The following is a 57,671-nucleotide window of genomic DNA, read 5'->3' as shown; positions in this document are numbered from 1 at the left end:
CACTAAAAAATAACTGACTGAGGTATGTCATAGCAGGATCAGACGTAACAGCTACCCCACTTACATTCAGATTTCTGAGTGGCTGTGACTCGATGATTTCTTCAATAAAATAAATCATCTTTTCGATAGCGAGTTCATCAATCACGCCATGGCCGATACTTTTTGAACCAACAAAACCTAAGCCCTGCTCAATTTGAATGTGCTGGTTGCCTATTTCAAATGATAGTCCATTGAGACCAAGTGAAAATTTTAAAACCGAGTCGGGATGAGTCATAAAAATAACCTACCGTTGAATTTTATTCATAAGATTAATTTCTTTATAACCTTAAATTATGCAAGTTGGTTGAATATTTAGAGTTAATGGCACTAAGCATCATTAACACTATCTATAATAAAAACCTCTTTAAAAAGATGAAAAATCAATCTTATATTCATTCAATCTTACTATTAAAAAATAGAGTATAAGTATGAAAAAATTAGTAATTTTAGGTATTACGATTTATAGCTTTGCACAACTTACCAATGCAGCAACATTAAATGTAAAGCCATATGGCACAACACAAGATGGTCAAAAAGTTGAACTCTATACCATGAGCAATAACAAAGGAGTCTCAATTTCTTTTATTAGCTTCGGTGGTGTAATTACACAGATTTTGACTCCCGATGCCCAAGGTAAACAAAATAATATCGTTTTAGGTTTTGATGATCTAAAAGGCTATGAAGTCACTGATACTAAGGAAGGCATTCATTTTGGTGGATTGATTGGCCGTTATGCGAACCGTATTGGCAATGCTAAATTTAGCTTAGATGGAAAAACGTATAACCTTGAAAAAAATAATGGCCCGAACTCATTACATAGTGGTAATCCGGGTTTTGATAAACGTGTTTGGCAAGTTAAGCCCCTCGTTTCCAAAGGTGAAATCGTTAAAGCTTCGCTTAAGTTAACCAGTCCAAATGGTGATCAAGGTTTTCCTGGAAAATTAGATGTAGAAGTGATCTATAGCCTTTCAGATCAAAATGAATTCCAGATTGAATATAAAGCAAAAACTGATCAACCGACAGTCGTTAATCTCACCAACCACAGTTATTTCAACCTGTCGGGCGCTGGGAACAATCCTTATGGCGTACTAGATCATGTGGTACAACTTAATGCAGACCGTATATTGGTAACCGACCAAAATTCCTTACCAACAGGTGAAATTGCTTCAGTTGCAGGTACACCTTTTGATTTTCGAACGCCTAAGGCGGTTGTGAAAGATATTCGAGCGAATAATCAGCAATTGGCCTATGGATATGGCTATGACCAAACTTGGGTAATTAATCAAAAATCTCAAGGTAAACTCAATCTTGCAGCTAGTGTGGTTGATCCAAAATCTAAACGAACCATGCAAGTCTTAACGACTGAACCAAGCGTTCAAATGTATACAGCCAATCATTTATTGGGAAATGTGACTGGTGCAAATGGTGTACTCTATCGTCAAGCAGATGCGCTAGCATTAGAAACACAGCATTTTCCAGATAGCCCAAATCAACCGACTTTCCCATCTACACGTTTGAACCCAAATCAAACCTATAACAGTGTCACTGTATTTAAGTTTGGTGTTCAAAAATAGTATTGTGAATTGACACTATATTTATTTAAAAAAGACTCTCAGCTGAATATGACTGAGAGTCTTTTCATTTATTTAACTTTTGTGTTAGGTAAAAGTGCAGTTGCAAAACCAAGTAATGGCAAGAATGAACATAAACCAAATACCCATTCAATGCCGTTAACATCAGCTAAATGTCCCAACCCTGCTGCGGCAATACCACTTACCCCAAACATAAGACCAAACATTAAACCTGCAATCATACCTACACGGCCCGGAACAGCTTCTTGTGCGTAAACCACCATTGCAGCAAAAGCTGATGACAACACCAAACCTGCAATAATTGAGAAAACTGTTGTCCAGAATAAGTTTGCATACGGCATCATTAATGCAAACGGTGCCATACCAATAAATGAAACCCAGATCACCGCTTTACGGCCAATTTTGTCTCCAATTGGGCCGCCTGCAAATGTACCTAAGGCAACGGCTGCCAAGAAGGCAAACAAATGCAACTGAGCTGTTTGAATACTGATGTGGAACTTTTGAATTAAGTAAAAGGTAAAGTAGTTACTGATGCTAGCAATGTAAGTAAATTTAGCAAACATCAATAAACTAATTGTGCTCAAAGCAATAATGAGCTTACGGCCATGCAATTTAGTATGTGCTTGGGTAGCACGTGCAACCACCTGATTTTTAGCATGACTCACTGTCCAACGGCTTACACCAAATAAAACCCAAATTGCTAAAAGTGCAATGATAACCAAGCCCGCAACTGCATGCTGCCCAAATGGAACAATCAATAACGCTGCTAATAATGGGCCAATGGCAGTACCTGTGTTTCCACCCACCTGAAAAGTCGACTGCGCCGTACCAAAGCGCCCACCCGATGCCATTCGTGCCACCCGTGAAGCCTCAGGATGAAAGGTTGCAGACCCTACCCCAATCAGTGCAGATGCACATAACAACACAGCAAAACTTGGTGAAAATGCCAACAAGATAATGCCACAGAATGTGACGACCATTCCGAGTGGGAGAAGATATGGTTTTGGATGTTTATCGGTATAAAGTCCAATCCAAGGCTGAAGTAGTGAACCTGTAATTTGATATACAAACGAAATCAGGCCAACCTCTGCAAAACTCAGCGAAAAGTTTGCTTTTAGCATTGGATAGATGGCTGGTAGCACTGCCTGAATTAAATCGTTCAGTAAATGCGCAACCGCCACGGCGCCTACAATTTTAATAATCATTCCTTGAGGCTGATCATTTGCAACGGTATTGGCAATACCATCTTTCAATTGTATTGAAGACGTCATACCTGAAAAACTCCAATATTTTTAAATGAGATGCTTATTGTAAATTGTCGCTTATAAAGTTATCTTCCAATAATCATCGTATAAGTGACAATTTTTAGGATAGTTTATGTCCGATTCTCTTATTCAGTCTGATTTGTCTGAACTTGTGATTGGGCTATCTTCTGAGCATTCTTACCGAGAAATCACGCCTACCCATACACATACACGTGCGCAGTTTTTATATGCATCAACAGGGAACATTCAGGTTTTTACACCTAATCATGTGTGGATTGTGCCGCCCATGTGTGCGTTATGGATTCCTGCTCATGTTGAGCACAGCGTAATTTCACTGAGTCATGTGAAGTTAAATACGGCGTTAGTTGAAGTAAATGCTGCTGCTCTAATGGGGCAAGATTGCTTTATTATTCGGGTGAGCAACCTGTTGCACGAACTTTTGATTCGCTTAAACGAAATTGAACGAGAAGACACGCCCAATACTGCGACGTCTCAAGAACTTTCCCGTTCTTTACAAATTTTGATTTTTGAAGAAATTCATCGGGCCAATTTATTGCCTATTCAGATTCCATGGCCAAAAGACAAACGGTTATTAAAAATTTGCCAAGAGTTATTACACACTCCTGATCATTCAAAAGACTTAACAGATTGGGCTGATGAGATTGGTGCGAGTTCTAGAACTTTAATGCGTATGTTCCAAAAAGAAACTGGGCTGTCGTATCGGGCATGGTTACAGCAAATGCATATTGCACTCGCCTTGAGTAAAATCGCGAATGGTGAACCTATTGCTCAAATTTCAGAGTCGCTGGGGTACACAAACCCCAGCGCGTTCAGTGCGATGTTTAAGCGACACCTAGGAAAAACACCTCAGCAGTTTAGAAGTGCCGCGATGTCGCTATAAGTCTTTTTTTTAGTGCGGATCTCATGCTTTTCGAGCAAATCATCAAAATCATGGTAGACATGAAGCTCACGATCTTTAGCTGTTCTGGCATGATCTAAGCGCTGTTCAGGATCGACTAAAACTAGGGTATGTCCATCATCAATCAGACGATCTACCCCTTCTAAGAACATACGTTTACCCACATCGTGGATAAGTGAAATCTGCGTTAAATCAATAACGATCGTGCTTTGGTCAGTTGTCTCATCTTGTAAAATGCGCAACAACATTTCAGCTTCAGTAAATTTCAATACGCCACGAAGCACATACACACTTAATGAAGCATCTTTTCCTGTACGGTAATGACTTTGTACAATTGTTTGTGCGGAAGGTGTACCTTCCATGAGATGTAATCCCATGTCACGAGATAGTCGCTCTAAAATATCGATACCTCGAATACTGTGACCATGCTCATCTAAACGAGGTGAAAAAGCAGCAATACTGACCTGACCCGGCAGCACACCTAAAATACCGCCTGCTACACCACTCTTAGCAGGAATACCTACAGTCGACAGCCAGTCACCTGCAGCATCATACATACCACAGCTCATCATGACACTGAGCACTTGTCTAACCACAGATCGGTTTAACAAACGCTTTCCAGTTTTAGGGTCGACCCCGCCATTGGCAAGTACACTGCCCATACGTACCAAGTCTTTAACTGTAACCATGATCGCACATTGACGAATGTAACCATTCACAATATCGACAGGGTCAGTTTCTAAAATCCCTACCGTTCTCAACATATAACCGATCGAAAGATTACGGTAGGCTGTTTTGACTTCCGAATCATAAACAGACTCATCAAAACTTAATTCGCGGCCTGCAAGCTCGCTCATAAAACGGCGTAAAATTTCTGCACTATGTAAACCATGCTTGACCTGAATCAAGGAATGTACAGTAATTGCGCCAGAGTTGATCATCGGGTTTTTCGGACGTCCGTCTTTACCCAATGAAATTTCATTGAAGGCTTCACCCGAAGGCTCTACCCCTACTTTCGCAAGTACTGCATCAATGCCAAGTTGTTGTAAAACATAAGCATATACAAAAGGTTTAGAAATTGATTGTATGGTGAATTCGACATCATCATCACCAACCGAATAAATTTCGCCATCTACCGTAGACATTGCTAAAGCTAATCGATCTGGGTTTGCATTTGCCAACTCAGGAATATAATCGGCGAGATGACCACTGTTGTCGATGTCACAGGCTTCTATAACATTTGCCAAATATTCTGGGAGAGGGGTTTTCATGGTCAGTAACCTTAAATGAGGAGATTCACAACATCGCGCAAAATTTCAGCACAACCTGCTGATAATATTAAAATTATATCTTTTGTAATGATTTAAATATCACGCTATAAGTATTGTAATTGCTATGACTTATTCATTTCAAGCTCATTATAGGTTTTTCAAAACTTTAAACTGAAGATTAGCTTATTCTTTCTACAAACAAGATTCCATTTAAATGATCGACTTCATGTTGAACAATACGAGCAGGAAAACCATGAAAAATTGTTTCAACAGCCTCTCCCTTAAGCGTTAAGTATTTGACCTTGACCATTTCTGCACGCTCAACTTGTCCTCGTTCGTCTGGAACACTTAAGCAGCCTTCTTCACCCAAAAGCGTTTCATTTGAGAAATCTAAAATTTCAGGATTCACCATCACCACAGCATCCATTTCAGGTGCATCGGGATAACGTGGATTTGGACGAGATGCCACAATAATGACGCGTTTAGAAATATAAACTTGCGGTGCAGCAATCCCTACCCCATTGCGTTCAAGCATGGTTGCTTGCATAGCGGCTGCCAACTGATAAAGCCAATCACTGTTTAACTCATTTGCCGAGACAGGAGCCGCAATCAATTTCAAAATATCTTCACCACGCTTCGCGACAGGTAAAACTACACTCATCCCTTGAATCTCTCATTAAATTGGCTATGACGAGTTTTATTGTGTCGCTGAATGACTCAAAAGAAAAGTCATTCCTACATCTGTTTTTGTTTCATCTAATGCGTTTTTTGTTTTAAAGCTTTTTTATTTGTGTGATGAAAATCTAAACCTCCGTATAGAACAAATTTCCTCCATTTACTTTTACTTCACTTTTCCATTAATATCCAAACTTCAATTACAACAATTAAGTAAAAAAATGGATCAGGACTTAACTTTGCAGGATGCGAACTATCTTAATAAAGAAGATAAACGAACTCTTGCCCTTTCTTCATTAGGGGGCGCTTTAGAGTTTTACGATTTCGTGATTTATGTGTTTTACGCCAAGATCATTTCCGACCTCTTTTTCCCCAGCACGCTTAGCCCATTTTGGGCCATGCTCAACACTTACGGTATTTTTGCAGCAGGTTACTTTTTTAGACCTTTGGGTGGAGTTGTTATGGCCCACTTTGGTGACTTGGTCGGACGCAAAAAACTATTTTCACTTTCTATTTTACTGATGGCACTGCCTACCCTGTTTATCGGGATATTGCCGACCTTTGAAAATATTGGATATTTGGCCCCCCTACTTTTATTACTTATGCGAGTGGTGCAAGGGATTGCGATTGGTGGTGAAATTCCAGCCGCATGGACCTTTGTATCGGAACATGTGCCTGAAAGAAAAATTGGACTGGCAAATGGTTTACTCACCGCTGGACTGTCTTTAGGAATTTTACTAGGCGCACTGATGTCTTTATGGATTTCACTGAATTTTAGTGAGGGACAAATCCATGACTGGACATGGCGTATTCCTTTCATTGCAGGTGGTATTTTTGGTCTAGTTGCACTTTATTTACGGACTTATTTAAAAGAAACGCCTGTGTTTAAAGCCATGCAGGCCCGTAAAGAAATTTCAAAAGAAATGCCTGTAAAACAAGTCTTAAAAACGCATAAAACAGCCGTTGCGATTGGTATGTTATTTACGTGGTTTTTAACGGGCTGCGTGGTGGTGGTAATTTTAGCCATGCCAAATTTATTGATTGGTTCATTTGGCTTTGAACGCGCACAGACTTTTGAAATGCAAAGTGCCGCCATTGTCATGCAAATGGTCGGCTGTATTTTGGCAGGCTATTTTGCTGACCGCTTTGGCTGTGGCAAAGTCATGATGGTCGGTGCACTTGCTGTGGCACTTACAGCGGCAGTTTTTTATAACAGTTTGGGGCACGCGGCACATTCAACCATTTTTGGTTTATATATGTTGTTGGGTTTATGCTCTGGTACTGTCGGCATGGTGTCGAGCAGTATGGTTAAAATGTTCCCCGCGCCTGTTCGCTTCTCGGGCATTTCATTTTCTTATAATTTGTCTTATGCAATTGTTGGTGGTATGACCCTGCCTTTAGTACATTGGCTCAGTCAATATAGTGATATTGGTGCGATGTATTATATTTTCGCGCTGACTATTTTAGCCTTTGTGACTGCCTTTGTATTTTGGAATAAGTTTGAAAAAAACAGATATTAAACGCTTTAATTTATTAAATAAAAAACCACGCCGATTGCGTGGTTTTTTTAATGCTGCTTACTTTAGAAAGTAAAGCCAATATTAAAGTTAATACGGTATAGCCATTTATCACTGTTTGGTGAAGTGGCAGAGGTATAACCCGTTGAGTTGGTCGAGCCACCAATAATGTTGGAGTTTTTACCCCACGTATAATCCGCCCAAACCATAAATGGTGAAGCAATAAACATCATACCTGTTGTGTTCATTTGCGAGTCGGACCAATCATCACGTTTTTTATCGAGATAACTATAGTCATTATAAAACTTAATGGCTTTTAGTTTCCCCATATTGGTCACAGGCAACGTATAGGCAAGGTTTAAACTGGCAATCGTACCTTCCGAAGCAATGAAATAAGCAGGTGTAAAACCATTATTGCCCATTAAGGTCATGTCACTATTTACACCATCTGGATTTTTAGCATCATATTGATAATGAATGACTGAGCTTTGTAAATTAAAGCGTTTGTAGTTGTTTTCGGTATGCAAACCGACTGCATAATATTTACCGTCTTTATCGGTCACTTTGTTATGTAGCTGAGCGATTGCACCCGAGACACCAAACTCTTGCTTACCGAAATCAGTTTCTAACTTGCGCACAATGCGGGTATTAAACTGATGACGTTTTTCATTCTGATAAGCTTTTTGAGATGGAAATGCATTTTCTTGCAAGTCATCATAAGTTGCACTTTCAGGTGAATAACGCAAGTTGGTCTCTAACATTTGCGGATAATAACCGAGTTTTACATCCCAATCTTTGTTGTGATAATTCCAGTTAAGCCCCGGTGCAATGTTATTGCCATATCCTAAAAAGAATGGAATATGATAGGTCCAGCCATTTTGCGGATAGGGATAAATCGTAAATGGTTTATAAACCAAACCCGCTTCAATGCTGTTATTGGCATCTAGGTCATAGCCCACGTACGCTTTTTCAATGGACGTTTTCTGTTGGTCTTGAAATAGATAGCTGGCGTTGATGTAAGCATCATCAAACTTACCTTTTAGATCGACTCTGAAAATATCAAAATAGAGCTTACCGAAACCGCGGTTTGGGCCTTCCCAATCTTCATAGCGCTGATTTAACCGAACCACCCCACCTAACTTTAATGAGTCGGTGCCGTCATCACTTTTCCATTCAAGCAATGAGTCTTTTGCAAATGCATTGACGCTTACCCCCAGCGTAAGCGGTGCAATGAATGCCATGATCAATGAAGTCTTTTTCATCTCTACATCCTTGATTGAGTTCCAGCATCCTGCTGGAACTTTATTTGTTTTACCTGTAAAACTTAGTTTTTATTGTTTTTTAGACAAAAAAATTTATCTAAAAAAAGGATGGCTTAGCAGCTCCCATCGCATATGTACTAAACCATCCAAACTGGTTAATACAGTTTCTTTTGCGGTGGACCCGCGAAGTTTAATGGTCCAATCGAGTTCATATCGAGCTCGATCACAGTTGGTCCTTCAAAAGCGACTGCCTCTTGAATAACCGTTTTAAACTCATCTGCACTACCCACTTTCCAGCTTTTCACACCCATTGATTCGCCGAGAAGTTTGTAGTCAGGTGTATGCAATTCATTGAAATACTGACGACCACCAAAGTAGTTATTTTGAATGCCACGCATTACGCCATAACCACCGTCATTCATAATCATTAAGACCATATTGGTGTTTTCTTGCACCATGGTTGCAATTTCACCAATGCCAAGCATTAAGCCGCCATCACCGACTAAACCAATTACTTTTTTGTCAGGGTTAGCAACCGAAGCACCGATTGCAGTTGCAAGGCCTAAACCAATTGCACCAGCGAGTGAGTGGATGTTTTGGTTTGGCGCTTGTACTGGGAATAAACGACTACCCCATGTACTACCCGACATGGTGATGTCACGTACAAAAATGCCGTCTTGCGGTAAAGCTGCACGTAAGTGATCACAAATTAATGCGTACTGATCGATTTGTTTACGAAGTGCATCAATTGCAGCCTGTTTTGCTGCCACTACAGCAGCATCGTAATCGGCATCAACTTTTGAAGTACCTTGAAGTTGTTCCAACACACGTGTTAAGACATCTTTGGCATCGCCACAAATGAAGTTGCGGATTTTGTAATTACGTTGCTGAGCCACTGGGTTGGCATCTACCTGAATAATATTTTCAGGGAACTCAACCGAATAGGTTTTAGTTTCATTACTACGTAAACGAGAACCCACCACAACCATTAAGTCAGCATCTTTTAATAACTGCTCAACACCTGCCGAGTTATGGAAAGCACCTAAACTACGTGGGTGATCATCTGCCAAAACACCGCGGCCGTGCGTAGACGACACAACCGGAATACCTAAATCTGCAATTGCTTTAACTTCAGCAACACTGTTTAAAGTTCCACCACCAATCCAGAAAATCGGACGTTTTGCTTTTTTGATTTCGCTTACAAGAAGATCAATTTCAGCTTGTTCTGCCTGTGGCAACTCAAGTGCTTTCACTGGCCCAAGATTAAGTGGTAAATCAATTTCTGCTGCTTGTACATCAATTGGTAATTCAACACTTACCGGTCCCATTGGAACTGTAGTTGCTACTCGAATTGCTTCACGAATCACGCCAACAGCATTGTCTGGGCTGGTAATGCGAAATGCCGCTTTGCTTGATGCGCGCAAGAATGTAAGTTGGTCTTTAGTTTCATGAATGAAGCTTGCATCACGGTCGAGATATTCACGCTCAACTTGACCCGTTAAATGCAATACAGGGCTACCCGCATTCATTGCTTCAATGAGTGAACCTACTGCATTACCTGCACCAGCACCCGTACTGGTTAACGCTACACCTAGGCCTTTAAAGCGTGAGTGTGCATCTGCCATGGTGACTGCGCCAGCCTCACCGCGTGCTGCGACAAAACGCATTTTTTCACGGCGCCCTACTGCATCTGCAATAGGTAAATTGTGGATGGAAATAACACCATAAATACTATCAACTTGGTGCGCTTCTAAAACTCTTGCGATTGCTTCGCCTACATTTACACGTTCAGTCATGTCTGTTCCTCAAAATTTGTTTTCAGTCCTTGAATTTATTAATCGCACCAAGGGTTAGGCTGTTCATTCAGCCCCATATAAATACTCTTTTGTTGCATGTACGATAAAATGCCCAAACGGCCTTTCTCGCGCCCGATTCCACTGTCTTTAAAGCCGCCAAATGGCGCACTAATCGAGAATTTTTTGTAGGTATTAATCCATACCGTTCCCACTTCTAATGCACGTGCGATGCGCCAAGCTTTACGATAACTTTCAGTCCAGATACCTGCGGCAAGACCAAAACAACTGTCATTGGCTTGAGCAATTAAATCTTGCTCGTTGTCATATTTCATAACGACTAAAACAGGGCCAAAAATTTCTTCCTGACAGGTTTGAGCACTGTTATTTAAGCCCGTGATAATGGTCGGTAAGTAATAGCTTCCTTTGGCATAGTCACCAGTCGTAAGTGCCTCACCACCAATCAGAACCTGACCACCTTCGCTTTTAGCAAGCTGTACATAGCGATCAACTGACTGCAAATGCTTGTCATTGACCAGTGGCCCTAAATGCACACCTGCCTGTTCCGGATGGCCCACACGTAAACCTTTGGTAATTTCAACCAAACGCGTTAAAAACTGATCGTAAAGACTGCTATGAATAAACAAGCGAGAACCTGCAATACACGCTTGGCCTGCCGAGCTAAAAATACCGTAAGCCACACCTTTAGCAGCCAGTTCGACATCTGCATCCGGTAAAACGATGGTTGGTGACTTACCACCTAACTCAAGCGAAGTGGTAATGAGTTTATCTGCGGCAATATGTGCCAAATGACGACCCGTGGTTGTTCCACCTGTAAAAGAAATTTTACGAACCAATGGGTGCTGAGCAATGGCATCACCAATCACAGAACCACGCCCCACTAACACACTGAGTAAGCCTTTTGGTAAACCTGCTTCTTCAAAAATTTTGGCAAGCTCTAAAGCAATCAGTGAAGTCGCTTCAGCTGGTTTTAACACCACGGCATTTCCTGCTGCCAAAGCTGGAGCAAGCTTTTGAACTTCACTCGCGATTGGAGAGTTCCACGGCGTAATTGCTGCCACAACGCCGACAGGTTCATGCACGCTCATAGTCATAAAGTCTGGAGCACGTTGAGTGGTGAGCTCGTCATTCATTGTTTCACATGCCGCCGCAACATAACGTGCAGTTGCCGCAGCACTCATCACCAAACCACGAGTTTCGGTTAAAGGCTTACCATTATCACGTGTTTGTAATTTTGCTAACTCATCTACACGCGCTTCAATAATGTCTGCAACTTTGTAGAGAATACGTGCGCGCTCATGCGGCAAGCTGTTTCTCCAGCTCGGTTGACGCCAAGCCTGATCTGCTTTTTCAATTGCCTCATTTACATCATCAAGCGTTGCTGTTGAAAGCTCAGCGTTTACCGACTGATCTGCCGGAAACAGGCTTTGAATGACTGCACCACGGCCTAATCGCCATTCACCTGCAATATAAATTTCCTTTGCCATGATCAAATCCTTCTTAAATCTGTATTGCTTCTACACTGTTGCGACAAGCACGAATCACGCTAAGCGCAGCCAAAGTTGATGTTTTTGGATTACTTGGTAACGGCACGCCCACCAGTTCAATGGTCATTTGTCCAAAGCCACCTTCTGCCACAATGGTGTGTTTGTTTTTGTTGATGGTTGGATCAACAGTTAACTCAACCATGGTTTCATCCATTCCAAGCCCTGCAAGTGCAATCGTTGCTGCAACGTTGGCATTGGCCGGAAATTTCATGGCAGCTTCACGGGCAGTTCCTGTAAAAAAGACCGTAGGTTCTGAAACATGGTCTAAATCGACCAATTGCTCTGCATAACTGCCCTTCCAGCTTTTTGGACTTTTACAACCTTTATAAGTGACCTTTTGCAAGCCACCTTCTTTAGCAGCAGAAATACCGTCAATACCTGCGATAGCCCCTGCCAGTAAATGCAGATGGGCATCATTTTTTTCGGCAGTTTGCTTAAGCTGAACCAAAAATTCACTATCAGCCAAAGTACCCACCGAAATCAGACCAATGGTCCAGCCTTTCGCTAAAACTTTTTGAGCATGCTCTTTTACTGCTGCTTGACCTGCCACCTCAATGACATAGTCTGGGGTACCATCACATTGCTCAATATCTGAAATCACCTGAATCTCGGAAGAGACTTGTGACTGGACTTTTTCAATGCTGCGAGATGGCACTACAATCCATTTGAGTTGCAGATCTTGAGGCAAGTGGGCATACACTTCTGCCGCCATTGCGCCAAAACCAATCATCATCAACTTTTTCATGACAGCACCTGATATTTATAAATGTTTGTTAAAACCACCTGAGACATCTATTGCCGAACCTGTGGTGTAAGATGCCAATGGTGATGCCAAGAAAACTAAAGCACGTGCTGGCTCTTCCGGACGGCCTAAACGCTGCATAGGAATGCCACGATTTTTTGCGATATTCCCAGTCCACTCTTCCCATGACAGATTTAAATCTGAACGGGTTTCATAACGGCGTTTCCACTGCGCAGATTCGACCATTCCAAGTAAAATCGAGTTCACACGAACGCCATATTGAGTAAACTCATGCGCTAATGAATGGGTTAAATTCAACAGCGCAGCGCGTGCAGATGAAGTCGCAATCATGTGCGGTTCAGGTTGCAATGCCAGTAACGAGTTCACATTGGTAATAGAGGCATTTGCCGACTGTTTTAAGTCGTCGAGAAAAGCCCGTACCGGATGTAAAACACTGAAATATTTCAGCTCAATTTCTTTCATCCAGTCTTCATCTTGTGTGTTTTCAAAATTTGAAACACGGCCTTGCCCAGCATTGTTAATGAGCATGTCCACATTGCCCAAATTGAGTTTGACCTCTTTGGCAAACTGCTGAACTTCTTCTTTTTTCAATACATTGCATGCTTTGGTAAAAATATTGGCATGTGGAAATTTTTCCAAAATATAGCGTTTAGAAGAATTTAAACGTTCTTCATCGCGACCACACCAAGCAACTTTTGCACCCTCTGCAACCAGTATTTCAACAGCAGCCAGCCCAATCCCAGATGAGCCACCGGTAACAACTGCAACTTTTCCTTCAACTTGGAAGCTCATAATCCTTAATCTCTCTTACGATTGTTCCTGAATCGTCAACATAATTTGGTTAAATGCTTGCGGTTGGTCGACATAACTTAAATGTCCTGCATCTTCTATGACGAAGCGCTGTTCCAACTGCAATTCCTGAGCAAGCTCTTGTATACCTGACGCAGGAGTGATTTGATCTTGTTGCCCTGCAATCACTGTGCATGGGACTTTTAAATCGGTTAAGTAATTACGTATTTCGTCATATGCAAGTAAGTACGATGCATGTGTGAAACCCTGTAGGGTCAACTGCTGCATCACCTCTGAAACTAAAGCTAAGGCTTGTGGCTCTTGTTTATAAATCAAATGAGGTCCACGGCTTTCGGCCATTCCTTTAGCACCAAGTTCTTTCAACATTTTTGGTCTTTTTTCAAAAACCTGAATTTGTGTTTGTTCATCGTGGCGCTGGTAGCCTTGAGCTAAGTTAGCGACAACCAAGTGTTCCACTCGCTCTGGGTAAAGTGCAGCAAATGCACTGCTCTGTAAGGCACCTAAGGAGTGTCCCACTACAATCGCTTTTTCAATTTTTAAAGCATCGAACAACCCTGCCAAACGCTTTGCGTAGTCGATCGCATTGGGCTGATCCGTTAAAAGTTCAGCTGATTTGCCATAGCCCGGTGCGTCCCAGGCAATGACATGAAAATGATGAGACAACATTTCAAGTTGGTTTACCCATGAAGCAGAACCTGAACTAATGCCATGCAACAGCATAAGGTGCTCACCTTGACCGGCTTCCCGATAAGCTTGCTGCTTGCCTTGAACAGTAACGGTTTTCACCGGAAATTCTGCTAACTTTTCAATGAGTGTCATCATTTTCAATTCTTTCCTTTTATTCACTTCATCAAACAATTAACGTTTGATTTGAGACAATGGATGCTCTGGTGGATAGTTTGGAATCGTTGGTTTACCTGTTCCCAACATCACACACATCAAGGCATCTTCTTGACCTGGGTTAAACAGACCACGGTAAATACCCGGTGGAATTGAAATCAGGTCACGCTCTTTTAAACGGGTTTCAAATTTTTCGCCGTTGTGCTCAATAAACAAATCAATTTCGCCGCGGAGCATAAAGAAAACTTCTTCAACGTCGTGGTGAATGTGCAAAGGACCTTCACACTGTGGTGGTAGAACCATGGTTGAAAACGTGAAGTTTTCTGCTGGAACGGTGTTACCGTCATTTGCAACACCTGTTGCACCCGTACCCATGTAACGCATTTGTGCACGGCGATATTTCGGGTCGTAATCTGCTTGGAACTTCAAAGCATCGAAGTCGTATTTACGTGTCTCAAAGCGAGCAATACGTGTGTTTAACCAATCTTCTAAAGAAGCACCCTCTGGTTGTGCCCACGATTCGAATTGTTGTGTAGTCATTTTTTAAACTCCTATACAGTGAATTAATAACGTTTTAAAAGAGGAACCAAGAACAACGACCCAATGACAGCGACAGCAGCCAAGAAGGTAATTCCTAAATTAAAACTATGTGTTTGCATCACGATGTAACCGATAAGAACAGGCGCAATTGCACTTGCAAAATTACCTAAACCGTTAAATATTCCACCCGCAGTCGCCCCTACATTTGAGGTCGTTACTCTTGCAAGCAGAGCAAATACCGCAGCTACTCCAAAACCCCATGCCATAGCACTTAAAGACATGGCAGCAATAATCAATAATGGCTCAGTCATAATGACCATCACATACATGAAGATGCCCGCGAGTAATAAACCGCTAAATACTTGAATTGCACGGCGGCCTAACTTGTCAGATAAAAACGCACCAATAATTTCGCCAATTAACATGGCAATGAACGGAAAACTTGAATACATCCCAAACTCTTTGAGATTGAATCCTTTGTCTTGCATTAAGTAAGAAGGAACCCAGCTGTTTAAACCCCACAAATACGTCATCAACGCAATGTTAAAGAGACAAACCAACCAGAATGCGCTGTTGCTGAGCAGCAATTTAGTATTGGCAATGTGACCTTTGAAATTAGTGCGTTTACTTTCGCCCTCAATTTCGACAGTTTTCTTGAGCTGCAAGTTACGCAGGCCAAAAACAATGCTAAAAATCGCAATCAGGGTTAGCGCAGCCATCACAAAAAAAGTGGTGTGCCAGTCGTGGTGAGCTAAAACATTTGCAGTGATCGGGAACCCAAGGAATGCACCTATCGGTGTTCCAAGTAAGAACATGGTAGAAGCACGTGCCTGCTGCCGGTCCGTATAAGTCTGCTTAACAATGGTGTATGCCAAGGCAAATAACGGGCCTTCTGCTAAACCAAGCAGTACACGTAAAACCAACATGCCTGAATAACTGGTGGTGAACCCCATACAGAACATGAGTACGCCCCACGATGTTACGCTCCAGAACAGCATTTTCTTTGGGTTAAAAATGTCACCCAAAAAGCTTAGAAAGACTGATGAAAAACCATAAGCAAGTAAGAAACTTGTCATGAGCCATCCGAGCTTGGCCTTATCTTCAGCAATTCCCATTGCACTTTGAAAATGAGGATCTGAAAATAAAACCGCAATACTAATCTTGTCGAAAAATGCCAATACCACACACACCATAAGGACAAAAGCAGGCACCCAATGCTTCAATCCACTTTTTTCTTCATTACTCATGCGTCATTCCTTCGATTTGGTAATGAGAACCAGATTTAATGCTTACGGTTTTAACTTCATGACATTAAATTCGGCATCTGCTAATAATTTTGGATCTAAAACGGTGTTGGCTTGCATCCAACGTTTTGCCAGTTTGATCAGTTTCGAATCATTAATGGCAATCATATTCAGCAAACGATTTTCATGGTCCAGATATAAATAACTCACCTGATCCTCACCACCTTGGCGAATCACTACTTCTTTGGTTCTATCTGGTTGATACGTACCTAAAATCTGAATATTGAAGTGGTACTGATCAGACCAGAGCCATGGAATATCGGTATATTCAGTATCAATTCCGAGCATTGATTTTGCTGCTGCAATCGCTTGATTTTGTGCATTTGCCCAAGACTGAATGCAATAACCCAAGCTCGGATGAATTGCGACATCACCTGCGGCATAAATGTTTTGATCTGAGGTTTGCCCAAAACAATTCACCACAATGCCATCTTTCACATCGAGACCAGCGTGCACACCTAACTCTTTGGCAATTTCAGCACCAGCACCTACCACAACACAGTCAAATAACTGGCTATGTTGAGGATGGTTCACCACTTCAACTTTCTGATTCGGTGCTTCAACCAAATGAAGGCTTTTGCTGTCTAAATGAATTTTTGTGCCTTGTGTTTCATGCATATTTTTTAAAAATGCAGAAACTTCCGGACTCACACTTCTTGCACATAAGCGGTCGCCATATTCAAAAACATGTACCTCTTTACCTTGCTTACGTGCAGTTGCAGCAATTTCTAAACCAATCCAGCCGCCGCCAATCACAGCGACATTTTTTGCATTCTTTAAAATTTCAGCCAAACGTTCACAGTCATGCACATTACGTAGGGTCACAACATTTGGAATAAACTGCCATGTATTGACGGGTACACGTGCACGGCTTCCAGTTGCAATCAGCAATTTGTCATACGGTAAAACTTGGCCACTTTCTAAATGAACCTGTTTTTGCTCACGATCGACTTTTGTTGCAATTTCTGGTTTATGCCATTGAACGTTGAACTCTTGAACCTGTTCAGGTGAGAACAGATTCAAACTTTCATAAGTAGCTTCTTTTGAAAGGACTTGCTTAGACAGTGGTGGACGCTCGTAAAACACCTGGTCTTCATTTGAAACCACGTGAATTTCGCCCACATAACCATTTTGGCGTAAGGTACTTACTGCCCAACCCGCTGCCTGTCCAGCACCTACAATTACGATCTTTTCCATAGCCATCTTCCTTGTAAAGCAATCCCTGTTAAACAGGCTTCACCTGACGGCGGGTTGTGTCATCAAGACCACCTTCAATCGCCCATTCGGTGAAAAGCTCTAGACGATGCTCTTCTACACGTGGCTGCCATTCTTCTGTCAAATAGTCATCGTTAGTGTAATATTCAAATGCACCACCTAATGGTGAGTTGACGTACCAGAAATAAGCAGAAGAAATTGGGTGACGTCCCGGTCCAATAAAAGTTGACCACTCCGAACGATTCATATTTAAACCGCCCCCAATCACCTCATGGATATCACGTACTACAAACGCAACGTGATTTAAGCCAGCAGGTTTATTTGGAACACTGAGCAAGAATAAATCATGGTGATAACCTTCACCGCGACAACGTAAGAATGCACCGCGATTTTTGTAGGCATCAGATAAATGGAAACCTACTTTCTCGATATAGAAGTTCTCAGTTGTTGCCAAATCCGGTGTGAAGAACACCACATGTCCAATCGCAACAGGTTGACCCTTTTCATAGACAGGACTTGCTGCATTAACACGTTGAATGTTGCCGTATTGATTAATACCTTCCGTTTTAAGTTCTTGAACATCTTTAACAAAACTTTGTTCAAAACGAATGGTCATGCCATTTGGGTCAAGACACTGAACTGTATTTTCAGTACGTTTAAAACCGTCTACATCGACCAAACGAGTTGCCAAGTCATCAAGGTCTTGAGCACTTTCAACACCCCACGTAACTTCACGCAAAGTTGAACCTTGCTCAATAGCAGTTGGCAAACGATCATCATCACAATTAAATAGATAAATCTTGCTACCATTTTGGGTTTGGTAAAGATCAGTGCCTTCAATATCCGAACTACTTTGGCTTAAACCAAAATCTGCCAAAAACTTGTTTGAAGCGGCTCTATCTTCAACTCCAAACTTTAAAATCTCGATCCCTGTAATCATTTGACTACTCCTTAGTTAAAGACAAAACCGCCATTGACCGGAATATTTTGACCTGTCACAAAAGAGGACAAATCCGACAGTAGATACAATGCTGTTCCATTTAAATCTTTTGGAAGTTGCTGACGTTGAATCGCTCTTCCGTTCACATAAAAATCGTGACGTTCCTGTGGCACATACTCAGTTGCTTCAACCAGAGTAAGGCCTGGTGACAAGGTGTTGACACAGATATTGAATTGTCCCAACTCTCTTGCCATTGAACGCGTCATGGCTACAATTGCACCTTTACTTGCAACATAAGCCATCAGGTTCGGTGCGCCCCAAAGTGCTGTATCGGAAGCAACATTAATAATTTTGCCGGTAGCCGATTGCTTTAAATAGGGAACGCATGCCTTACTGATGAGCCATGTGCCTTTCACATTAATATTCATGACCCGATCCCAAAGTTCAGGATCGTAATCAATCATATTTTTTCCACCGACATTGGTTGCTAATGCCGCACAGTTCACAAGGCCATCTAGTCCTTTTAAAACTTCAACGCTTTTTGCAACCGCATTTTCAATAGAGTCTGCATTGGCAAGGTCAACGGTGACAGCATGAACGTTTAGCCCTTGTTGCTGTAACGCTTGTGCTTCTTGTTGCACCAAGTCAGACAAAATATCTGCCATCACAACTTCAGCGCCAGCCTCGGCAATGGCTTGAGCGAAATCTCGGCCTAAACCACGCGCAGCACCAGTCACTAAAACTTTTTTGCCTTGCAACAACGCTACATTAGCCATGAGCTTCTTCCTGCATCTCGATACGGTTTGATGCATTTAGCGCAGCAATTTTCTTTAATTGCTTTTCAGCTTCTTTTTTCATTAAACGGCGTAAACGTGCAAGACCAACATCGTGTTGATAGAGGAACTCTTTTTCACGCGCATTTGGAGCAAGGTTTTCTAAAATAATTCGGTCTTGTTCCAATACATCCCAATGCAACTGTTCTAAATGATTGCGATATAAGAAGCGCCATACATTACGTTGCCAGCCACTCACCTTACGGCAGCGCCAGAAAAATACACGAGTATTATTGGCATCAATTGGCGTTGCATAACCCACAATCCAGAATTCGCCACCTGGGCCAAATTGTTTACGGTATGGAATTGAAAGACGTAACCAGCTCGCACCTGTTGAACCGTATTCAACCCAGTCAAAGTTCACACCTGTTTGACCTTCTTTTTCAAAAACAAAGCCTTTATCGGTTGTACGGTGCTTCATCTCTGCAGTACGTTCACCATCTGCCATCGAGTGCGATGTCGCGTGTAAATAGGTCCCGTGCATTGGGTCCATCACGTTATCAATCGCATATTGATGGTTGACTTTCCAGTCCGCTTGGCAAAGGAATGCACTCCACTCTTCACTTGCAAGTTGCTCTGGGAACTCAAGCGGTGCTGGTTGTTCATTTGCATCGATGCCAAACCATATAAAGATTGCGCCATGCTGCTCAATTACTGGATAGTTCTTTAAGCATTTAGTTCCAGTCATTGGACATTCATGAACTGCTGGCACATCGGCAACCACACCATCAGCACGAACTTCAACACCGTGATACCAACAAGCAACTCGGTCACCCAAGTTCCAACCGAGGGAAAGACGAGCGCCGCGATGCGGACAGCGATCTTCAAGTGCATGAACCTGCCCTTCAGCATCACGCCAAACCACAATGTTTTCGCCTAAACGGGTAATTCCGACCGGATTAGCAGCGACTTCCCAACTTGCCAAAACCGGATGCCATTGGTCACGTAAACCAAGTTCTAAATATTCTTCAGCACTTTGTGAAGTTGATACGATTGCGTTCATTTTATTCTTCCCTGAATCAATAACCTAAACGTTGCATTTCTTCTGTAAAGCTTGCAGAAGTCCATTCATCACCAGATTCACAGCGGAAACCCTGTTGATTAAGTGCAGAAACAACATCATCTAGCGCTGTTGCACCCGCAGAGAATGCTTGAATCAAGTTCTTTACAAAATCTTGCTCGTAGAGAGTCGGTTCTTTATAACGTGTCTGCCAAACCAACAATTCAGATTGACCAGGAATTTGAATATTGTTGATACCTGCTTCGGTTGCCGGCGTTGCATGAATCCAGCTTGCCAACTTTTCATTAAATGTCTTCATTGTTCTGCTTCCTTGTACATGTGAGGACTAGAGTTGAATTTGAATATCCTGTCCTTCAACACGAACTGGGTACGTACATAGGTTTCTACACCCGGGCCCACTTTTTAGCTCACCTGTCTGAATGTCAAAAATTGCTTCGTGCAATGGACATTCAACAGTCTGATCTTCGATAAATCCTTCGGTTAATAAGGCATACGCATGAGGGCAAACATTTTCGATAGCAAAGTAATTTTCATCGACGAAAAATACGCCTATTTTTTTCCCTTCAATTTCGATGGCTTTCGGCTCATCTTCGCTAACGTCACCTTGCTGACAAACTGAGATCCAACTCATATCTTGCGTCCTCGTTTTGTTTTATATACAAAACTTAATTTCATTTTCAAAACACAAGCAAAGAATAATACTCTTGGTTAATTTTTGTCAAAGTAAAAATAACCATATAAATCATGTTATTAATTAATTTTAAATAATTTGTTACGTTTCAAAATAAAAACTTTGTTTTAAATATAAAAATTGTTTTATGCGATCTTTATAATTACAATAGTTCTAAAATAAAGCATAATGCCCTAATTCGAACCCTGTTTTATTTATAGGAAAACAACACGAATGAGCCTAGAGATTGAAGAAGATTCGCAAGAATCAGAAACAACAAAAAATGATGATCGGTATTTAGTACCAGGGCTTGTGCGTGGTTTAGCCATCTTGCAAGCTTTTAATCAACAAGCACAAGAAATGACGATTACAGAAATTGCCGAAATTTTGGAAGTGAACCGTTCTAGTGCATTTCGTCTGATCTATACACTTGAAGCTTGCGGTTATTTAAGAAAAGCCTCTCAAAAAACGTATGCACTCGATTCAAAAGTCATGGAGCTTGGTTTTAACAGCTTATCGAAGCTTTCATTACTCGATTTATCAACGCCTCTAATGAAAGAACTACGTGACCAGACCAAACTGGCAGTACATCTGACTGTTTTAGAAGGTACACACATTGTTTTTGTAAATAACGTTCAATCTATGGGAACGTTTACCAGCAATATTAGTTTAGGTACTCGCTGGCCTGCCCATGCAACCGTCATTGGTCAAATGTTATTGTCAGATTTACCAGAGGCAGAAGTACGACAACGTTACCGTAATTTCAATGAGTGGGATAGTTACTCAGAACTGACCCCAACCAGTTTGAAAGCACTCTTACAAAAGTTGAGTTATGTAAAAACTCAAAAATCGATGGTGAGCTGGGGTCATTACAACCACGATATGGCTGCTTGTGCTGCTCCTATTTTCAAACAATCGAATGGAAAAATGGTGGCGGTTCTTTCGGTGAGCTGCCCAATTACCACTTATGATGAAAAGACCTTTAAAGAAGATATCGCCGCTATGGTGATCACAACCGCAGATAAAATTTCAAAATTTATTTATTAAAAAAAGCGACGTTAAGTCGCTTTTTTTGTGCTTTTATTTCTTCAATTAAAAATTACGCTTAAAAATTTCACCATTCATATCCTGAAAACTCAGTGTCGAATGGCTTTCTTTAATATCAAACTTTAAGTACTGCTGTTTAAATTGCACCACTGCATAAAACTCTTCAGCACCATCATCTAAACCTGTCGCAGAGACCTGTGTGCCTTGTGGAAAATCCTTGAGCCATGCAACCTTATAAAAATCTGACACCGAATTAAAATCTATATATTTTGCAGGTTCGGCCATAATTTTTTGTGCCATCGCATCAAACTGTTGCTGTTTATATATGACTAAATTCAGGATCATGGCTATTCTTAAAGGTTAATCATTAACAGTCATCAATAGAGTACGTATAGTAATGTAGTTTTCCATTACGGAAATGAAAGTGTAAGCCATCATTACTAACTTCCCAAGGAAATATAGAGTAAGTATGATTCTCAGATATAACTATTTGTTTACCAAAAAACTTTTTAAAATCATTCTCGGTAGTTAAATGATTAAATAATCGAGAACCATACTTTAGACCATTTTGCTGGCTTACATATACCTTATCTAAAGATCCCGTAGAGAGTATCACTCCATCTTCATATACCCATTGATCTGGAAAATAACCACCATTGCATTCATCAGCCTCACCTTTAATAACCTGCTTTGGCTTTTTCAGGTTATTTAAGGGAATATCAAAACTGTTTAATACCTTACCATGCCATAAAGGTTTAATATTTACTTGCGCATAAGAGGTAGTTGCTACTAAAAAGCCAATACAAAATAAACATATATGAGTTAAATTTTTCATAAAAATCCATAAATTAATGATTTAAAAGCTTTGTACCTTAGTCTTATTAATGATCAAACCTTTTTGTTTGTCTTTCATAATGATTAAAGGAGACCCAACTTTTTTAGTTTTGGTATTATCCAAATATTTTTTCTTCTGTAAATAAATCAGTTTGTCTTTAATAAAGGTATCTATGGAAGTTTCATCATCCGTATAATAACTAATATCTTGTGTATAAATATTTGACCAGTCAGCTACCCAAAAAATAATAAAATTTCCACCACGCTCCTGATAATTGTCTATTGCAAAGGTTTCAGAATCAATTTTATGTATAGTCTGGCCTGCTATTGAGGATATATCCTGAGTTTGCGCTTTAAAATAATAGGTTTTATTTTTATCTAAATTGATAGCAAATACATTATAGCCTAGCGCATCAGCTATATCAGGCTTAAAGCAAGAATAGTTTTGTATTTTTACCTGTGCTGTCTGTATAGCTAATTTATTATTTTCAGCAGCTTCATCTTTCTGACATGAATCCGGTAATTTACTAAGCTGCTTTAAAGGAACAGCGTTAACCTGAGCATTTGCATAACCAGAAAAAAGGAATAAACAAAATAAAAATTTTTTTAAAGTACGAGTCATCAAATAATTTCCAAACAGGATTATTGTTTTAATATTTTCTCATACATTAAATAGTTTTTTTCAAATCTATATGATCGTTCTGCTTTCTTTTCACCTTTTCCCATTGATACCAACCATAAGCTGCCATCAAAACAAAGGCTGCATATAAGGCAGAAGTTAAAAATAGATCTTTATAAATAAACATGCCCACATAAATAATGTCGACAAATACCCAAAGTATCCAAGTCGCAATATGTTTTCGACTCGTCCAGTAAGTTGCAAGCAAACTAAATGCGGCAAGCTGTGAGTCGAGCATAGGCACTGCTGCATCGGTAAAGTTTTTAAGTATCAAACCAAAAAGTAAACCGCCTACTGCGGCAATGATTATTTGAAAAATTGCAACTTTAGGCGCTATCGGTTCTATACGAATATCATGGTCTTGCTGCTTTCCTTTGAGCCAATAGTAAAAACCATAAAAATTTACAGCCATAAAAAAGAACTGCAAAATCGTTTCACCATAAAGCTTAAATTCGTAAAACAAATATGCGTATAGAACAAAGGCAAAGAAATTAAACAGCCAACACCACATATTGCGAATTACAGTTAATCCGACTCCAATTAGACTAATTAAGACCGCAAAGATTTCTAGAGGTGACATAAGAGCAGCTGCTTATTGAGATCAATTTGACGAGGTATTATGAGAAAAATATGGGCCTAAGCAAACAACTAATTTAACGTATTCAAAAAAATCTTTATTCCACGCTTGAATCTAATTTGTACTTTTCTATTTATATGTTATAAAAATATCATCTATATTTTTAATATACTTATCATGTTTTTATCTAAAGCCCATTATTGTCTAGCGCGTCAATTCTACGCCCCAGAGATTAAGTTCTGTGTGGTCATTTGGCGACGTCCTTGTTTTGGACAATTTGGCGCTTTGAATAAAAAATCAAGAAGTTAATTACATAATATATTCTCTGATTTTTCTTAAGAAGCCGCCATAAAACGCGGCTTTTTTTATGTCCGTTCATCCTAAAAAAACATCACTTTATGGAGCTTTATATGAAGCCTTTATTTGAACAACAGAGTACGTCCAGCCCGCAGATTCAGCCGGCTGTAGCATTACCTTCATCTCCGACTCGACTCGCTACAGCCGGCCAATTTATTGCGGTCATTGTTATTTGGTCGCTTACACCACTCGCCGCCGTCTGGACAGTACAAGAACTTCACTGGGCATGGGGATTATTCCTTCGCTTTAGTATCGCTATTCCGATTGCTTTACTGTGTCTAAAATTTTTTCGTTTAAAACTGATCTTTAGTAAAAAAGCAATTTTAAGCTACTGTGCAGGAGCCATTGGTTTATTTGGTTCCATGGCTTTTTGCTATATGGGTGCAGATAAAGTTCCTTCGGCCATTATTTCAATTATTTACGGCGCCTCTCCTTTAGTATCTGGGCTCATTAGCTCCTTTGTATTAGGACACGAGCGTTTTTCATCATGGCAGTGGCTTGGTCTCGGTATTGCTCTTGTCGGGATGAGTTTTACATTAGGGCTATCTTCATCGGGTTTTCAGCTCAACAGTATTGGTATTATGCTAGAGCTGATCGCTATGCTGTTTTATGTATTGTCGACTTTTGCCGTAAAATCTGTCGGAGCGCATATTCACCCAATTATACAAATGACGGGTTCTAGCCTTGTCTCGTGGGTAGGTTACGTATGCTTATTGCCTTTCTTCTGGTCGCATCTTCCAACTGAATTTCCAAGTCTGAAAATTTCACTCGCGGTCTTCTATAGTGCTGTCTTTTCTTCTGTACTTGCCATGATTTTTTATTATCAGCTCATTAAGGTACTACAGCCGACGACGGTACTACTTATTACAATTATTACCCCTGTTTTAGCCACCTTTTGGGGAACATGGTTCAACCATGAACACCTTAGCTCACATCTAGTTTTAGGTTTAATCATGTTATGTCTAGGGCTATTGATGTATTCAAGGCGTTCTGCATAAGCTTATACAACCTGACTCATCTATGAGTCAGGTTGCACTTTTAACTCATATTTATAGCATCATTTTATTTTCACTTACCAAGTCATCAACAAATTGTATTTGATCGTTTTTAAATGATTGTTTAAAAGATAATTAAAGACAAATAAAGAGTGTGAGAATATGTCAAATCAAGAAGGGAAAGTCAGCCGTGAAACTCGAGGACATATTTTTTTAATTGGTCTAGATCGAGCAGCAAAACGCAATGCCTTTGATAGCCATCTCATTAAAGACTTATCACTAGCACTGACCGAATATGAAAATAATGATGCTCTGCGCTGTGCAATTATTTTTGCACATGGTGACCATTTTACGGCGGGTTTAGATTTAGTTGAGTTACAACCTAAGCTTGCTACAGGTGTTTTTGATTTTAGTGATGAAGAAATTAACCCGTGGGGTACAGTTGGCCGAAAACTAAGTAAACCATTAATTGTAGCCGTACAAGGTTATTGCTATACAGCTGGCATAGAACTATTTCTTAATGCAGATATTGCAATTGCGAGTGAAAATACTCAGTTTGCGCAAATGGAAGTCCAACGTGGCATCTTACCCTTTGGCGGTGCAACTGCCCGCTTTACTCAGGCAGCAGGTTGGGCCAAAGCGATGCGTTATTTGCTTACAGGTGACTCTTTTGATGCAAAAACCGCCTTTGATATGAACCTGATTACAGAAGTTTGCCCAGAAGGTACGGAGCTTAAACGTGCAATAGAACTGGCTGAAAATATCGCGCAAGCTGCACCACTTGCTGTAAAAGCGACCCTCGCTTCTGCCCGTGAAGCCATTAATGAAGGTTATGAAACTGCTTTTAGCCAATTACAGAGCCATCTTCAGCCTTTACTCATCACAGAAGATGTTCAAGAAGGTGTGTTTGCCATGTTGCAAAAAAGACCGCCTGTTTTTAAAGGTAAATAAAACCTACTCAAACTTATACTTCGCGGTTTAAAACTTATTACTCTCTAAGCATATATGCAAAAAGAAAGCCCACATCATGTGGGCTTTCTTTTTATTTATTAGGTTTATTCAACTCTAACAATTTTACCAAATTCATCATGATGAACGACCGTAATTTTTTGGCTACGGCCCTGTTCAATTTCTTGCTCTGGCAAATCAAAGTAGCGTGCATAATCATCTGTCTGTTTCATGTTAAGTGCACTCCCCCCAACACGGCGTTCAGGCAATACATGACTCCATAGCAACAAACCAATTGCACAAGCAATAAGTGCTGTAAAGCCATGCTCAATTCCCACACCAAAGGCACTAAATAAACGGTGTACCAAATGTGTTTTTTGTAGTTCAACCAATAGCCATACAAACACGAACGGACGCCACAACAACAACCAACCGCCCCACATCATGGCTGTGCTTGTTGTAGAAACATAGCGTTTGTGCCATGGTAATTGACGACGTAAATCAATAATCAACGAATTTGTCTTCATTTCTCTTTACCTAACGAAGTGCTGCGGTTTTCCCCAGACATCAATACAGCACGATCTTTAAAATCTCATGACTCTTGCATTTCATCTAACGAATGCCCCGATCCGGGCTCACCCAACGTGCTCGTTTCTCATCTCCACGTCGTAAGACTTTTGGAAATGCCACAATGGTTGCCGAAATGGTGATTAGCCAAAAGACCAATGGATACCAGATCATCCAGAAATAGTTTTTTCCTAGATGCGGTTCATAGCGACTATCCATCCATTTGCTTAAAGCAAACTGAATTAGACAGGTTGCCCCCAATAAAATACCGCTACCATACGGTAAAAATGGGGAACTCACAACGGCTAAAGCAGGGACCGGTAAAATAAAATGTACCAACCACAACACAGCCATTGCCAGCATTAAATATGACCAGACTAAAGTTAAGCAAAGCTCAAACATGAGAGGCCATAAAAAATTCAATTTTGGTTTGGTGAACACATCAATGTTTTTAATTAAAACCTGTGCTCCACCCATTGCCCAACGTAAACGCTGTTTCCACAAACCGTTTAAGGTTTCAGGCATTAAAATCCAGACCAAGGCATTCGGTTCAAAACGAATGTCCCAGCCTGCACGCTGCAATTTCCAAGTAATGTCGATGTCTTCGGTCAACATATTTGGAGACCAATAATCGACTTGGTGAACAGCACTTTTACGGAAAGCGGTAATTACACCAGACACCGTAAACAAACGACCAAATGTACGCTGTGCACGTTTGATCATTCCCACAATCGAAGAAAACTCACCGACTTGAATACGTCCTAACAAAGTTGAACGCGTACGAATACGTGGGTTTCCAGTTACGGCTGCAACTGTTGGGTTCTGAAGAAAATGACGAATCATCCATTTTGCTGCATGCGGGTCGAGCAAAGCATCGCCATCGATACCAATTAAAAACTCAGCATCGGTCATCAGGCTGCCTGCCTGTAGGCCCATTGCTTTACCTTGGTTTTGTGCAAGGTGAACAACACGAAGTTTTTCGTATTGTTCAGCTAAACGGTCCAGCACTTCACCCGTATTATCCGAACTGCCATCATTAATCGCAATCACTTCAAAATTAGGATAGTCCAGTTTTAAAGCATGACTAATGGTTTCCTCTGCATTATCGCCTTCGTTAAAGCAAGGAATAAGTACAGCAACTTTCGGATAGCTTTCTAATGGAGCTGGTTGATCGTAAGGTGGAGCCTTACGTTCCTTCCAATAGAAAATGACCGCACCTATCATCCATAGATATGACATAAACAATGGATAATAAAAAACGAATTTTAGGGCGTGCGACCATATTGCAGCAAAGATTGTCATGTTTCAGCCTCGACTACGGCACAAGACGAGATGATTTTTCAGCAAATGCTTTATGCATCACGTTCACGTCCGGATGATCTTTGATTGGGTCATCAGGGTAATATCCGACATGCATTACGCCTTGTTCATAGAGAGAATGAATTGTCGCAGCCATTTCAGTTGAAGGTACCTTTTCGTTATTACGCCAGTTCGTTGCCTGTAGCTCAAAAACTGTTTTCTTAATGCCATTTGGATATTGCTTAACACGATCAACCATATCTTTATAGAATTGATCTGAGTTTTTCACTTGCTCCATATAAGGCATCGCCATAATAGCAGTAAAATCATAACGGTTTAATGACTCTTCAAGTGACTGAGAGTACCAATTTTCCGCATATGGTTTTAAAGCCACTTGCGCATATAAATTACGTGCTGTTAACAGGAATGGCTCATATTGACGAACCTGATCCACAAGCTGCATCGCAAAATCATCTAAATATCTGGTTTTGTATGCAGTCCACTTTTGCAAATCTTCGTCATTTGCACGAATTTTTGCCAAGTCTGTTGGTAAGCCTTGTTTTGCATAAGCTTTTAAAGCATCTGGGCTTGCATCTTCATAATCAGACAGTGTCACATCGTCATGGAATAAAATTCCATTGAAAGACGATGACTTCGCTAAGTCTTGATATATTTCACGGATAGTTTGACGCGCTTCAGGTGAAAAAGGACTTAAACGAATGTATCCCATATTAAGGTGTCCACCCGTTTTATCCTGTTGGGTTACAACCAAATCTTTTGATACAGGATCAGTTTTTGGTAGTTCCCATGCCAATAATGGCATCCACGCATAAATACGGCTTACAGGAGTACGTGTTTGAATTTGCCATGCAACACGGTTAAATAAATCAGCACGCATAGGAATATGTCGATTTGGGAAGTATACCATATCGGCAGAACCATTCGCATCTGCATCAGAGAAAGCCTGCAAATAAACTGTATTTACACCCATCGCGTTAATACGGTCGAGTAAATTACCTAAATTACGCTCTTGCTGTTGCGGGTCTGGATCATAGATATAGTCGAGATCCACATGCATGATTTTTTGCGGACGGTTATTATCCGTTAAATTTAACTCACGGTTTTTAATCTCTTGAGCTAAATCATTTGTGCTCATTCCGCCCTCTACCAAAATACGACTCATATTTTGTAGAGACTGTTTAGCGTGATCTGCCCCATCATCAAGTGTGATGGTAATTGGCATACCAAGCTTTTTAGCAATTTGAACAGTTTGCATATTATAGCGACCATATGGCCACACCATAATACGTGGTGAACGTATACCATGTTCTTTAAGCAACTGATTATTCTTTTTTAAATCGTTATAAATTCGGGCCTGATATTGGCTGTCGTTTTCATACGTTTTAGTTTTTACGTCATAAAAACGAGTCGTTGCCGCAGGTTCAGAGTTTCCTTGTGGGTTACCTGTAATACCACGGTGTAAATGATAGCTGTGGCTTGCAATTTCAACAAAACCGCTGTCTTGCATTTCTTTAAGTTCAGGCCAGCTTAAGATTTTATCACGTGAAATTTCTTCGCCAGAAAAATCAACTTTCTGATTTGCTTTAGGCTCTAACCATGAACCAACAACAGCAAGTACTACCGGGATTTTTTTAGCCTTAATGACTGGATAGGCATTTTGATAAAAAGACTGATAACCATCATCTACAGTTAATAAAACTGGCTTGGTCGGCAGTGCAGTTTTGCCCTGATGAGCACGAATCAACTGGTCTACAGTAATAAAATGGAAACCGTTTTTTTGCAGCCAATCAATATGCTCACTAAATTGTTTCGTGGTCACTGCATATTGAGGAATTAAGGCATTTTTAGTATCGGTAATTTCATGATAGCCAATAACAGTAAGTTCTGAAGCATCTATTTTAGGAGGCTTAGCTAATGCCATACCTGACAAGCCTGCTAAAGCCAAGCCAAGCGTTAGATTCAACAAAGGAGATGCAAAACGGGTAATCATGAAATAGCGTCTCAATAGCAATATAGATTATTTATGTGAAATTTAAACTTAAGAACTAAACCTTATGTCAATTTAGCCCTTAGGTTCAGACTGTCCCAAAAGAACAGTTTTTCAGTTCACCTTTATAATCAAATAAACTGAAAATAATCTTAAATATTCAAAAAGCTAAAATATAAATAGTGAATGTATTTATATTTAAAGCTTATATATAAAATCAAACCCTAAAGAATTTGATATCACTCATCACGAGTTTTTACGTCAAATAATTCGATTTCAAAAATCAAATTTGAATTTGCCGGAATAATCTTACCCATTTTGCGTTCGCCATAAGCTAAATGCGCAGGAACAATAAGTTTACGTTTTCCGCCCACTTTCATTCCCATGATGCCTTGGTCCCAACCTTTAATCACACGGCCTGTACCAATGACACATTCAAAATAATTTCCGCGGTCAATTGAAGAGTCGAATTTAGTACCGTCTTCTAACCACCCTGTATAGTGCGTGGTAATTAAAGCACCTTTAACCGCTTCTTTACCTTCGCCTACTTTTAAATCGATAATTTCTAATTCAGTGATCATAACATTTCCGTTTCATTTAAATTCACAGCTCAGACTCAATCTTTAGTCTAGCAAGTGAAGTTGTAAAGTTTGTTTCGCTTTCCAGTTTTACTGTAATTGTGTCCACACCACGTTTGCTTGGCCCTTTTCACCAAGCAAAGTCCATTCTGTGTCCATAACATTTAACTGTAACTGCATAGTGCGTTCACAAAGCTGTTCTAACTCTGCTGTACTTTCAGGCGCAATTTGCCATACCTGAACATTACTCAAAGTTTTAATTTTACTGTTTCTCTTCCACCAGTCTTCGACTTGTGAACCATAAGCAACAATTGCTACAGTTTTACAACGGGCACTGGCTTTTTTCACTTTATCTTCAGAAGGTAAACCGACTTCAATCCAGGTTTCTAACTGTCCTGTTAAGTCTTTTTGCCAAAGTGCAGGCTCATCAGTTTCAAAAAGGTCTTTGGTAAATTCAAGGCTATCACTGGCAAAACGTGCAAATGCCATAACACGAACCATTAATCGTTCTAAAGTTTCTGAAGGATGTAAGGCAAGCGTCAATTGATAATCGCCATAAATATGGTCATCCATATTGGCAATGTTCAGATCCGCTTTATAAATTGTTGCTTTAAGCGCCATAGTTGATATGTCCAAAAATTTGGCGCTAAGAATACTCGATTTTAGTTAAAAAATTATAGAAAAAACGCAGTAACCCAAAACTTCTTTCACTCTAAATTTGCATCTTATTCCAAAACATCTAAGCACTTTCAAAGTTGGCGGGCTTTTTGCTTGAGAGGGTTGTATTCCTCTCTTTTTGATTTGATGACTTATGTGGCAAAAACTTAAACGTAGTTTATTCCTACAAGTTCTCTGCGCTCTCTTCCTCGGTATTGCAGTAGGTCTTGGTTTTCATGATTTCTCCCTAGCTTTAAAACCTCTTGGTGATGGTTTTATTTCGCTCATTAAAATGTTGATTGCGCCGATTGTATTTTGTGTGGTGGTACTGGGAATCTATGGTGCAAATGACATTAAAAAAATGGGCAAAGTCGGTGCAAAAACGATTCTTTATTTTGAAGTGGTCACCAGTATTGCTTTAATTTTGGGAATTATTGTTGCTTATGTCTTTAAACCGGGCGTCGGGATGAATATCGATATTCATCATTTAGATGCTAAAGATTTAAGTACCTATACCGACCGTGCTCATGACATGCATACAGGTTCGGACTTTTTACTCAATATTATTCCGAAAACATTTACGGCCGCTTTTGCCAACGGCGATATTTTACAGATTTTACTTATCGCGATTTTGTTTGGTGTCTCGCTACTCTTAATTCCTAAACATTTGGCCGAGCTGGTACGTCAGGCACTTGAAGCTTTCTCTGAAGTCTTCTTTAAAATTATGGGACTGATTATCCGTTTAGCTCCAATTGGTGTATTCGGTTCAGTCGCATATACCACTGCAAAATTCGGATCAGACTCACTTCTACAACTCGGTTATTTAGTTTTACTCTTTTATGCAACCTGCATTTTATTTGTTGTGATTGTTCTAGGTTCAATTCTAAAACTTGCTGGTCTCAACATTTTTAAGTTTGTGGGCTACTTTAAAGATGAGCTCGCGATTGTTTTAGGTACCGCATCTTCCGACTCAGTTCTCCCTCAAGTCATGAAAAAGCTTAAAAACTTGGGGATTAAAGATTCAACAGTCGGTCTGGTCATTCCAACCGGTTATTCTTTTAATTTAGATGGCTTTTCAATTTACTTAACTCTAGGGGTGATCTTTATTGCACAGGCCTGCAATATCGATCTTTCTATGCATGACTTGTTGGCTATTTTGCTGGTTTCGCTCATTACCTCTAAAGGCGCGCACGGTATCCCGGGGTCTGCCTTAGTGATTCTTGCGGCGACACTTTCAGTCATTCCAAGCTTACCTGCAATTGGCTTAGTGCTTTTATTGTCTGTAGATTGGTTTATCGGGATTATCCGTGCCTGCACCAATTTAATTGGTAACTGTGTTGCGACCGTAGTCGTTGCACATTGGGAAAAAGACATTGACCATGCTCAAGCTAAAGCTGTACTCGACATCAAAAAATAGATGAATATTTTTGAGAACATTGAGCTATCTTTTCAATGTTCTCTATTCATCAATTCTGCAACCTAATAATTCAGTTTCAAATGCCAGCCAGTCATGTTCATGTTGACTAATGATTTCAATACGGTTATCAATGCCCTCTTCACCAGACTTATAGTTAAATTGGTCAGGATTAAAATTAAAGGTCTTCCATCCCTGATCTGTATTAAAAATTCCCTTAATACGTAGCCAGTCTTGCTGTGCACACAACACATCGAGCAGAGCATAAAACTCAAATTTCCAACGTTTAGGTAATTTCCAACCCGCCACAATATAACCTTGTGCAGACTCAACATAGTGATAAGGCAGTTGATAAATTTCTTTTGCAACTTCGGCTTCGGTCATTTGTTTTTGAAGCTTAAGTAAAGGTTGTATAGAGCGCTCAGTTAAACGAGCAGCGACATCAATTTGTGCTAGTTCAAGTTGACCATGCTCGGTCTTTAGCCATTGCTGCTGATAAGGCTGGTATTCATCTTTAAGCCTATCTAGCGCCTGATCATCCTCAAAAGTCATGGTGTCCACATGAGACACCACCACAATTTGCGCGGCTTTTAATTGATCTTCATACAGGTTTTGTTTAACCCAATTGATGTCATGCAAACGACTACCATCGACAACTGTAATCAATGCACGCATAGCCAAGCTATTTTGCCAATGAGGTTCTGTAAGCTGATCAAATAATTGTGAAGGGTGCCCAAGCCCAGTAGGTTCAATAAAGAGTCGGTCTGGCTTTTGTTCACTTAACAAACGAGCCAAAGCAATATGCATGGGAAGTTGGCTACTACAACATAAACAGCCACCTAATAATTCTTTTACGGCATAGCCTTCATCTTGAGGTAACAGTTGTTGGTCGACTCCAATTTGCCCAAACTCATTCATTAAGACTGCCCACACTTCATCTTTGGGTTTCTGACTTAATAAATGCTGCAATAATGTGGTTTTTCCTGCACCTAAAAACCCTGAGATAATATGGGTAGGTACAGTTTTTTGGGCAATCAGTTTCACAAGCGGCTCAAATCAACAAGGTTTTAAAAACTAAGAAAGGTATATCACTGTTTAAGTGGCATGGAAAACATTTTTCATTTTGAAGCTATAGTTTTCAATTATCCGGCTAAAACAGCATTTTTGTGACATACCTCTCATCAATAATCTAAATTAACTTTAAATAAAAAATAATTAAACGGAATATTCTATTTATAAGCATTCATAATTCATGCCAGAGTGTTTTGTTTGCGTAACCAACTTGGCTTTTTTTTACTCAACAAGAAATATTCTTTCACATTTTTAGCGCTCAACAAGCGCTCCAATTTTACAGTAGATGCACATAAACGGCCCGTATATTTCATATTGTTAAGATAGGCGTAATAGATTGTTAAGTTAATTGATGTAATCCAAAGCTCGGCTTAGCATGTGTCCTAGCTTAGTCATTCAGCCATACATGTTTTATCAGGTAGGTATGAACGATTAGGTTTGATTTATTTTTTAATGAATTTAAGGATGCCATAAAATGAAATTAGCTAAAACTTTACTCGCTACGACTCTAGCTTTAACTGCTGCTTCAACTTTTGCTGCTTCTAAACATGATAAAGTTCATGCTCCAGCAGAAGATAAAGTTGTAGTTTCAACTCAAGAGCAAGCAAACACTGCAAATGCTGCATCTGAAGCGGTAGGTTCTGCTTCTGAAGCTGCTCCTGCTGCTCAATAATTACCTCTGTACTCTCCTCCAAGCTCAGAGATAATTTTGCTGAAACGAAACAGGAAGTTGAATTTCAGTGAATAAAAAAGATCGAACCATGCTGCGGTTCGATCTTTTTTTAATTTAGTCTTCTTTGTTGTTTAAGAAGTTTTCTTATACATGCTGCAAGAAGGATTATGATTTTCTTGTAGGCGCAACACCTTACGGTGTTCTGCTGCTTCAAATCGACAGCGTTTCCATTCAGTATCGAGTTTTAATTGAGGCACTTCACGTGGTTTACCATGCTCATCAACCGAAACCATCGTGAAATAACAGCTATTGGTGTGGCGCACGGTACGCTTTTGAATATTCTGTGCTTCTACACGAATACCCACTTCCATTGAAGTACGACCCACATGGTTCACACTCGCTAAAAATGTAACGAGTTCGCCCACATAAATTGGTTCTTTAAAATTTACTTTATCTACAGACAACGTTACGACATAACTGCCTGAATAACGACTTGCACAAGCGTAGGCCACTTGGTCTAACAGCTTTAGAATTGTTCCACCATGAACATTACCTGAAAAATTTGCCATGTCTGGGGTCATTAACACTGACATGGTTAATTCTGACTGATCATCAGTTACGGTTGTCATTTCATCTAATGTAGGCATGACTCAACTCTGTCTCAAAACAAGCTCAGAAAACATTATGGTTGATAATTCACAAAAAAAACATGCTTAAATCCACAACATAGCATCGTATTTTTTAATATTGTTAATTCTTTTTTTGAACGAATATTTTTTAAGCTATTATTTTTAATTATTTTTTAGTTTTTCTTAAATAAAAAGCTGAGAAGCAGCCAAAAATAAACTAAAGATGCTATGCCATTTTGTTCCATTTTAAATGACACAGCATCGTTTTATATAAGCCTGGCTATACTTTATGGATCAGTCCAGTAATACCATTAATAATCATATCAACAGCAATCGTACCAATTAACAAAGCAGATAAACGCCCGACAATATCAAAATATCGATCGATGTATTTTGCATGTTTATAGCGTAAATGATCATGTGAAAATTTCATCAAAATCAAAATACTGCATGTTAAAAACATGGTAAACCCAATAACAAGTGCCGCAGCACCTATCGACATTTCAATACCCGTGACCACAGCCGCACTAATGGTGCCTGGCCCGATCATAAAAGGCATAGCGATGGTGCCGGCTAAATGTTCAGGTGCACCGCGCATTTCACCAATGGTGTCGGCTCCCTGAAATACATAGCGATAACCAATTACTAAAAAGATAAGACCTCCAAAAATCTGGAAAGCCTCAAAGCGTACGTTCAGGTATTTACTAAAGATTGCTTCACCGCCCCATGCAAACAGCATAAAGACGATATAAGCAATCAAGCTCCCCTGAATTAAAGCTTTGTTAAATACCTTGGTTTCTGAATGGCGGATCAGGCCAATCATATAAATGCTCATTAAAAATGGATTGAGCAAAGAGAAAAATAAAGCAAAAGAATGCAGATATGGTGAAACCATGCATATTCCCCTTAAGCTTGTGGATCTGGGAATAATGGACGGTTCCCAGGGCTAATACGATTAATATGCAAGAATGTCATATGTCTTTCATACTTATCTAAAATGTCATTAATCACCTGTTCTTTACTGTAACCCACAAGGTCGTTGTCTTGAGAACCTTCATAAAGATAGGTTTCGAGACGGTAATAGAACTGTTTACCTCGTTTTACACGCTGACTAAAGTTAGGCGCGCTATAACGGACAGGCCAAATCTGATACACGAAGTTTTGCTCTTCTTCCAAATGAATGGTGATATCGAGGTGATATAGCGCCTCTTCATCTTCAAGTGGTGTTTGCTGCACGTCTACATTCATACCTTGCTTAATAAGTTCATCAGCAACGGCTTGAACGGCAGGCTGGCAAACGGTATCGAGCATCCGTCTGGTTTCAGTCGTTCCCGGATGATGCATAACCCGAGTCAAACGCTGTTTCCAATTGAGAATATCGACATTACCCACTACAGGTGCTGCGTTCATACTTCGGCTGGCATGCCTGTAGTCCTCAAGCCTGAGCGACTTATAAAGCCCCGCCATGACAAGGAACATCACGAAACTAAACGGCAATCCCATAATGATGGTTGCATTTTGCAAAGCGGTAATCCCGTTGGTCATCAGCATGGCTAGCGTTAATAACCCAATGGCAATTGCCCAGAACACGCTTAACCAACGCGGCGCATCATTATCAATATGGGTAAGCTTAGTGGTGAAGTTACCTAAAACCAATGCACCCGAGTCGGCAGAAGTCACATAGAATAAAAGGCCCGTCACTGTTGCGACTGAAGCAATAAAGGTAAAACCCGGGTACTGCGCTAACAGGTCATAAAAACCATGTGCCGGATTAGATAATACCGTTGCAGCTAAAGTCTGGTTGCCTTCAAAAATAACACTGTGCAATGCGCTATTACCAAAAATGGATAACCACGTTAAGGTAAATAACAGAGGAATAATTAAAGTCCCGCACACAAACTCACGAATAGTACGGCCTCTAGAAATACGGGCCAAAAATAACCCTACAAATGGCGACCAAGCAATCCACCATGCCCAGAAGAACAAGGTCCAGCTGCTCATCCAATCTTTAGGTTGCTCAAAAGCAAAACTTTGTAAGGCTAAGGTTGGGAAGCGAGTTAAATAATCACCAATATTTTGTACCAGCGCATTGAGTAAAAACTCGGTATTGCCCAAGAACAAAATAAACAGTAAAAGACCAATTGATACATAAATATTGATTTCAGACAAAATCCGAAGGCCTTTATTCACCCCAGATGTCACAGAAATAATACTAATACCGACTGCAATGGCAATGAGTGCAAACTGCATCCAGATATTCTCTGGCAGTCCTAATAAAACATGTAAACCATAGTTCAGCTGTACCACGCCAATCCCGCAGGTGGTCGCAATACCAAAAATTGTCCCGATGACGGCAGCAGTATCTACACTATGGCCGATGGCCCCATTAATTCTGTTTCCAAAAATTGGGTAAAGTGCAGAACGAATGGTAAGCGGCAAGTTATAGCGATAACTGAAATAACCAAGGGCCATACCAATCAAGGCATACATACACCAACCGGTCAAACCATAGTGAAACAGCGTCCACACCATACTTTGGCGTGCCGCTTCATAGGTCTGACCTACGCCAACAGGCGGCTGCATATAATGAGATAATGGCTCAGCCACCGAGAAGAACATTAAATCGATACCAATACCTGCCGAAAACAGCATGGCAGACCAACTCAGTAAACTAAACTCAGGCTTTGAATGTTTAGGGCCAAGTTTAATCTCACCATAGCGTGAACAGGCAATGAAAATTACAAACACCATATACAGCGTTGCAGCCAGTAAATAGTACCAGCCAAAGGTTGACGTTACCCACGCAAGGACGGTGTTAATGGTTCGATTTGCGAAATCGTTAAATAAAAAAGTAACGAGAGAAAAGATTAAAATGATTAGAGCTGAAATATAAAAAACCACACGGTTAAGCGGGTCTTTTTTAGATTTAGATAATGTTAAATCATCAACTGCTCTTGGATTATCTGTTGCCATACAATCCTCAAGGAATAGAAGAAAAATAAAATATTCAATTTAGTCTTTTCACTATTTAACAATAATGAAAAGACTGCTTTGAACGCAAAAAATATAAATAAATGTGATGAACCAAGGTTATAAAACCTCGGTCACTTTGTTCTGGTCACAATTCGATGGAATAGAAATGTCTTTTGAAATAGCTAACTGCTTTTTCGCAACATTCGGGTCAAAATCATCTTGCTTTAAGGCTTTGGCTAGACCAAACATATAAAGCAAAATAATGACTGAAAATGGTAAACCACATAACACCACTGCACTTTGCATGGAGTTAAAACTACCTGCTAATAATAAGCCGATACTTACAATGGTAATGACCACAGACCAAAAGATGCGTAACCAGATCGGTGAATCACTATCACTGGTGCCCCCTTTCGAGGACAAATTGGCGATCATTAGTGTACCAGACCCAACCGGTGTCAAAAATAAAACGAAACAAATTACAACAACAATCCCGGCAATATACGGATTAAACGGGAGATATTCGAGTAATTTGAATAATGACAATGCAGGGTCACTTAAAACCATATCACCTAAAACTTTCTGTTTTTGATTGAGAATTAAATGAATTGCAGTATTTCCAAAAATCGAGATCCAAGCCAAGGTAAAACCTAATGGAATAAGGCATACACCCAAAACCACTTCTCGAATAGTTCGGCCTTTGGAAATGCGGGCAATAAACATTCCTACAAAAGGTGCCCAAGCAATCCACCATGCCCAATAAAACACAGTCCATGAACCCAACCAGCCACTGGCTTTTTGATTGTATAAATACATATCAAAACTTTTACCCATAAAATTATTAAGGTAATCGCCCGTATTTTGCACAAGACCATTTAACAAATGGTTGGTCGGTCCTGTTAAAAATACAAATAAAAGTAAGGCATAGAGCAAACGTAAATTAATCCGTGATAACCATGCCAAGCCTTTTTCAATCCCGACCACTGTAGTGACTGTCGCCACAAACATCATGATTAAAACAGCAGTAATTAAAGTTGCAGAGTTATCGGGAATTTCAGGAATTAAATAACAAATGCCTGAAACCAATACCAAAGCACCAATACCTAAGTTGGTCACCAAAGAAATTACGGTTGCTAAAATACCAAAGCCATCGACAAAATCACCTACCAGGCCATGAACTCGCTCTCCAAAAATTGGATAGAGTGCCGAGCGTAGTGCGAGTGGTAAATCTTGTCTAAAGGCAAAATAACCTAATGTCACACCCAGCAAGGCATAAAGCACCCAGCCATGAATACCCCAGTGCAAAAAGCTATAGGTCATGGCATTGCGGGCAGCCTGAATAGTGCCTGCCTCACCTTCTGGCGGTCTTAGAAAATGGTCAACAGGTTCAGCAACACCATAATAAAGTAGCGCGATACCAATACCTGCCGAAAACAGCATTGAGGTCCAAGCCAAATAACCAAACTCAGGTTTGTCGTGGTCTTTTCCTAAAGGAATCTGTCCCACTTTTGAGAAGGCAAGCCAAGCCACAAAGCCTAAACACAGCACAATCACCAACATGTAATACCACCCGAAAAAGTGGTTTACCTGCTCTTGCACATAGGTCAGCCAAAACTGACTTTTTTCTGGAAACAGCACAAATAATAGGCCAAAAATGCCGATACTGACTGCCGAACTCCAAAATACAAAACGATTTAACCGAATATGGTCTGAAGAATATCCATCACTTTTCAACACCATCTTATTGCTCCTTGCAATCGGTGTATTTTTTCCAAAATAACGTGATAAGTACCGGACTTATGCGCATCATCCTATCCGTAAGAACTTCTGATTCTATCTCTTCTACCCCGAAGTAAGATTCAAAAATTCATTGATTTTTACACATCATACTTGTTATTGATTGAACGTTCAATCAATAACAAGTATGATAAAAAAGTGCTATGATGCTCCGCAAGTTAACATGCTGAATTTAAAGCACCCGTAAAAGTGCTGATGTGGACAATCATGACAAAACGCAGAGTAAAACCAGAGCATGTGCGCCGTGAAGAGATTATGAACGCTGCACTCGACGTAATTTATGAAGTGGGGTTATCCAATACCACCATTGCACAAATTGCAAAAAAAGCCGAGTTGTCGACCGGTATTGTCAGCCATTATTTTGGCGACAAACAAGGGTTAATAAATACCTGTATGCAAGAAATGCTCAATGTTTTGCGTCGGAAAACCGAACAGTACAGAGCAGAAGCAGATTCGCATCCGGAAAGCCAGATTAAGGCAATTATTGACTCTAACTTTGACATTAGTCAGGTAAATGAAAAAGCAATGCGGGTCTGGTTAGACTTTTGGTCTGCAAGCATGCATGTACCAGACCTGAGCCGTTTGCAAAAGATTAATGATCAACGCCTGTATTCCAACTTGAAGTTTTATTTTCTCAAGTTAATGGATGAACAACAGGCCAGTGTTGCCGCAAGAGGTCTGGCAGCATTGATTGATGGATTATGGTTACGTGGCAGTTTAAGCCGTCACAACGAATTTGACAGCGAACTGGCCCGTTCCATTGCTTACGATTATGTAAAAACGCAATTGCAATTTGCGAACAAGCCTTTGCAGGAGAGACAAAATGAGTGATGTACAAATTCATCAATTGTATATCCATGGACGCTACGTTGAAGCAACCAGTGGTAAAACATTTAATAGTATTAACCCTGCCAACGGCGAAATTATCGCGACTCTTCAACAGGCATCTGAACAAGATATTGAAGCTGCTGTAAAAAGTGCCCAACAAGGACAAAAAATCTGGGCAGCCATGACCGCTATGGAGCGCTCACGTATTTTACGCCGTGCTGTCGATATTCTCCGTGAACGTAATGATGAGCTTGCCCGTCTTGAAACACTCGACACCGGTAAAGCCTACAGCGAAACATCTACCGTCGATATTGTGACTGGTGCAGATGTACTCGAATACTACGCAGGACTTGCAACAGCTATTCAGGGCGAACAAGTTCCGCTTCGCGAATCAAGTTTCTTTTATACACGCCGTGAACCTTTAGGCGTAGTTGCAGGTATTGGTGCCTGGAACTATCCAATCCAAATCGCTTTATGGAAATCTGCCCCTGCCCTTGCTGCCGGCAATGCCATGATTTTCAAGCCAAGCGAAACAACCCCACTTACTGCATTAAAACTTGCAGAAATCTATACAGAAGCTGGCTTACCAGACGGCGTATTTAACGTGGTACAAGGTGCTGGTCGTGAAATCGGTCAATGGCTCACAGAACATCCTGTGATTGAAAAAATCTCATTCACGGGTGGCGTAGAGACAGGCAAAAAAGTGATGGCAAGCGCTGCTGGCTCTACACTAAAAGAAGTGACTATGGAGCTTGGTGGGAAGTCACCACTCATTATTTGTGAAGATGCTGACCTTAACCGTGCCGCAGACATTGCGGTTATGGCGAACTTCTTTAGCTCAGGTCAAGTATGTACCAACGGTACGCGCGTATTTGTTCCAAAATCACGTTTAGCTGACTTTGAAAAAGCGGTTGTAGAGCGTGTAAAACGTATTCGCATTGGTGACCCAATGGCTGAAGACACCAACTTCGGCCCGCTCACTAGCTTCCCTCATATGGAAAAAGTATTGTCTTTCATTGAGTCAGGCAAACAACAAGGCGCTAAAGTATTAATCGGTGGCGGTCGTGCGACCGAAGGCGAGCTTGCCAAAGGCGCTTATGTACTACCGACTGTATTTAGCGACTGCACTGACCAAATGGCGATTGTTCAAGAAGAAATTTTTGGACCTGTCATGAGCATCTTAAGCTATGAAACCGAAGAAGAAGTGATTCAACGTGCCAACGACACGACCTTTGGTCTAGCTGCCGGTGTGGTCACTCAAGATATTAGCCGCGCTCATCGCATTATTCACCAAATTGAAGCTGGTATTTGCTGGATTAACACTTGGGGTGAATCACCTGCCGAAATGCCAGTTGGTGGCTACAAGCAATCTGGTGTGGGCCGCGAAAATGGCTTAACCACGCTTGGGCACTATACCCGTATCAAATCTATTCAAGTTGAACTTGGCGATTATCAAAGCATTTTTTAATGCCTCAATCGCTCTAAAACCTTCAACCTAAATCACATATGCCGAGCAGTCTTTATAGATTGCTCAGGCAAACTGTTAGTAAAAAAAGGATAGTTATGAATATTAAAGAATATGATTACATTATTATTGGCGCAGGATCTGCCGGAAATGTACTCGCTGCGCGTCTTACTGAAGACAAAGATACCACCGTTTTACTGCTAGAAGCAGGTGGACCAGATTATCGCTTGGATTTCCGTACACAAATGCCGGCAGCTTTGGCCTACCCTCTTCAAGGTCGTCGCTATAACTGGGCTTATTTAACTGACCCAGAGCCACACATGAACAACCGTCGTATGGAGTGTGGTCGTGGTAAAGGCTTAGGTGGCTCATCTTTAATTAATGGTATGTGCTATATCCGCGGTAACGCCATGGATTTAGAACAATGGGCAACCCATAAAGGCCTTGAAAACTGGACTTATGCCGACTGTTTGCCTTACTACAAAAAAGCCGAAACTCGTGACATTGGTGGCAACGACTATCATGGTGATAGCGGTCCTGTATCAGTGGCTACACCAAAAAATGGCAACAACGTGCTGTTCCATGCCATGGTTGAAGCAGGTGTACAGGCAGGTTACCCACGTACTGACGACTTAAATGGATACCAACAAGAAGGTTTTGGTCCAATGGACCGTACCGTTACGCCTAAAGGCCGTCGTTCAAGTACCGCACGTGGTTATTTGGATATGGCAAAAGGTCGTCCAAACCTGACTATTTTAACTCATGCGACGACCAACAAAATCTTGTTTAATCAAAAGCAAGCAATTGGTGTTGAATATATTATTGGTGCTGATCAAAACAACTTGCAACGTGCCTTGGTTAAACGTGAAGTATTACTTTGTGCAGGCGCAATTGCGTCACCGCAAATTTTACAGCGTTCAGGTGTAGGTCAAAGTACCTTCTTAAAATCAATGGACATTGATGTGGTTCATGATTTGCCGGGCGTGGGTGAAAACTTACAAGATCACCTGGAAATGTACTTACAGTATAAATGTAAGCAACCCGTTTCTTTATACCCTGCTTTAAAATGGTATAACCAACCTGCTATTGGTGCCGAGTGGTTATTCAATGGTACAGGTATTGGTGCAAGTAACCAGTTTGAAGCGGGTGGATTTATCCGTAGTTCGGATGAGTTTAAGTGGCCAAACATTCAATACCACTTCTTGCCAGTAGCTATTAACTACAACGGTAGTAATGCAGTAAAAGAACATGGCTTCCAAGCACACGTGGGTTCAATGCGTTCGCCTTCACGCGGTCGTATCAAACTTAAATCGAAAGACCCGTTTGCGCATCCAAGTATCTTGTTTAACTACATGTCGACTGAACAAGACTGGCGTGAGTTCCGTGATGCAATCCGTATTACGCGTGAAATCATGCATCAACCTGCACTTGACCCATATCGTGGTGATGAAATTAGTCCGGGCAAACATTTACAGACAGATGCAGAGCTTGATGACTTTGTTCGTAACCATGCAGAAACAGCTTACCACCCGTCTTGTAGCTGTAAGATGGGCGAAGACGAAATGGCTGTTGTAGATGGTCAAGGCCGTGTACACGGTATGAATGGTTTGCGTGTAGTTGATGCTTCAATTATGCCGCTGATTATTACCGGCAACTTAAATGCAACCACCATTATGATTGCCGAGAAAATTGCAGACCAAATTCGTGGACGCGAAGCGTTACCACGTTCGACTGCACCATTCTATGTAGCATCATAAAATCTTAAAGGGCATATTTCTTATGCAGGAATATGCCCTTATTTTATTATTTATAGCACTCATATTAATAAGAACTATGTATGACAGAAAATAAGGTCATGCAAGGTTATTAATTACATCAATAGGTCATAAATTAAAAATTCATCTATTTTTATCGAAGCATATCCTTCAAATGGCTTAAATTTAACCAAATTTATTTTATTAATTTATTTTCAATTACTTACAATAAAATTAAAACTAAAAATAATCTTATAAAAGTTTAATTTGATCAAATAAAACTCATATTTATGATTTTAATAGAACCCATTTATTATAAAAATTGTATTGTCAATGCAAAATTAGTCTAAAATATAGAGTGTTTGCGATAATCCCAAGTAATTTTTCTTTTTTCAAAGTTCTCTGTTTTGGAGAATTTTACTTTCGCATTTATATCCGTTTTGTCTGGATACGCTGTCTAGGTTTCCTCACACCTTAAGTGACTCAAATAACTTATTTTAAGGTCCCCCTTACATGAAAAAGTTTTTGAAATACCTTCTGGTATTAATCATTCTTATTTTAATTGCGGGTATTGTTTTCTTGTTTAGACCGATTGCGTCAAAACAAGTACAAACTGCAAAAGATGAGCCAGTTGTTGATGCTGTTCTTGTTGGCGGCGGTATCATGAGTGCCACTCTCGGTACTTATTTCACTGAGCTTGAACCGAATTGGCAAATTCGTATGTTTGAGCGTCTTGACCAAGTTGCTCAAGAAAGTTCAAACGGCTTTAACAATGCCGGAACAGGCCACTCTGGCTTTATGGAAATGAACTATACCGAAGAGAAAAACGGTAAGATGGAAATTGCCAAAGCTGAAAAAGTTGCTTCTCAGTTTGAAGTTGCTAAACAGTTCTGGTCATATCAGGTAAAACAAGGCGTTTTAGCTGAACCAAAAACATTCATTAACCCAGTTCCACACATTGCTTTCGTTTGGGGCGATAACGTTAAATTCTTAGAAAAACGTTATGCTGCCATGATTCAAAGCCCGCTTTTCAAAGGCATGAAATTTACTGAAGACCCAGCTGTGATTAAACAATGGGCGCCTTTAGTCATGACCGATCGTGATCCAACTCAAAAAGTTGCAGCGACTCGTATGGAAGTTGGTTCTGACGTGAACTATGGTTCAATCACTAAACAATTAGTGAATCACTTAAACCAAAACCCTAACTTCAAACTACAGACTTCAACTGAAGTGACTGGCATCAGCCAAAATGATGACAAAACTTGGACGGTGTCTTTCAAAAATTTGAAAACTGGTAAAACAGACCACGTTAAAACGCGTTTTGTATTTATCGGTGCAGGTGGTGCCGCGGTTAAATTATTGCAACTTACTGGTTTACCAGAAGCGAAACAATATGCTGGCTTCCCTGTAGGTGGTGAGTTCTTAATTACTGACAACCCAGCAATTACTGCTCAGCACACAGCGAAAGTATATGGTCGTGCGGAACTTGGTGCGCCTCCAATGTCTGTACCACATATTGATACACGTTATATCGACGGTAAAAAATATGTATTGTTTGGACCATTTGCAACGTATTCAAACAAGTTCCTGAAAAATGGTTCTCAGCTTGACTTGCTTGCATCTACCAACAAAAGCAATGTTTTACCAATGACCACTGTTGGCTTGGAAAACCTTGATCTTGTTAAATACTTGGTGAGCCAAGTGATGATGTCAGATGAAGACCGTCTCAATGAACTTCGTAAATACTACCCAGATGCGAAAGCTGAAGACTGGCGTTTAAGCCAAGGTGGTCAACGTGTTCAGATCATCAAAAAAGAACCGGGTAAACCTGCAACGCTTCAATTCGGTACAGAAATCTTTGCGTCTAAAGACGGTGCTGTAACTGCATTGTTAGGTGCGTCTCCGGGTGCTTCGACTTCTCCATACATCATGCTTAACTTGCTTGAAAAAGCTTTCCCTCAGCAAACTGAAGGTAAGTGGAACCAGAAGCTTCATGAAATTGTGGTTTCTTATAAACAAGACTTAAGCAAAGACCCTGTGTTACTCGACAAAGTTCGTCAGTACACAAGCTCTACACTTGGCTTGAACTATACATCTCCGTTCAAAGCTGCAAACGATGAAACTGCTGCTGCCCCTGTTGCAAAAGCAAACTAAGTTTGATGATGTATAAGTAAAATATCAAAAGGATGAATTTCGATTCGTCCTTTTGTTTTTTTAAGACTTCTGTTGAGATATTTAGACTTGCCATGACGCCTTTAAAATCATCACCTCGCCTCTTACCGTTTTGTTTTAAGCTCGTGCTTGTTTTGCTACTGGCTTATCTTTTGTTAAGCGGGTTTTATATGTGGATGATTGGCGGTACAGCAATTTACGTCAGCTCAGCCGTATTATTTGTCATAACAGCTTATGCATTTAAGCTCGGTAAATATCAAAAACTATGTGCTGTTTTAAATATGCTCATGAGCGCAGTCGCGTTATATTTCAGCACGGCTCATCTATTTTTCTCCCCTATCCAGTTCTTTATATTTTTACCTGCGCTATTTTTTGTTGTGTTGGCTTTTACTCAAGTAAGTAAAGTTCGTAGTTTATCTAAAGTACTCATATTAATTAGTTTATTGATTTGGTCAGGCGTACATTTTACGCAGCTTGAACAACTCAAAGCGTATTATCAAACACAGCATAGTGGTGAAAGCTGGCAGCAATACGGCGCGCTATAAGAGTATTTTTAGTCTGTATACATTCATGAAAATGTATTTTCATTTTCACATGAAATTCATCAGTAAAACTGAACATCGTTTACAGAATTCCTCCTAAGAAAAATTATTCATAACAATCTAATTTATTTAGAAATATATCGAGCATATTAGCGATTGAATAGCATTCATCTACACGCTAGATTAGCTGAATTATTTTTCTCCCTTTACGTTGTAATTTATGAAAATTTTAGATGGCGGTTTAGGCCGTGAATTGGCTCGCCGTGGCGCTCCGTTTCGTCAACCAGAGTGGTCTGCTCTTGCACTCATTGAAGCACCTGAAACAGTAAAAGAAGTCCACCTCGACTTTATCAACGCTGGTGCAGAAGTCATTACAACCAATAACTATGCGGTTGTGCCATTTCATATTGGTCAAGAACGTTTTGAAACTGACGGCGTGCGTTTAATTAAAGTTGCGATTGAACAAGCAAAAAATGCAGTTAAAGAAAGCGGCAAAAATGTCAAAATCGCAGGCTGTTTACCACCGTTATTTGGTTCTTACCGCGCCGACTTGTTCCAACCGGAACAGGCTAAAAATCTTGCCGAGCCAATTATTAACACATTGGCACCAGAGGTAGATTTCTGGCTCGCTGAAACTCAATCGTGCTTAAAAGAAGTTGAAACAGTTCATGCGTTATTGCCACAAGATGGTAAGGACTATTGGGTGTCATTTACGCTGCAAGATGAGATTAAACAAGAACAAGCTTTACTTCGTTCTGGCGAAAACATGCAACAAGTGGCTGGTTTCATCAAACAATCAAATGCCAAAGCAGTATTGTTTAACTGCTGCCAACCTGAAGTAATCTTGCAAGCGATTAATGAAATTAAAGGGCTTATACCAGAGTCTGTACAAATTGGTGCTTATGCCAACGCGTTCCCACCGCAAGATGAAAGCGCTACTGCTAACGATGGTCTGGATGAAATTCGTAAAGACTTAGACGCTCCAACTTATCTTGCTTTTGCCAAACAATGGCAGCAAGCAGGTGCAAGTTTAGTGGGCGGTTGCTGCGGTATTGGACCAGAACACATTGCTGAACTTTCTCAATTTTTTAAAGAATAAATACCATGTCTGCTGCCAAAATCGGATTATTGTCTCTTACAGCGCTGGTATTTAGTTCTATGGTGGGGTCAGGCGTATTTAGCCTCCCCCAAAATATGGCTCAAGTTGCCAACGGCTCTGCCCTTCTTGTTGCATGGCTCATTACCGGAGTCGGCATTATTTTCTTGGCTCTTTCATTGTTGCATTTAACCCGTCAACGACCAGATCTAGATGGCGGTATTTATAACTATGCACGCGAAGGCTTTGGAGACCTCATCGGGTTTTGCTCGGCATGGGGCTACTGGTTGTGTACTACCATTGGTATTGTCGGTTATGTAGTGATTGCCTTTTCAGGCGTTGGTATGTTTACCGACAGCAAAGACCATATTATTTTTGGTGAAGGTAATACGCTCTACTCACTGATTGGATCAAGCATTTTTGTATGGCTGGTGCACTGGTTAGTAAGCCGAGGCATTAAAGAAGCTGCAATTGTGAATTTACTGGCAACCATTGCCAAAATTATTCCAATGGTGGTTTTCATCTTCTTTACCTTTATTGCCTTTAAGTTTGATTTATTCAAACTCAACTTAAATGACTTTTCTTTAAAAGTTCCTCTTTGGCAGCAAGTCAAAGACCTGATGCTCATTACCCTTTGGGTATTTACCGGTATTGAAGGTGCGGTGGTTTTATCATCACGTGCAAAAAACCGTCATGACATTGGCAAAGCGACCATTTTAGGTGTGTTGCTGGCATTAAGTTTTTACGTCATGGTCACAGTATTAGCTTATGGTGTGGTGAGCCGTGAAGCGCTTGCTGGTATGCATAACCCATCTATGGCGACTATTTTACAGCAACTCATCGGTCTACCAGGTACCATCATTATTACTATCGGCTTGATTATTTCAGTTTCATCGTCTTATTTAAGCTGGACCTTATTTGCCACTGAAATTCCATATCTAGCTGCAAAAAATGGTGCTTTCCCGAAACTATTTTTAAAGAATAACCAAAATAATGTGCCGATTTCCTCACTATGGCTAACTACTATTGTGGTGCAAGGTTCTCTGATTGCCGTGTATTTTTTCAATAAAAACTACACCCAGCTTTTATTGATTTCCTCGGTGATGATTTTGCTGCCTTATTTTCTGGTATCGGCGTTTTATCTTAAAGAATCTATTCGCCACAAACGCACTCCGCATATTGCGATTGCAAGTGTCGCTTCAATCTATGCACTTTGGTTGCTCTATGCAGCAGGTTTAGACTTACTGCTGTTGTCTGGTGTGCTGTATTTGGTCGGCTTGGTTATTTTTTCAATCAGCTACTTTGAGCATAAAAAATCGCTCAAACAAAACCAGCTTAATTAATCACTTCAACCACTGTTGAGCTATTTCAGCAGTGGTTTTCTAAAAACAAAAATTGTATTTTGAAGGCGGCGACTGCTTTAAATGCAATCGTAAAATACGGCGTAATTCTAAAATTGCCTCAGGGCTAGTCTGAATCGAATGCCCACCTTTAATAATCAGCTCCGACTGCTCTCCACCCAAATGTGAACTTTGATAAGGCACAATCCCATCACTCATTTTTGACTTATCTGTGGTGCCATTTATATTGCCCATAATTGAGTGATAGACCACGTTGGACGATGGCTGAATGGCTTGGGTCAACTGCATAAAGTTAGAAGAACGACTTAAATTACTCGCTCCATTTTCAATTAAGCCTTTTCTGAGTTTTGTATTTTTCTCATCTCTCATTTCAACGGCAATAAAAAAGTCGGCAGGTAAGCGAATAATACGGCGAGCAATTTGGGTAAACCATCGGTCAGCATAGTCAGTACCATGATGCGGCGCCGAAACAAAAACAACCCGCTTAAAATAGGGCAAATCTTTGAACTGAAAACGTTCTCGAATAACCGGATTTTCTTTTAAACGCTTTAACTGTGCTTCATTCATTTTTTGCATGGCTAAATCAGAAACATCTGCATCGCTTACTAGCAAGCGGCTAATCACGCCGCCCATACTATGCCCAACCAATACGGCATCGTGTGCGGCATAACTGTCTTTAGCAACGTTTTGAAAAGCCTGATTCAGCAAAGAATAAATCTGAAAACGACTTTCAAAAATCGGCATATTGGTTGAATAAAACACCTGCCAAACTTGGTAGTTTTGTCTTAATTCGGCATCACCCATAATGTCGTTGGTTAGGCTCACCCATGCCTCTGGGCTGCTTGCCAAGCCATGAATAAACACAATAATTTTCTTATTGGGGTTAAAGGGTTCCAGCATATATAAATGCGGCATGATTAAATTGGCTTCTTTATTAATTAAAGACCAATAGCCTGCTGCACCTAAATTATATTTCGATAACCATAGCCCGTAAGGCGCCGAATAGTTGGCAGTGAGTGGATAGTCCACGCCTTCAACTTTTACGCGGTCCTGTCGGTATGGGTCAAACATGGCAATTTCTAACTCTGCCCCATCAATGACCTGATCGGCTGTGGCCTTTTGTTTTGGGTAGGCAATGGCCGTGACTGGAAAGAAACGTGGTAAATGAATGTTGGGATTACTCTGGTGAGCATAAAAAGCGTCAGGATCTAAAATAAAACCATGATTTACATCATGCTCTTTACGTCCCACAATAAATTCAGCACCTAAACCATCCTTACGGTTGACGGTATTAAACCCTGAAAAGTTCATGTTATAGCTAGAGCGAAAGGTATCGACTTCAATATGCTGTACATCTACAGCATGATCAAAGTTAACGTGGTACTCATGCCCATCTGCTTTTAGTAAAGGTGGGAAATGAAGCGTATTTAAATGATTAAAATACGTGGTCATGAGCTTCGACAAAGCGACGTTATAAAAAATACGTACCTGATTTTGGCGATGGTCAAATACCCGATCAAAAGGCGACTCTTCAGAGTCAAATAAATAGACATAACTATAACGCAAGCTTTTATCGAACAGCGCTAACTCTTGCTCAACGCAACTGTTACTTTTAAGAGTGACATTACACTGGCTGCTACGCCCAACATCTAAAGCTTTTGCCAAATAAATTTCACTCAGCGCCGCATAACGTTCTTCTCGGCTGCTATTTTCTGACAATCCCTGAATTTTATTTAAACAGACATTAAAATTTTGCAAACAAGACGTTTCACTTTCTTTGACCAAATACAGCAAGTTTTGGGTTTGATGACTTAGAGTATTGTCGGTCAAAATGCTTTCATTTTTACTTTTTAAAGCGCTGCTTAAGTTACTTTCTTTTAAATGAATGACCTGACAACCGCTCAGCAGTCCCATTATTGTAAGCACTAAATAAGGGCCGGATTTTGTCATTGTGCATTCCTTTATCGAATGTATTTCCCCACCTATCATTATGCCTGTAAAGCTGTGCCTGAACAATTTCGGCTCAGCTTCGATTGGACTTTATTTAGATAATAAAATTGACCGTCTATTTTATTAAGCTTGTTTAAACTTCTGCTGGGAAGCCAAATAAGAAAAATAGAGTATGGGTAAAATAAACGGCGCTACGCTCCAAAAGTCAAAATAGACATAGAGTACCGCCCCCATCAAAGCACCTATAACAAAGCCAATTACAATACTGGCACTTTTAAGCAAACTTGCCCGATTGGCAGCATTATTATTTTTAAGCAAGTTAGCAATATCAATCCCAAGCTGGGTAGTGTTGCCTGTCATCATGGTACTGGGGCTAATATTTTTAATAAGGGTTTTGCTTGATGTATTACGAATCGCTAAAGCAATTAAACCGAGGCCACCAGTGATTGCAACCGTAATCGAATCGGCATTTTTAAATGGCTCAAAGTAAAGCCCAGCAGCCATAAAAGCAAAGAGAAAAATAGCTTCAAATAAAAATAAATAAGACAGCGTTTTGTGTTTGGTCTGACTACGGTCAATTAAAAGTTTGGTAATAACTACCGTCACAATAAACAATGGAATAGCCGCAAGTTTAATCCATAAACCTGCACCACCCTTCACCAAGGCTGCTCCTGCAAGTACCAAGTTACCCGTTACATGCGCGGTAAAAAAACCAAATAACGCAATAAAACCAATGGTATCAATTGCTCCACCCACCATAGTCAGTAAAACAGGATCTCGACATAGCGCCCATGTACTTTGTGTCTCTTGTTGAATTGAGGTCTCTGGCATAAACAGCATCCTGTTATTTTAAAGTCATTAAATTCACTACAAAGATGTTTTAAATATTTAAAAACAAATCAAAGCTAAAGCATTTATAAAAACAAAAAAGCATGTAAAAACATAGACTATTTAATGTCGCAACACTGTCTTCAAAATAGCAACAATTATGATGCGTACCATGCAACAGTATCAGTCATAAAGTTACGGTTTGATTAAAGCAAATCAGCCAAATTCCTAATTTCTTCCATCACTGCCTTACACGCAGGCGTTAAATAGCCATGTTTAGAAATAGACAAAGAAATATAACGCTTGAGTGCGGGGTTAATAATTTTTGCAGCTTGAATTGAGGTGTATTGGCTAGCCTTCTTTAACGCTTGTGGCCCCAGCATGGTATACATGCGAGACTCGGAAACCAAATGCGTTTGTAAACTAATCGAGTCGGCTTCAAACACAATATTCAGCTCCACCCCATTTTCATAAGCCATGTGGTCTAAAAAATTGCGCCAGTTACTTGGCCTGCAAAACGTGACCAGCGGTAACTGACTCACTTCTTTAAACTCGACTTCATTTGCTTGAGTGAGCGCATCGCCTTCACAGCCGACCAAATAGGTATCGGCTTGGGTAAGGTAAACATCGCCTTGTTTAGGCGTCGGGTTAAACCGATAGAGTATGGCTAAATCGACGCTGCCATCTTCCAGCCATTTTTCTAAATGCACCCCTTGCCCTTCACGCACCGACAGTTTAATTAAGGGATATTTCTCTTGAAGCACTTTATAAAGCGTCGATAACAACGGATGTGCAGTAGACGGCAAACTGGCAATACGAACCGTCCCGATCGGGGTATCGGTCGAGTGCAAAATTTCATTATTGAGTTGATCGGTCACGTTTAGCCATGAACGAATTTTAGGAAGTAAATGCTGGCCTAAGTCGGTCAGCTCAACGCCGCGTCCAGTTCGGTTAAATAAACGTCCGCCACACTGTGCTTCAAGCTCGTTCATTTGCCGACTGATTTGCGGTTGGTTGGTATTATGCAGCATCGCAACTTTGCTTAAACTACCGAGTTCCACCGCGTCTAAAAATATTTTCCATAATTCATAATTCATCGATTCTTCCTAAATCGTAAACTTTCATTTTTGAGCCATACATTTTCAGTATAACTGAAATTCAAGAATTGGTAATTCCTACATAGCTCACCTATTTCTATACTCCAATCATGTTCTCTACAACACGATTTAAGTCAGATTAAGAACCAGAGAATATTTAATTACACTGTATAGGAAGTACGATTATGAGTTTAGATTTACGTGGATTAACCCCAGCACCTGTGACTCCTTTTACCCGTGACGGACAAGTAGACCATGATGCGATTCAACGTTTAGGTTCATGGTTAGGCAGTATTGATGGTGTGAAAGGCTTGGTTGTTCTTGGGCATGCAGGTGAAGGAACATTCTTGTCGCAAAAAGAACAAATGCAGGTCATCGAAAGCTTTGTTAAATCGGTAGATGATAAAATTCCGGTAATCGCAGGGATTACACTCGAAGGTACTTCGGTTGCAGCAGAAGAAGCAAAACGCGCAGTCAGCGCTGGTGCTTCGGCAGGTTTGATTTACCCTTCACATGGCTGGTTGCGTTTTGGCTATCAAAAAGGCGCACCGCAAGACCGCTATAAAGCGATTTATGAAGAAAGTGGTTTGCCATCTATTTTATTCCAATATCCAGATGCGACTAAGGCCACTTACGACCTAGACACTTTACTCGATATTTCTGCACAGCCAGGTGTGTTTGCCATGAAAAATGGTGTACGTAACATGCGCCGTTGGGATGTCGAAATTCCAATTATTCGCCGTGAACGTCCAGACTTACAGGTATTGACTTGCCACGATGAATATTTGCTTCATACCATGTTTGATGTAGACGGCGCTTTGGTTGGCTATGGCAACATTGCCCCTGAACTGTTAATTGAAATGATTAAGGCAGGTAAAGCCAAAGATTACGCCAAAGCTCGTGCTATTCACGATCAATTATTACCAGTGACTCGCAATGTCTATCACCGTGGTTCACACATGGAAGGCACAGTCGCGCTTAAACATGCACTAGTTGCTCGCGGAATTTTGGACCAGGCCACTGTGCGTTCGCCTCTGCTTCCACTGGCAGATGGTGCTGAGCAAGAAATTCATGATGCGATGCGTCAAGCTGGAATTGGCAAGGTCGATTTAACCCAAGCCGTTGCTTAAATTCTATTCGGGCTAGCATGTACGCTAGCCCTTTTTTCCTGTACGCTGCCTGAGGCTAAACATCGGGCATGTCTCTTAAAAATAATAATAAAAAGCATGCAAACTGTGGTGAACAGGTAGTGCGAAATAGAACAAAAAAACTACGAGGAATGTAGTAATAAGGAGATAGAAGATGACAAATCTAGCGGATGTAGAACAAATTAGTCATCATCAAAAAAATGCGGAAATTATTGCAAGACTTGAACGGCTACCCGTCACTGGTCGATTGCAATTTATGCGTATTACCATTGGTATAGCGACCTTTTTTGACGCTTATACTGTTCTAGCAATTGCCTTTGCTTTACCCCAACTCATTACCGAATGGCACCTGACGCCTGCCTATGTCGGTGCGATCATTGCCGCGGGCTATGTCGGGCAACTGGTCGGTGCAATCTTTTTTGGTTCTCTTGCCGAAAAAGTCGGTCGTTTAAAAGTGCTGTCTTTTACTATTTTACTGTTTGTGGCAATGGACATTTCTTGTCTATTTGCGTGGAGCGGAATGTCGCTGTTAATTTTCCGTTTCTTACAAGGTGTTGGCACAGGTGGCGAAGTTCCTGTTGCGAGTGCCTATATTAACGAGTTTATTGGTGCAGAAAAACGCGGTAAGTTTTTCTTGCTCTATGAAGTTTTGTTCCCACTTGGCCTAATGTTTGCAGGCATGGCAGCCTTTTTCCTCATGCCAATTTACGGCTGGAAAGTCATGTTCATTGTGGGCCTAGTTCCATCTTTACTGGTCATTCCTTTACGATTTTTCTTGCCTGAGTCACCACGCTGGCTTGCTTCAAAAGGCCGTTTTAAAGAAGCCGATCAAGTGGTTAAAAGCTTTGAAGACGGTGCCATTAAAAGCGGTAAACCTTTGCCTGAACCTGTGGTTAAAGAAATTAATCCGCAAGGCATGGCAAAAACCGACTGGCGTGAGCTGTTCCGTGGCATTTACCGTAAACGTACCTTTACCCTATGGGGCATGTGGTTTTGCGTGTATATGGTGAACAATGCCATGGTGACTTGGCTGCCATCTCTTTACAAACAACACTTTGGCCTGTCGCTGCAAACCAGTTTAGGTTATGGCTGGATTACCTCGGGCGTGGGTGTGATCGCCTCTATTATCTGTGCGTTAATGATTGATAAAGTCGGTCGCCGTCCTTGGTACAGTGCAGCGTTTTTCTTAGCAATCATTCCACTCATGAGCCTCTCGGTTTTAGGTGCAAAATCGGCCATGCAAGTTGTGATTTTAGCAACGCTGAGCTATGCCATTTTGCAAACCATTTCATTCTCTTTATACCTTTACGCTGCCGAACTTTACCCTACTCGCCTACGTGCGATGGGCATTGGTTTTAGTACCGCTTGGTTACGCGCTGGCTCTGCGATTGGACCGGTTATGGTCGGCCTCGTAGTTGGTGGCTATGGCATTCAATATGTATTTAGTGTGCTGGCCGTTGTGGCACTCATTGGTGGCCTAGTGACCTTCTTGTTTGCCATTGAAACCAAAGGCCAAGTGCTCGAAAAACTCTCTCCTTAATTCATCCATTTCATAAAAAGCTTGCCTAACCCAGCGTTAGGCAAAGGGCTTATTCATGCTTAAAAAAGGAATTTAAAATGAATAAATATTTGCTATGGGGCTGTATTGGCTTAGGTAGTGTGAGCAATGCATATGCAGAGCTTCCTCAACAATTTGGCAAGTTAGAATTAAAACTTAACACCCGTTACTGGAACGATGAAGGCACTGCCCACCCCACGCTTGCCAACCCTTCGCCTTCGTCGAGTGAATATGAGCAAAGTGCGTTAGGGCTTGAGTTAAATTATCAGTCACCGTACATGTGGGACTGGCTCGGTGTAGATGGTTCTCTTTATGCAGTCACTAAGTTATTTGACTCTGGCAAGCCTAGCGCTCAGCTTTTAGAAGTCGAAAATAACGGCAAGCTCGATCAAAATTTTGCGACTTTTGGGCAGCTCTACCTCAAAGCAAAACTGGGCGACAAAGGTGAAATTAAATTAGGTCGCCAGTTGCAAGACTCACTGTTGCTTAAAAGCACCAATAACCGCGCAGTGCCCGACACTTTTTCGGGTGCAAGTGGTCAGTTCCAACTGAATGATCAGCTACAAACTTACATGGCTTATTATGACCGCTGGAAACCGCGCAGCATGGACTCATTTGAAAAACTAGTCACGGAAAATGACGAGCGCATTGATTATGTCGGTTTGCTTGGTGCCAAGTATCAGTACAAAAACTTGAGCGTGAATGCCGAATATTTAAATAGCAAAGATTATTTAAAAAAGTACGGGGCGATTGCTCAATATAAATTGCCCTTTCACGGCCTTGTGTGGACATTTAACACGGGTGCTTTTTTCTCGCGTGATGATGGCAAGCTATTTAAATGCGGTGCCGAAACCGAGCTGGATTGTGTCAAAGGCCAAGACATTAACAACCGCGGAAATGGTTATTTTGTCGATGTAAATGTGGCCAAGAATAATCTCGAAGGTGGCATTGCCGTTTCAAAGTTTGATGGTTTTTGGATTGAAGATAACTTTGCCGTGCACTCCGCCCGCAATTCGGTTTTAACGCAAGACCACGGCACCAACCCGTTTCCGACCTCGGCGACCATTGGCCCTGATTTTACCAATAACGATGAAACCGCCGTTGCCCTTCGCTTGAAATATAACTGGAAAGACTACGTGAAAGGTTTAAAAACCGAGGCGAAGTATATTTATGGCTTTGGCGCTCACCAAAGTAACATCAGCAGTGATATTGAGGGTAAAGAGCGTTACTTTGACTTTACGGTGAGTTATGCCTTGCCGTGGGTGAAAAACTTAGATGTACGTTATTCATTTTTGCATTATGAGTCAAAGTTTGAAAATGCAAACCTAGGTGAAAAAATAAATGGCATGTCTCGGAAAGATTGGGACCAGCACCGTGTATTTATTAATTACCGTTATACATTTTAAGCACAGGCTAAACGTTTAGTTTAGCTTTATTATTTTTATTAATTTTACGATTTAAATCGATTAACTTTTGAGTCTAATTAAAATATAAATTTATATTTAAAATTTTTATAATATTTTATTTAAATTGAATTGACCTATTAAAAACTTATGATTATTATGGTCCCGCTGGCCTACATTGCCAGTCGGTTTTAGCAGACCGTAGATCCATGGCGGGTTATAGTTCCACTATAAGTCGTTAGACCCTTGCGTCCCTTTTCTTTGCGGTAGGACGGGAGGGGGACGCGCTCGCGCGTGCTGGTTCCTTGGATCCCAGTCTGCTAACCCCCTTTCGTTCTACCACCATAATCAATTGACGGTGATTTTTGGTGGTAGAGCTCCATACATTTTAAGGAGTTGACCATGCCACTATATATATTTATCCCCTCTCCCTTATAAACTTTTTATTTATTTAAAATTTGGGTTTTCTATTATCTAAATTTTCAAATTTATAAATTATTTTTATTTTAAAATTTAAGTCATTTTATTT

General features: G+C 40.6%; 53 protein-coding genes (1 of these 53 running past the window's edge). 18 read left to right on the top strand and 35 right to left on the bottom strand.

Going from position 1 to position 57,671, the window contains the following annotated elements; all coding sequences use genetic code 11:
• Positions 1-274: the 5' portion of a hypothetical protein gene (locus ACH63V_RS02565; protein WP_396462636.1), read on the bottom strand. It extends 173 nt beyond the left edge of the window; only the first 274 of its 447 coding nucleotides appear in the window; its start codon is at positions 272-274; the stop codon falls past the left edge of the window.
• A gap of 193 nt (positions 275-467) precedes the next feature.
• Here ACH63V_RS02565 and ACH63V_RS02560 point away from each other — a divergent pair, with 193 nt between their 5' ends.
• Entirely contained in the window at positions 468-1,613 is a 1,146-nt protein-coding gene (locus ACH63V_RS02560) for an aldose epimerase family protein (protein ID WP_396462635.1), read from the top strand.
• Positions 1,614-1,681: 68 nt separating this feature from the next.
• On the opposite strand, the gene ACH63V_RS02555 is transcribed toward ACH63V_RS02560, so the two are convergent.
• The gene (locus ACH63V_RS02555) at positions 1,682-2,902 is read right to left on the bottom strand and encodes an MFS transporter (RefSeq protein ID WP_396462634.1); all 1,221 of its coding nucleotides are present in this window, start codon (positions 2,900-2,902) and stop codon (positions 1,682-1,684) included.
• A 106-nt stretch (positions 2,903-3,008) separates the two neighbouring features.
• On the opposite strand from ACH63V_RS02555, the gene ACH63V_RS02550 reads away from it, so the two are divergent.
• Positions 3,009-3,797 carry an AraC family transcriptional regulator gene (locus ACH63V_RS02550; protein WP_396462633.1) on the top strand — a complete coding sequence of 263 codons (789 nt, stop codon included), beginning with the start codon at positions 3,009-3,011 and terminating at the stop codon, positions 3,795-3,797.
• Here the strand turns inward: ACH63V_RS02550 and ACH63V_RS02545 are convergent.
• Both ACH63V_RS02545 and def read right to left on the bottom strand, forming a co-directional pair.
• Positions 3,764-5,086, bottom strand: coding sequence for a glutaminase (locus ACH63V_RS02545; RefSeq protein WP_348896060.1), 1,323 nt, complete (start codon positions 5,084-5,086; stop codon positions 3,764-3,766). The genes ACH63V_RS02550 and ACH63V_RS02545 overlap by 34 nt on opposite strands.
• Positions 5,087-5,264: 178 nt before the next feature.
• Entirely contained in the window at positions 5,265-5,747 is a 483-nt protein-coding gene (def, locus tag ACH63V_RS02540) for a peptide deformylase (protein WP_396462632.1), read from the bottom strand.
• A gap of 235 nt (positions 5,748-5,982) precedes the next feature.
• Here def and ACH63V_RS02535 point away from each other — a divergent pair, with 235 nt between their 5' ends.
• Complete coding sequence (locus tag ACH63V_RS02535; protein ID WP_396462631.1) at positions 5,983-7,281, top strand: MFS transporter; 1,299 nt, start codon at positions 5,983-5,985, stop codon at positions 7,279-7,281.
• 62 nt (positions 7,282-7,343) lie between these two features.
• On the opposite strand, the gene ACH63V_RS02530 is transcribed toward ACH63V_RS02535, so the two are convergent.
• From ACH63V_RS02530 to ACH63V_RS02465, 14 genes are all read right to left on the bottom strand, one after another.
• The gene (locus tag ACH63V_RS02530) at positions 7,344-8,540 is read right to left on the bottom strand and encodes a hypothetical protein (RefSeq protein WP_396462630.1); all 1,197 of its coding nucleotides are present in this window, start codon (positions 8,538-8,540) and stop codon (positions 7,344-7,346) included.
• Positions 8,541-8,695: 155 nt separating this feature from the next.
• Positions 8,696-10,336, bottom strand: coding sequence for a thiamine pyrophosphate-binding protein (locus tag ACH63V_RS02525; protein WP_016141928.1), 1,641 nt, complete (start codon positions 10,334-10,336; stop codon positions 8,696-8,698).
• Positions 10,337-10,374: 38 nt separating this feature from the next.
• The gene (locus tag ACH63V_RS02520; RefSeq protein ID WP_174744152.1) at positions 10,375-11,841 is read right to left on the bottom strand and encodes an aldehyde dehydrogenase; all 1,467 of its coding nucleotides are present in this window, start codon (positions 11,839-11,841) and stop codon (positions 10,375-10,377) included.
• Between the two features lie 13 nt (positions 11,842-11,854).
• Complete coding sequence (locus ACH63V_RS02515; RefSeq protein ID WP_000735782.1) at positions 11,855-12,646, bottom strand: aspartate dehydrogenase; 792 nt, start codon at positions 12,644-12,646, stop codon at positions 11,855-11,857.
• A 15-nt stretch (positions 12,647-12,661) separates the two neighbouring features.
• A complete protein-coding gene (locus ACH63V_RS02510) occupies positions 12,662-13,456 on the bottom strand; it encodes an SDR family oxidoreductase (RefSeq protein WP_396462629.1) in 795 nt (264 codons plus the stop codon).
• Positions 13,457-13,471: 15 nt separating this feature from the next.
• The gene (locus ACH63V_RS02505; RefSeq protein ID WP_396462628.1) at positions 13,472-14,296 is read right to left on the bottom strand and encodes an alpha/beta fold hydrolase; all 825 of its coding nucleotides are present in this window, start codon (positions 14,294-14,296) and stop codon (positions 13,472-13,474) included.
• A gap of 36 nt (positions 14,297-14,332) precedes the next feature.
• Complete coding sequence (locus tag ACH63V_RS02500; protein ID WP_002117566.1) at positions 14,333-14,854, bottom strand: cupin domain-containing protein; 522 nt, start codon at positions 14,852-14,854, stop codon at positions 14,333-14,335.
• Between the two features lie 23 nt (positions 14,855-14,877).
• A complete protein-coding gene (locus ACH63V_RS02495; protein ID WP_005803015.1) occupies positions 14,878-16,101 on the bottom strand; it encodes an MFS transporter in 1,224 nt (407 codons plus the stop codon).
• Positions 16,102-16,143: 42 nt separating this feature from the next.
• Positions 16,144-17,355: an NAD(P)/FAD-dependent oxidoreductase gene (locus ACH63V_RS02490; RefSeq protein ID WP_198071509.1), complete on the bottom strand. Its 1,212-nt coding sequence runs from the start codon at positions 17,353-17,355 to the stop codon at positions 16,144-16,146.
• 28 nt (positions 17,356-17,383) lie between these two features.
• Positions 17,384-18,313, bottom strand: a complete 930-nt coding sequence (locus ACH63V_RS02485) for a VOC family protein (RefSeq protein WP_396462627.1) — start codon at positions 18,311-18,313, stop codon at positions 17,384-17,386.
• A gap of 11 nt (positions 18,314-18,324) precedes the next feature.
• The gene (locus ACH63V_RS02480; protein WP_396462626.1) at positions 18,325-19,089 is read right to left on the bottom strand and encodes an SDR family oxidoreductase; all 765 of its coding nucleotides are present in this window, start codon (positions 19,087-19,089) and stop codon (positions 18,325-18,327) included.
• Positions 19,082-20,149, bottom strand: coding sequence for an aromatic ring-hydroxylating dioxygenase subunit alpha (locus ACH63V_RS02475; protein WP_119685590.1), 1,068 nt, complete (start codon positions 20,147-20,149; stop codon positions 19,082-19,084). The genes ACH63V_RS02480 and ACH63V_RS02475 overlap by 8 nt, the downstream gene beginning before the upstream one ends.
• Before the next feature lie 16 nt (positions 20,150-20,165).
• A complete protein-coding gene (locus tag ACH63V_RS02470) occupies positions 20,166-20,465 on the bottom strand; it encodes a recombinase-like helix-turn-helix domain-containing protein (protein WP_019456951.1) in 300 nt (99 codons plus the stop codon).
• A gap of 27 nt (positions 20,466-20,492) precedes the next feature.
• Positions 20,493-20,798, bottom strand: coding sequence for a non-heme iron oxygenase ferredoxin subunit (locus tag ACH63V_RS02465; protein ID WP_002117586.1), 306 nt, complete (start codon positions 20,796-20,798; stop codon positions 20,493-20,495).
• 273 nt (positions 20,799-21,071) lie between these two features.
• Between ACH63V_RS02465 and ACH63V_RS02460 the strand changes: the two genes are divergently transcribed.
• Positions 21,072-21,884, top strand: a complete 813-nt coding sequence (locus tag ACH63V_RS02460; protein WP_199968365.1) for an IclR family transcriptional regulator — start codon at positions 21,072-21,074, stop codon at positions 21,882-21,884.
• A gap of 45 nt (positions 21,885-21,929) precedes the next feature.
• Here the strand turns inward: ACH63V_RS02460 and ACH63V_RS02455 are convergent, their stop codons facing one another.
• Genes ACH63V_RS02455 through pnuC form a run of 4 tightly spaced genes read right to left on the bottom strand, consistent with a single transcriptional unit; the run spans position 21,930 to position 23,977 of the window.
• A complete protein-coding gene (locus ACH63V_RS02455) occupies positions 21,930-22,229 on the bottom strand; it encodes a hypothetical protein (protein WP_396462625.1) in 300 nt (99 codons plus the stop codon).
• 22 nt (positions 22,230-22,251) lie between these two features.
• Positions 22,252-22,719 (bottom strand): hypothetical protein, encoded by a 468-nt coding sequence (locus ACH63V_RS02450; protein ID WP_396462624.1) that lies wholly within the window; start codon positions 22,717-22,719, stop codon positions 22,252-22,254.
• A gap of 21 nt (positions 22,720-22,740) precedes the next feature.
• A complete protein-coding gene (locus tag ACH63V_RS02445) occupies positions 22,741-23,340 on the bottom strand; it encodes a hypothetical protein (RefSeq protein ID WP_396462623.1) in 600 nt (199 codons plus the stop codon).
• A 46-nt stretch (positions 23,341-23,386) separates the two neighbouring features.
• The gene (pnuC, locus tag ACH63V_RS02440) at positions 23,387-23,977 is read right to left on the bottom strand and encodes a nicotinamide riboside transporter PnuC (RefSeq protein ID WP_396462622.1); all 591 of its coding nucleotides are present in this window, start codon (positions 23,975-23,977) and stop codon (positions 23,387-23,389) included.
• A 407-nt stretch (positions 23,978-24,384) separates the two neighbouring features.
• Here pnuC and ACH63V_RS02435 point away from each other — a divergent pair, with 407 nt between their 5' ends.
• Entirely contained in the window at positions 24,385-25,329 is a 945-nt protein-coding gene (locus ACH63V_RS02435) for a DMT family transporter (protein ID WP_396462620.1), read from the top strand.
• Between the two features lie 159 nt (positions 25,330-25,488).
• Positions 25,489-26,277, top strand: a complete 789-nt coding sequence (locus tag ACH63V_RS02430; protein ID WP_396462619.1) for a crotonase/enoyl-CoA hydratase family protein — start codon at positions 25,489-25,491, stop codon at positions 26,275-26,277.
• Between the two features lie 104 nt (positions 26,278-26,381).
• Here ACH63V_RS02430 and pgaD read toward each other — a convergent pair whose 3' ends face one another.
• The 5 genes from pgaD to ACH63V_RS02405 form a co-directional block, all read right to left on the bottom strand.
• Complete coding sequence (pgaD, locus tag ACH63V_RS02425) at positions 26,382-26,801, bottom strand: poly-beta-1,6-N-acetyl-D-glucosamine biosynthesis protein PgaD (protein ID WP_311072180.1); 420 nt, start codon at positions 26,799-26,801, stop codon at positions 26,382-26,384.
• A gap of 85 nt (positions 26,802-26,886) precedes the next feature.
• Positions 26,887-28,143, bottom strand: coding sequence for a poly-beta-1,6-N-acetyl-D-glucosamine synthase (pgaC, locus tag ACH63V_RS02420; protein ID WP_261491610.1), 1,257 nt, complete (start codon positions 28,141-28,143; stop codon positions 26,887-26,889).
• A 13-nt stretch (positions 28,144-28,156) separates the two neighbouring features.
• Positions 28,157-30,151 carry a poly-beta-1,6-N-acetyl-D-glucosamine N-deacetylase PgaB gene (gene pgaB / locus ACH63V_RS02415; protein WP_367592951.1) on the bottom strand — a complete coding sequence of 665 codons (1,995 nt, stop codon included), beginning with the start codon at positions 30,149-30,151 and terminating at the stop codon, positions 28,157-28,159.
• Positions 30,152-30,387: 236 nt separating this feature from the next.
• Positions 30,388-30,729 (bottom strand): FKBP-type peptidyl-prolyl cis-trans isomerase, encoded by a 342-nt coding sequence (locus tag ACH63V_RS02410; protein ID WP_002054441.1) that lies wholly within the window; start codon positions 30,727-30,729, stop codon positions 30,388-30,390.
• 87 nt (positions 30,730-30,816) lie between these two features.
• On the bottom strand, positions 30,817-31,347 hold the full coding sequence (locus ACH63V_RS02405; RefSeq protein WP_151863561.1) for a YaeQ family protein: 531 nt from the start codon (positions 31,345-31,347) through the stop codon (positions 30,817-30,819).
• Positions 31,348-31,537: 190 nt separating this feature from the next.
• Between ACH63V_RS02405 and dctA the strand changes: the two genes are divergently transcribed.
• Positions 31,538-32,800: a C4-dicarboxylate transporter DctA gene (gene dctA, locus ACH63V_RS02400; RefSeq protein ID WP_396462618.1), complete on the top strand. Its 1,263-nt coding sequence runs from the start codon at positions 31,538-31,540 to the stop codon at positions 32,798-32,800.
• A 42-nt stretch (positions 32,801-32,842) separates the two neighbouring features.
• Here the strand turns inward: dctA and ACH63V_RS02395 are convergent, their stop codons facing one another.
• Entirely contained in the window at positions 32,843-33,841 is a 999-nt protein-coding gene (locus tag ACH63V_RS02395) for a CobW family GTP-binding protein (protein ID WP_396462617.1), read from the bottom strand.
• A 502-nt stretch (positions 33,842-34,343) separates the two neighbouring features.
• On the opposite strand from ACH63V_RS02395, the gene ACH63V_RS02390 reads away from it, so the two are divergent.
• Positions 34,344-34,541 (top strand): hypothetical protein, encoded by a 198-nt coding sequence (locus ACH63V_RS02390; protein WP_002054416.1) that lies wholly within the window; start codon positions 34,344-34,346, stop codon positions 34,539-34,541.
• A gap of 131 nt (positions 34,542-34,672) precedes the next feature.
• On the opposite strand, the gene ACH63V_RS02385 is transcribed toward ACH63V_RS02390, so the two are convergent.
• From ACH63V_RS02385 to ACH63V_RS02370, 4 genes are all read right to left on the bottom strand, one after another.
• Complete coding sequence (locus ACH63V_RS02385; protein WP_004703199.1) at positions 34,673-35,188, bottom strand: acyl-CoA thioesterase; 516 nt, start codon at positions 35,186-35,188, stop codon at positions 34,673-34,675.
• A gap of 262 nt (positions 35,189-35,450) precedes the next feature.
• Positions 35,451-36,065, bottom strand: a complete 615-nt coding sequence (locus ACH63V_RS02380; protein ID WP_002054351.1) for a MarC family protein — start codon at positions 36,063-36,065, stop codon at positions 35,451-35,453.
• A gap of 11 nt (positions 36,066-36,076) precedes the next feature.
• Positions 36,077-38,143: a choline transporter gene (locus ACH63V_RS02375; RefSeq protein WP_022575077.1), complete on the bottom strand. Its 2,067-nt coding sequence runs from the start codon at positions 38,141-38,143 to the stop codon at positions 36,077-36,079.
• Between the two features lie 117 nt (positions 38,144-38,260).
• The gene (locus ACH63V_RS02370; protein ID WP_000243373.1) at positions 38,261-39,883 is read right to left on the bottom strand and encodes a BCCT family transporter; all 1,623 of its coding nucleotides are present in this window, start codon (positions 39,881-39,883) and stop codon (positions 38,261-38,263) included.
• A gap of 264 nt (positions 39,884-40,147) precedes the next feature.
• Here ACH63V_RS02370 and betI point away from each other — a divergent pair, with 264 nt between their 5' ends.
• From betI to ACH63V_RS02335, 7 genes are all read left to right on the top strand, one after another.
• On the top strand, positions 40,148-40,771 hold the full coding sequence (betI, locus tag ACH63V_RS02365; RefSeq protein WP_000166965.1) for a transcriptional regulator BetI: 624 nt from the start codon (positions 40,148-40,150) through the stop codon (positions 40,769-40,771).
• Positions 40,764-42,236, top strand: coding sequence for a betaine-aldehyde dehydrogenase (gene betB, locus ACH63V_RS02360; RefSeq protein ID WP_114183655.1), 1,473 nt, complete (start codon positions 40,764-40,766; stop codon positions 42,234-42,236). Before betI ends, betB begins: the two co-directional genes overlap by 8 nt.
• Before the next feature lie 95 nt (positions 42,237-42,331).
• Positions 42,332-43,990, top strand: a complete 1,659-nt coding sequence (gene betA / locus ACH63V_RS02355) for a choline dehydrogenase (protein WP_001021934.1) — start codon at positions 42,332-42,334, stop codon at positions 43,988-43,990.
• 510 nt (positions 43,991-44,500) lie between these two features.
• Positions 44,501-46,141: a malate dehydrogenase (quinone) gene (gene mqo / locus ACH63V_RS02350; protein WP_000714073.1), complete on the top strand. Its 1,641-nt coding sequence runs from the start codon at positions 44,501-44,503 to the stop codon at positions 46,139-46,141.
• A gap of 92 nt (positions 46,142-46,233) precedes the next feature.
• Entirely contained in the window at positions 46,234-46,704 is a 471-nt protein-coding gene (locus tag ACH63V_RS02345; protein ID WP_396462616.1) for a hypothetical protein, read from the top strand.
• A 217-nt stretch (positions 46,705-46,921) separates the two neighbouring features.
• Positions 46,922-47,800: a homocysteine S-methyltransferase family protein gene (locus ACH63V_RS02340; protein ID WP_396462615.1), complete on the top strand. Its 879-nt coding sequence runs from the start codon at positions 46,922-46,924 to the stop codon at positions 47,798-47,800.
• 5 nt (positions 47,801-47,805) lie between these two features.
• Complete coding sequence (locus ACH63V_RS02335; protein WP_001271328.1) at positions 47,806-49,140, top strand: basic amino acid/polyamine antiporter; 1,335 nt, start codon at positions 47,806-47,808, stop codon at positions 49,138-49,140.
• Between the two features lie 39 nt (positions 49,141-49,179).
• Here the strand turns inward: ACH63V_RS02335 and ACH63V_RS02330 are convergent, their stop codons facing one another.
• The 3 genes from ACH63V_RS02330 to ACH63V_RS02320 form a co-directional block, all read right to left on the bottom strand.
• Entirely contained in the window at positions 49,180-51,108 is a 1,929-nt protein-coding gene (locus ACH63V_RS02330) for a lipase family alpha/beta hydrolase (protein WP_396462614.1), read from the bottom strand.
• Positions 51,109-51,231: 123 nt separating this feature from the next.
• Complete coding sequence (locus tag ACH63V_RS02325; RefSeq protein ID WP_151687544.1) at positions 51,232-51,939, bottom strand: YoaK family protein; 708 nt, start codon at positions 51,937-51,939, stop codon at positions 51,232-51,234.
• 203 nt (positions 51,940-52,142) lie between these two features.
• Positions 52,143-53,033, bottom strand: coding sequence for a LysR family transcriptional regulator (locus ACH63V_RS02320; protein ID WP_396462613.1), 891 nt, complete (start codon positions 53,031-53,033; stop codon positions 52,143-52,145).
• A 185-nt stretch (positions 53,034-53,218) separates the two neighbouring features.
• Here ACH63V_RS02320 and ACH63V_RS02315 point away from each other — a divergent pair, with 185 nt between their 5' ends.
• The 3 genes from ACH63V_RS02315 (at position 53,219) to ACH63V_RS02305 (ending at position 57,145) form a co-directional block, all read left to right on the top strand.
• Entirely contained in the window at positions 53,219-54,163 is a 945-nt protein-coding gene (locus ACH63V_RS02315) for a dihydrodipicolinate synthase family protein (protein ID WP_396462612.1), read from the top strand.
• Between the two features lie 172 nt (positions 54,164-54,335).
• Entirely contained in the window at positions 54,336-55,721 is a 1,386-nt protein-coding gene (locus ACH63V_RS02310) for an MFS transporter (protein ID WP_396462611.1), read from the top strand.
• A 77-nt stretch (positions 55,722-55,798) separates the two neighbouring features.
• Positions 55,799-57,145, top strand: coding sequence for an OprD family outer membrane porin (locus tag ACH63V_RS02305; RefSeq protein WP_396462610.1), 1,347 nt, complete (start codon positions 55,799-55,801; stop codon positions 57,143-57,145).
• The last annotated feature ends 526 nt before the right edge of the window (positions 57,146-57,671 follow it).

The organism is Acinetobacter sp. ABJ-A23_2, assembly GCF_044538765.1.
Classification (GTDB): Bacteria; Pseudomonadota; Gammaproteobacteria; order Pseudomonadales; family Moraxellaceae; genus Acinetobacter; species Acinetobacter nosocomialis_A.
Note: the sequence above shows the minus strand (reverse complement) of the source record. Positions and strands in the feature narration are given on the sequence as shown.

Coding starts and splice junctions, on each gene's coding strand:
- ACH63V_RS02560 (WP_396462635.1), top strand. CDS start 468: ATGAAAAAATTAGTAATTTTAGGTATTACGATTTATAGCTTTGCACAA.
- ACH63V_RS02555 (WP_396462634.1), bottom strand. CDS start 2,902: ATGACGTCTTCAATACAATTGAAAGATGGTATTGCCAATACCGTTGCA.
- ACH63V_RS02550 (WP_396462633.1), top strand. CDS start 3,009: ATGTCCGATTCTCTTATTCAGTCTGATTTGTCTGAACTTGTGATTGGG.
- ACH63V_RS02545 (WP_348896060.1), bottom strand. CDS start 5,086: ATGAAAACCCCTCTCCCAGAATATTTGGCAAATGTTATAGAAGCCTGT.
- def (WP_396462632.1), bottom strand. CDS start 5,747: ATGAGTGTAGTTTTACCTGTCGCGAAGCGTGGTGAAGATATTTTGAAA.
- ACH63V_RS02535 (WP_396462631.1), top strand. CDS start 5,983: ATGGATCAGGACTTAACTTTGCAGGATGCGAACTATCTTAATAAAGAA.
- ACH63V_RS02530 (WP_396462630.1), bottom strand. CDS start 8,540: ATGAAAAAGACTTCATTGATCATGGCATTCATTGCACCGCTTACGCTG.
- ACH63V_RS02525 (WP_016141928.1), bottom strand. CDS start 10,336: ATGACTGAACGTGTAAATGTAGGCGAAGCAATCGCAAGAGTTTTAGAA.
- ACH63V_RS02520 (WP_174744152.1), bottom strand. CDS start 11,841: ATGGCAAAGGAAATTTATATTGCAGGTGAATGGCGATTAGGCCGTGGT.
- ACH63V_RS02515 (WP_000735782.1), bottom strand. CDS start 12,646: ATGAAAAAGTTGATGATGATTGGTTTTGGCGCAATGGCGGCAGAAGTG.
- ACH63V_RS02510 (WP_396462629.1), bottom strand. CDS start 13,456: ATGAGCTTCCAAGTTGAAGGAAAAGTTGCAGTTGTTACCGGTGGCTCA.
- ACH63V_RS02505 (WP_396462628.1), bottom strand. CDS start 14,296: ATGATGACACTCATTGAAAAGTTAGCAGAATTTCCGGTGAAAACCGTT.
- ACH63V_RS02500 (WP_002117566.1), bottom strand. CDS start 14,854: ATGACTACACAACAATTCGAATCGTGGGCACAACCAGAGGGTGCTTCT.
- ACH63V_RS02495 (WP_005803015.1), bottom strand. CDS start 16,101: ATGAGTAATGAAGAAAAAAGTGGATTGAAGCATTGGGTGCCTGCTTTT.
- ACH63V_RS02490 (WP_198071509.1), bottom strand. CDS start 17,355: ATGGAAAAGATCGTAATTGTAGGTGCTGGACAGGCAGCGGGTTGGGCA.
- ACH63V_RS02485 (WP_396462627.1), bottom strand. CDS start 18,313: ATGATTACAGGGATCGAGATTTTAAAGTTTGGAGTTGAAGATAGAGCC.
- ACH63V_RS02480 (WP_396462626.1), bottom strand. CDS start 19,089: ATGGCTAATGTAGCGTTGTTGCAAGGCAAAAAAGTTTTAGTGACTGGT.
- ACH63V_RS02475 (WP_119685590.1), bottom strand. CDS start 20,149: ATGAACGCAATCGTATCAACTTCACAAAGTGCTGAAGAATATTTAGAA.
- ACH63V_RS02470 (WP_019456951.1), bottom strand. CDS start 20,465: ATGAAGACATTTAATGAAAAGTTGGCAAGCTGGATTCATGCAACGCCG.
- ACH63V_RS02465 (WP_002117586.1), bottom strand. CDS start 20,798: ATGAGTTGGATCTCAGTTTGTCAGCAAGGTGACGTTAGCGAAGATGAG.
- ACH63V_RS02460 (WP_199968365.1), top strand. CDS start 21,072: ATGAGCCTAGAGATTGAAGAAGATTCGCAAGAATCAGAAACAACAAAA.
- ACH63V_RS02455 (WP_396462625.1), bottom strand. CDS start 22,229: ATGATCCTGAATTTAGTCATATATAAACAGCAACAGTTTGATGCGATG.
- ACH63V_RS02450 (WP_396462624.1), bottom strand. CDS start 22,719: ATGAAAAATTTAACTCATATATGTTTATTTTGTATTGGCTTTTTAGTA.
- ACH63V_RS02445 (WP_396462623.1), bottom strand. CDS start 23,340: ATGACTCGTACTTTAAAAAAATTTTTATTTTGTTTATTCCTTTTTTCT.
- pnuC (WP_396462622.1), bottom strand. CDS start 23,977: ATGTCACCTCTAGAAATCTTTGCGGTCTTAATTAGTCTAATTGGAGTC.
- ACH63V_RS02435 (WP_396462620.1), top strand. CDS start 24,385: ATGAAGCCTTTATTTGAACAACAGAGTACGTCCAGCCCGCAGATTCAG.
- ACH63V_RS02430 (WP_396462619.1), top strand. CDS start 25,489: ATGTCAAATCAAGAAGGGAAAGTCAGCCGTGAAACTCGAGGACATATT.
- pgaD (WP_311072180.1), bottom strand. CDS start 26,801: ATGAAGACAAATTCGTTGATTATTGATTTACGTCGTCAATTACCATGG.
- pgaC (WP_261491610.1), bottom strand. CDS start 28,143: ATGACAATCTTTGCTGCAATATGGTCGCACGCCCTAAAATTCGTTTTT.
- pgaB (WP_367592951.1), bottom strand. CDS start 30,151: ATGATTACCCGTTTTGCATCTCCTTTGTTGAATCTAACGCTTGGCTTG.
- ACH63V_RS02410 (WP_002054441.1), bottom strand. CDS start 30,729: ATGATCACTGAATTAGAAATTATCGATTTAAAAGTAGGCGAAGGTAAA.
- ACH63V_RS02405 (WP_151863561.1), bottom strand. CDS start 31,347: ATGGCGCTTAAAGCAACAATTTATAAAGCGGATCTGAACATTGCCAAT.
- dctA (WP_396462618.1), top strand. CDS start 31,538: ATGTGGCAAAAACTTAAACGTAGTTTATTCCTACAAGTTCTCTGCGCT.
- ACH63V_RS02390 (WP_002054416.1), top strand. CDS start 34,344: ATGAAATTAGCTAAAACTTTACTCGCTACGACTCTAGCTTTAACTGCT.
- ACH63V_RS02385 (WP_004703199.1), bottom strand. CDS start 35,188: ATGCCTACATTAGATGAAATGACAACCGTAACTGATGATCAGTCAGAA.
- ACH63V_RS02380 (WP_002054351.1), bottom strand. CDS start 36,065: ATGGTTTCACCATATCTGCATTCTTTTGCTTTATTTTTCTCTTTGCTC.
- ACH63V_RS02375 (WP_022575077.1), bottom strand. CDS start 38,143: ATGGCAACAGATAATCCAAGAGCAGTTGATGATTTAACATTATCTAAA.
- ACH63V_RS02370 (WP_000243373.1), bottom strand. CDS start 39,883: ATGGTGTTGAAAAGTGATGGATATTCTTCAGACCATATTCGGTTAAAT.
- betI (WP_000166965.1), top strand. CDS start 40,148: ATGACAAAACGCAGAGTAAAACCAGAGCATGTGCGCCGTGAAGAGATT.
- betB (WP_114183655.1), top strand. CDS start 40,764: ATGAGTGATGTACAAATTCATCAATTGTATATCCATGGACGCTACGTT.
- betA (WP_001021934.1), top strand. CDS start 42,332: ATGAATATTAAAGAATATGATTACATTATTATTGGCGCAGGATCTGCC.
- mqo (WP_000714073.1), top strand. CDS start 44,501: ATGAAAAAGTTTTTGAAATACCTTCTGGTATTAATCATTCTTATTTTA.
- ACH63V_RS02345 (WP_396462616.1), top strand. CDS start 46,234: ATGACGCCTTTAAAATCATCACCTCGCCTCTTACCGTTTTGTTTTAAG.
- ACH63V_RS02340 (WP_396462615.1), top strand. CDS start 46,922: ATGAAAATTTTAGATGGCGGTTTAGGCCGTGAATTGGCTCGCCGTGGC.
- ACH63V_RS02335 (WP_001271328.1), top strand. CDS start 47,806: ATGTCTGCTGCCAAAATCGGATTATTGTCTCTTACAGCGCTGGTATTT.
- ACH63V_RS02330 (WP_396462614.1), bottom strand. CDS start 51,108: ATGACAAAATCCGGCCCTTATTTAGTGCTTACAATAATGGGACTGCTG.
- ACH63V_RS02325 (WP_151687544.1), bottom strand. CDS start 51,939: ATGCCAGAGACCTCAATTCAACAAGAGACACAAAGTACATGGGCGCTA.
- ACH63V_RS02320 (WP_396462613.1), bottom strand. CDS start 53,033: ATGAATTATGAATTATGGAAAATATTTTTAGACGCGGTGGAACTCGGT.
- ACH63V_RS02315 (WP_396462612.1), top strand. CDS start 53,219: ATGAGTTTAGATTTACGTGGATTAACCCCAGCACCTGTGACTCCTTTT.
- ACH63V_RS02310 (WP_396462611.1), top strand. CDS start 54,336: ATGACAAATCTAGCGGATGTAGAACAAATTAGTCATCATCAAAAAAAT.
- ACH63V_RS02305 (WP_396462610.1), top strand. CDS start 55,799: ATGAATAAATATTTGCTATGGGGCTGTATTGGCTTAGGTAGTGTGAGC.